The organism is Arthrobacter sp. LAPM80 (assembly GCF_046736435.1).
GTDB lineage: Bacteria > Actinomycetota > Actinomycetes > Actinomycetales > Micrococcaceae > Specibacter.
This window is the reverse complement of record NZ_JBCHVD010000001.1, coordinates 57,672-114,940: the sequence shown is the minus strand read 5'-3', so window position 1 is coordinate 114,940 and position 57,269 is coordinate 57,672. Positions and strand designations below refer to the sequence as shown.

Genomic DNA, 57,269 nt, shown 5'->3' with positions numbered 1-57,269 from the left:
CAGCAGCAGGGGCCCTGAAGCGGGGTTTCGGATATGCGGGATGTGCGGTCCGGGCGGATCAGGCAGCCGGAGCGGGCCAGGCGGCCCGGGCCCCACCCCAGGGGCACCAGCCTGTTGCATCGCCTCATCCAGTGCGCGGGCGAGGCAGCGGCACAACGGGGCGGCAAGTTCCGTCCGGCCGTGGTTCTTGAATGCCAGGATGGCGGCAGCGAGCACGTCCCTGTATTCGCCGGCCGCGACTACCGGCAGGTGGGATTCACCGGCTACACCCATGAGGGCATCCGCTGCACCCTCCGAACGGAATGGCATCCTGGTTTGCCGCCGCAACAACGTCGAACACGCCGGACACAGGGCGTGGTCTTCACGGCCACAGGCAACGCACTCTGCCGGCAGGACAAGGTTGAGAAATTCCCGCCACGCAGATTCGCACCAGAACAGGGTCCGCAACCACCAGGTCGAGGCCCGTGCCCTGTGCGCTGCGGCGGGCTGTGGAATGTCCCATCCGCCGGAATCGCCCGTGTCAGCGTCCATGGGTCAAGCATGGACCTGCCAGGGAACGCGACGCAGCGGGAAGGGCGCCTGTGTGGACGTGGCGCCCCGTGCCGCGCCCTGTGGAGGACCCGATCAGCCGGAGGCTATCCGGCGAACGACGCCTGCCGGATGGCTTTTGACACCAACTCCCAAGAGCTTCCAACATTGGAGTAGATTCCATCGGCGGTTTGGGCATTGATGTTGCGCTCTCCGGACCCTGCGCTGATCCACTGAACGCCTTCAAGTTCATCCATCAACACCGGCCCCCGTGCCAGGTCCAGGATTTCAATGCGGACGGGCCCGCTCGCCGAGGCCTGCGCAACGGCAAAGCTCGACTCCCCCACCCAAACGCCAAGCGTCGGTGTGCCTGTGTGGACCAGGCTCAGCGGGAGAGTGAGGTCCTTGGGTCCGTCACCTGAGGCGAAGATGCCAGTGACGCTGACCTTGCTCACGCCATTGCCGTGGGAAACAACCAGCGCCCGGGTGCCGTCTCGCGAAATGCGCAGGGCAGTCACGTTTTGCCCAACGAGCCACGGAACCGTCAGCAGGACGGGCTTGCCCATTTTGCCGCCGTCGTTGGGGTTCACGGCTATCACCAATCCTGAGCCGTCCCCTGCCGCGGACCACAACCAGCCGTTCGGCGCGAACGATGGTGGCGTCAGCGCGACACCTGCGATCGCCAATTCGGGCTGCTTTCCGGGCGCCACCATGTAAATCTGGTTCCCCACACCGGAGCTGAAGGCAAAAATCTTGCCGGTGTAGGACATCGCCGGTACCGAGGGGAGCAGATCCGCAACGGAGGGCACGTCGGGAATGGCCGAAACAGCGGCGCCGTCGAAGGTGGCAAGTTCGTTCTTGACCAGCCCAATCTGCCTGGATGGCACCGAACTGTCGATCCTCATGGGGCTGATGGCATCCGAAACCCCGCCCATGTCCACCTCTCGGTCATCGGCGAGGAACTGCACCTCGGTGACGGTGTTCAGGCTCTTCTGCAATGTCACGAGCAACTGGGCATGCATTTGCTGGCGTTGTTTCACGGACGTTTCAAGCAATAGCTGCGCCGTCAACCCCACCTTCGCCAGGCCGTTGTTGACAGGCACTGAGTCACGTTCAAGTGCAATCCCATTGGGGAAGGCGCTGACCACGGCGCCCTTCAGGTACGGGGCGGGCCCGTCCAACATGGCCTTCACAATGGCCGTTGAGGTCCGTGCTGACCGCCCGGCCAGCCACCGCACATCGGGAACGCCGTAGGTGAATGTCGGATCGTAAAAGTAGAGCGAGAAGGGGCTGAAAAGTGTTTGGAAGGTCGCCTCGGTGAGCACCACGCCGTCGGGCGTCGCGGAAATGCGCCACTGCCCGTCCACCTGGACCATCTTCACGACGAAGCTTTCGGTCGCCGATTCCCGCGCCGGGGTCAGCACGCCCGAGGCATCGACGCTTGAGACCACGTCAAGCTTCAGGACGAAGGTGTCCTTCTCCGCCGAGGGCACCACCGAAAAACTGTCCTTGTAGACGAGCGTGCGCTTGTCCGGCGCCCACGACTGCGCCAGTCCCGGCGTCAGGTATTGCCGCGCGACCTGAAAGTCGTCGCTGATGCCCGTACCCGAATCAATGAATCCGCGGATGATGCTCTCCGGCGAGGCACCTTGCACCGGGGCAAATTGCTGGAAGTTGACGTTGACCTCGTTGTGGTGCGGGGCCAACGGGTCACTCTTTCCCACGGCACCGGTCGTGGGAATCACGGCGCAGCCCGACACGGCAATAAGCACGACGGCGATCATCGCCAATACCGTCGCCGCCCAGTGCCGCCGTGCGTGCGTCTGGGGACGGGCTTTCACGAATGGGGCCCTCACAGTTCCGCCTTGCCCGGGCCTGAGCCCTCATGATTGTTCGCGTTGTTCCCGCCGGGCTTCTTCTCGGTGCTGCTGCCGGATTCCAGCACGGCAGTGCCCTTAAGTTTTCCCAAGGCACCCACCACGCCCATGGCTCCTGTGTGCGTCAGCACGGGACCGGTGGACAGCGAGGTGTAGCTGCCGGCCTGTCCGCCGTCGGGAGGCAGCGGCACGGGTGAGTGGTCAAGGACGTCGCCGCGGCGGCGGGGAAGGGTCAGCCTGAAGCAGGATCCTTCACCGGGAACGCCCCACGCCTCGAGCCAGCCGTCATGCAACTTGGCGTCTTCCATGGCAATCGAGAGGCCCAGGCCGCTGCCGCCGGTGGTACGGGCGCGGGCCGCGTCGGCACGCCAGAACCTGAAAAAGACATGTTCAAGCGACGACGGCGACATGCCAATGCCGTAGTCCCTCACGGCGACGGCGACGGCCTTGTCATCGGCAGAAACGAAGATTTTCACTGGTTTGCCCTCACTGTGCTCAACGGCGTTGAGCACCAGGTTGCGCAGGATCCGGCCGATGCGCCGGGAGTCCATTTCCAGCACGCACTTGTGGTTGCGCAGCCGGGTCACAACGGACAGCGTTGTCGAGTTCGCCTCCGCAACCGGTGTGGCGCCGTCGATCACTGAGTGGATCACCGAGAAGATGTCCAGCGACTCAACGTCAAGGTCGGCCGCACCGGCGTCGAACCTTGATATTTCAAGCAGGTCGGCAAGGAGCAGCTCAAAGCGCTCAACCTGGTGGAAGAGCAGCTCGGAGGACCTCTTATTGATGGGGTCAAAGTCCTCGCGAGCATCGAAGAGGACCTCGGCTGCCATGCGCACTGTTGTCAGCGGGGTTCGCAGTTCGTGGGAAACGTCGGAGACAAAGCGCTGCTGCATTTCCGAGAGCGTACCCAGGGCGGTGATTTGGTCCTGCAGGGAGGTGGCCATCTTGTTGAAGGAGGTGGCGAGCCGTGCCATTTCATCCTCGCCCTTGACCTCCATGCGTTCCTCAAGTTCACCTGCGGCCAGTTTTTCGGACACTGCGGCTGCCTGGCTGACGGGGTTGACAACCGTGCGGGTCACGTACCAAACAATCACGCCGATAAGGATGAGCAGGATCCCGCCTGCCAGCCACAGCACAGACTGGATGTAGTTCAGTGTCAGCTGCGCGCTGTTGAGATCGTAAATCATGTACAGCTCGTAGTGGGTGTTCAAAAGCTCGACCTGGCTGCCGACCACCACGGCCGGGTGGATGCCTGAACTGCCTGTCGGCAGGGCGATCGACTGCCAGAACTGGCCGTTCGGATCGGATTGGACGGCCTTGCGCAACTCGTCGGGGACGATGGCGGCGGTGACCCCGCCTGAGTCCGATGAGCTCACGGCAAGCTTGCTGCTTTGGCCCGGAATCTTGACCATCAGGTATTTACGGTTGTCCTCCGCCCCGCCCACCTCGAGCAGCTTCAACGTGTCGCGCACGTAGGTCGACACGCGCGGTTGATCGCTCAGGCTGGCGTTGGAAAAGCTTTCCTGGACCTGGGTGGCACCCCGGGTCGACTCCTGCTGGGCCTGGATGAGCCGTTCCTTGAACAGGCCGTTTGAAATCTGTCCGGCCAGGTAGCCGCCAACACCGACCACGGCCACAGCGGCGATCAGCAAGGTGGTGATGACGGTGCGGAACTGCAGCGAGGTGCGCCAACGGAGGGACCACGCCTTTTGGAACCTCGCGGCAAGACGTACGAGCCCGCGGCCGGCCAGTGTCAGGGCATGCCCGATTTTGGCAAGCGCCGACTCGCCGGCTGCCGGGGCTGTGGCCGTCCCGACGGCCGCGCCTCCGGCCCCTCCTGGGGACGGTGAGTCCGGGTTGGTGGCGCCGTCGAACTTCTGTGGGGGGTTCTCGCTCATGGCAGCGTTATCGCCATTGGACCATCGGGCGCGTCTACGATCCGGCCTTGTATCCGACGCCACGGACGGTCAGGACGACCTCGGGCGCTTCGGGATCGCGTTCGATCTTCGAGCGCAGGCGCTGGACATGGACGTTGACCAGGCGGGTGTCGGCGGCGTGGCGGTATCCCCACACCTGTTCAAGCAGCAGCTCGCGGGAGAACACCTGCCACGGCTTGCGTGCAAGGGCAACCAGGAGGTCAAATTCAAGGGGTGTCAGCGAGATTTTCTCCCCGGCCCGGCGGATGGAGTGGCCTGCAACGTCGATGGTGATCTCACCAATGACGAGCGTTTCAGGGGCCTTGACGTCGCCGGGACGCAGCCGGGCCCGTACGCGCGCCACCAGTTCGGCAGGCTTGAAAGGCTTGGCAACGTAGTCGTCGGCTCCCGATTCAAGGCCGCGAACGACGTCCGAGGTGTCGGCCTTTGCCGTCAACATCACAATGGGCACGTCGGATTCAGCGCGGATGAGCCGGCAAACCTCGATGCCGTCCATTCCCGGCAGCATCAGGTCAAGCAGGACAAGATCCGGCTTGCTGGCCTGGAAAACCTCGAATGCCTTGGCCCCGTCGCCGCAAAATACGGGATCGAAACCATCATTGCGGAGTACGATGCCGATCATCTCGGCCAGTGCCTCGTCATCGTCAACAACTAAAATGCGTGCCTTCATGCTTCTATATTTGCCTATTACCCGCATATTGTCCCCATCGACGCTCCACAGGAGGGGCTGTTGGCGCCGTTTTGCCCTGTTTTTTGGGGGTGCTGTGGGAAATTTGGGAGTTTGGGGCACGTTCACGACAATACTTTGCGCAATGCCCAAGGATTCACGGAACAAAAACGGGTCTTCCCGATAGTGTTTAGTGAAGGACGCAGCAAGGCAACGGGTCCCCGGCTGGCGGAGCCTTCACCGAACGCATCCGGCCACGACCGACCTATCGTTGCCGTCGCCGCGGACGTCTCAATGGGGGAATCTTTCAGGGAGCATGATGACGCAGGAACCACAGCAACCGCAGGCAGGCCCGCAGGGCAACAACGGCCAGCCCGGCCCGCCGCCACCACCCCAGCAACCGCAGTGGGGCCAATACGGGCAGCCCCAGCAACCGCAGTGGGGCCAATACGGAGAACCCCAGCAACCGCAGTGGGGCCAATACGGGCAGCCCGGCATGCAGCCCGGCTTCAACAACTACATGGCCCCGCCCAAGCCCGGTGTCATTCCGTTGCGTCCGCTGGGCCTGGGTGAAATCCTCGACGGCGCGTTTCAGGCGGCCCGGCGCAACGGCAAGGCCATGTTCGGCTCCGCCCTGATCTTCCAGCTATTCACCACGGCCGTCACCTTGTTCATCATGTTCTTCGCGTTTGGCAACATATTCAGCAAAATGTTCTCCACGGATTTCAGCTTAGGATCGGACACAGCCGCATTCGACGCCTTGGGCGGCGACATGGTCATGTACTTCGGCTCGCTCGTGCTGACGAGCATTCTGGCCGTGTTGATCCAGATGGTCCTGCAGGGCGCCCTGGTCGTGCCCGTCCTTCGTGCGGTCATGAATCGCACGACCACCTTTGGGCAGATGTGGCGCCTGACCAAGCCCCGCGTCGGCAGCCTGGTGTTGCTGGCCCTGATGTACGCGGCCGCCGTCGTCATCGCGATGGCCGCCTACATCGGGATCGTCGTGGCGATTTTGGTGTCGATGAATGCGTTCGAGAGCGACGGCAATCCCCTGGGAGCCATTGGCCTTGCGCTTCTGATCAGCCTGCCGTTCCTGGCCGTCTCTGTGTGGATTGGCACCAAGGTGCTTCTGGCCCCTGCCGCAATCGTTGTTGAAAACCTTGGCCCCCTTGCCGGCATCAGGCGTTCATGGCAGCTGACCCGCAACAACTGGTGGCGAACCTTTGGCATTTCATTGCTTGCCGGCGTCATTGCCGGTGTCATTGGCAGCGTCATCACCACGCCGGTGAGCCTGCTGGCGGGATTCCTGATCCCCCTCATGTTCGGCACCGAACCCAGCCCAGACCAGGCCCTCAACGCCATGTTCATCGCCCAGGGCCTTTCAGGCCTGGTGGGCGCCCTCGTCGGTGCCGTGACACTGGCCTTCCAGACAGGCGTCATGGCGTTGATCTACGTCGACCTGCGCATGCGCCGGGACGGTTTCGACATTGCCCTGCTGAAGGAGTCCGAATCGGGCAAGGACGACGGCGGGATCCCCGGCTCCCCCGTCCCCGCCGCCCTGGTTCCCAACACGTATGCAACGAACGGTTTAGGCTCCGATCCCCATAATCCCGGCGGACAGCCCGGAAACTACGGGCAGTAGGGCCCCGTCCGGATGGCATTGCTGCTGATACACCCGGCCCTTGGGCCATGGGCGCCGCTCGAGGTCCCCGTGGTGCCCGGCGCCGACGAGGCCAGGCAATGGGCCATGGAGGAGCTGGCCAAAAAGACGTACCAGGATGCCAGGCCGGGTTGGGCGGAACAGGTTGCGGCGTTGGTCAAAAAGGCGTTCGACGAATTCTTCACCAACGTCGGCACTGCCAATCCCCGCGTCGGCCTTGCCATTGCGGCGGGTGTCGTGCTGCTTGCGATCGCCGTGATCCTCCTTATCATCAGGCCCCGGCTCAACCGCCAAAAGGCTGCCACGGCGGACGTGTTTGAAGGCCAGCCTCTCCACTCCTCCGAGCAACACCGGGCCATGGCCCGCACCGCCGCGCGGTCAGGGGACTTCCACACCGCCGTCAGCGAGCAGTTCAGGGCCATCGTCAGGGCCGCGGAGGAGCGCGATGTGAGCACGCCTGCCGTGGGCCGCACGGCCACGGAAATTGCCGTGGAACTCGAACGTGCCTTCCCCACGCACAGCCGGGCGCTGCACGACGCTGCCGACCTGTTCAACGCCGTCCGCTACGGGCATGTGCCGCCAACGCCCGCCATGTATGAGGAACTGCTGTCCACGGACAAGGCCGTCGCCGCCACGAAACCCGTCTACGCCGACGGGTCCTGGGCTGACGAACTCCACACCGCACAGGATCGGCCGGTGCGGTCGTGACTGAAACGGAACAGGAACAGGCACCCGTGGACGGGGCCGTGTTCAGTGCGGAGGACGCCGGAGCAACCCAGCGCGCCGGGCGGGAATGGCGCAGGTACAGGTTCTGGGTTCTCTGCGCCGCCGCTTTCATTCTCCTGTCGGTCATTGGATTCATCCTTGCCAACGCTTCAAACCAGTCCAACGGCACCCTGTCCATCACGAACCCCGCGCCCGCCGGGGCACAGGCCGCCGCCGAGGTGCTGCGCAACCGCGGCGTCGCTGTCACAGCCACGGATTCTTTGGCCGACACATCGGCCGCGCTCTCCGCCAACGGCCACGGCAACAGCACGGTCCTGTTTTACGACCCCGAAAACATCCTCTCCCCCGCCCAGGCAGCCGAGCTGTCCGCGTCAGTGAAGGATGCAGGCGGCACGCTCGTGGCCATCTCCCCCGCACCACTTGCCGTGAAGAAGCTGAGCGTCGACATCGCAAGTGCCGGCACAGCGGCGGGAACCTCTGCCGTGCCCGCCGGTTGCAGCAATCCTGATGCATCATCTGCCGGAGCGGTCGACGGCGGATCCCCAGTCTTGGGTGCCCTGGCCCCGGTCACCCTGCCGGTGAACCTGTACCTCGGCGCCGGGACCTGCTACTTTCCGGATTCCGGAAACAGTGGCGGATTCCTGGCCTTGGACAGCACCGGCGACATAGCAGCGCTGGGCAATCCCGCCGTCATCATCAACCAAAACCTGGCCAACAGGGGCAACGCCGCGCTGACGTTCAGGCTGTTGGGCAGCAAGCCGAACCTCCTTTGGTACACGGCGTCCCTGAAGGATGTCCCCCTTGCCGAACAACCGCCCACACTCGCCGAGCTGACCCCGGGGTGGATCTTCCCGGCGTCGTCCTGGCTGCTGGTCGTCGCGCTGGTTGGCATGTTGTGGAAGGGGCGCCGAAACGGTCCCCTAGTCACCGAACCCCTGCCCGTGGTGGTGAAGGCATCGGAAACCCTGACCGGCCGGGCCCGCCTGTACCAGGACGCCAAGGCGCTCGGCACAGCCTCCCGCACCTTGCAGCACGCCACAATGACCCGCCTGGCCCGCACTCTCCGGCTGGGGCTTTCGGCCGAACCGGATGCCGTGGTGGAGGCCGTGGCGGCCGCAACGTCACGCAGCCGCCAGCAGGTGGCCGCACTGTTGACGGGCCAGGCACCCCGCACCGAAAAAGACATGTTGTCCATGGCCGTTGAACTCACGGCATTAGAGGAAGAAGTGGCACAGCGATGAGCCTGCCCCACCCGGAGTCCACAGCTCCTGCCCCCCTGCCGCCGGCACCTGCCCAGCACCAGAGCCAGGCGCCGACCCAGTATGCGCAGCCGGCGCCCTCGCACCGGGCCCCACAGCAGACCTTTGCCCCTAGCCCTGCCGCCCAGGCGCTGCTGGCGGTGCGCGGCGAGGTCGCCAAGGCCGTTGTGGGCCAGGATGCCACGGTGACGGGACTGCTCATCGCCCTGCTGGCCGGCGGGCACGTACTCCTGGAGGGTGTTCCCGGCGTTGCCAAGACCCTGTTGGTCAGGGCCCTGTCAGCAGCATTGAGCCTTGACACCAAGCGCGTGCAGTTCACCCCCGACCTCATGCCCGGCGACGTGACAGGTTCCCTGATTTACGATGCCAGCACATCGGCCTTCACGTTCAGGGAGGGTCCCGTCTTCACGAACATCCTGCTGGCGGACGAGATCAACAGGACTCCGCCGAAAACCCAGGCCTCGCTGCTTGAAGCCATGGAGGAGCACCAGGTTTCGGTCGACGGCGTATCGCGCCGGCTGCCGCAACCGTTCATGGTGGCCGCAACTCAAAACCCCGTGGAGTATGAAGGGACCTACCCGCTGCCCGAGGCGCAGCTGGACAGGTTCCTGCTCAAGCTGACAATGGAACTTCCGGGGCGGGACGAAGAAATTGAGGTGATCCGCCGCCACAGCCTCGGCTTTGACCCGCAGGACCTCCACGGGGCCGGTGTGCGGGCCGTGGCCGGAGCCGCCGACCTCGCGCAGGCACGCGCTGAAGTTGCCCACGTCGCCGTCGCAGGTGAAATCCTGGCCTACGTGGTGGATCTGGTCCGGGCAACACGTACCGCACCGTCCTTCCAGCTTGGCGTTTCCCCGCGTGGGGCCACGGCCATCCTGAAGTCGGCGCGGGCGTATGCCTGGCTGTCGGGGCGCACCTTCGTGACCCCGGACGACATCAAGGCCCTGGCGCTGCCAACCTTGCGGCACAGGGTTGCACTGCGCCCGGAAGCCGAAATGGACGGCGTGGCCGTGGACGGCATCCTGCAATCGATTCTGGCCACCGTGCCGGTTCCGCGCTGATCCGGAATCCGGACAACCATGGCTGTTTCGGGCAGGTTCTTCGTTCTGGCACTGGCTGCGCTGGTGCCCATCATTGCGCTGCCCGGGGCGGTGACGTGGCTGCTGGCCCTGACCATGCTTGCCCTGGTGCTCGTGGCGGACATGGCCCTCGCCGCGTCGCCGCGCAGCGTGGCCCTGCGGCGGACACTTCCTGTCGGTGTGCGTCTGGGCGAGGAAACCACTGCCGTCCTGAGACTGGCCAATGGGTCCCCGCGGGTCCTACGCGCTCGGGTCAAGGACGGCTGGCAGCCGTCGGCCGGTGCCGCCAACGCCCTGCAAACCCTCACCATCAAACCGGGCGAGCGGGCATCGATGACGCTCAAGCTGCTGCCGTCCCGGCGCGGGGACCTGGCGGCCCACCATGTCTCCATCAGGTCCTTTGGGCCGTTGGGCATGGCCGCCCGGCAAACCACCCTTGATGCTCCGGGCGTCCTGCGTGTCCTGCCCCCGTTCCATTCCAAGCGCCATCTGCCCTCAAAATTGCGCAAGCTGCGTGAGCTTGACGGCAAGGCCGCAGTGCAGATCCGCGGCGCCGGAACGGAATTTGATTCGCTGCGCGACTACGTCCGCGGCGATGACGTCCGCTCCATCGACTGGCGTGCCACGGCAAGGCGCAGGGACGTCGTGGTGCGCACCTGGCGGCCCGAACGGGACCGGCGGGTTGTCATTGTCCTTGACACGTCCCGCACGTCGGCGGCCCGCATAGACGACGAGACAGCCCTCGACACCGGCATCGAGGCGTCCCTGCTGTTGGCTGTCCTTGCCGAACGCGGCGGGGACAGGGTCAGCCTCATTGCGTACGACCGGCGGATCCGGGCCAAGGTCTCCTCCACGGGCAAGGGCAACATGCTCAACGCCATGGTGCAGGGCCTGGCGCCACTGGAACCGGAACTGATTGAGCTGAACACCGAGGCCGTGGCCGCCCAGGTCCGCGATGTCACGGCCCACCGCGCCCTGGTGGTCCTGGTGACCTCCCTTGATGCCGGCGCGGCAGAGGAGGGCCTGATCCCGCTGGCGGCAATGCTGGCCCGGAAGCATCTCGTGGTGGTTGCTGCGGTTCGCGATCCAGCCGTTGACGCGGCCCGTCTTGACCGTTCCTCGTCCACGTCCGCCTACCGCGCCGCGGCTGCCGAACACGCACTGAACCGCAGGGCCGCCATCACCGCTGTGCTCAAGCAGTCCGGGGTGGAAGTCGTTGACGCGGCCCCTCAGGGACTGCCGCCCCAGCTGGCCGACGCCTATATCAGGCTCAAGGCCGCAGGGCGGCTGTAGCTTCCGGGCCCACCAGGCCCAACGCCTTGATCTTCCCGGCAAGGACTACCGCCAGCTCCTTGTGGCCCGCCTTGGTGAGGTGGACGCCGTCGGCCATTTTCCTTGTGAGGGAGTAGCCGGTGAGCCAATCGCCCGCACTGATGAACGGAATGCCGTTGTCTTTGGCGAAACCAGCCAGCACGGCGTCGACCTCGCTTCGACGGCCTCCGCCGGCCGCCGTTGCCCTGGCCAGGGTGCCGATGAACAGGAAGTCGGACACAGGGTAGCTGGCCTTCAGTTCGCGGAGCAGGTCTGCTGCGTTGGACAGGATTTGTGCGTTGGTGGCTCCCCGCCCGGCGTCGTTGCCGCCGCCCTGGACCACCACGAGTGCGGGGTTCCCGTAGGGCAGCACCACTTGTCCGCTCGTGAGTGCATCAAGGTAGTTGAGATACTTTCCGTTCCTTGCGACGAAACCAATTCCCCCGGCACCCAAAAAATGGACCTTGTAGCCGCTCGCGGCGATCCCCTTCTCAACCCAGGTGTCTGGCGCCTTGATACCCGCAGCGCCGGCTGACTGGGAATCACCAAAAAGCACGGCCTCACGGGCAATGTCGGGGTCAATGACTTCCTTCCGGCCCGAGGCCGGGTTTAGGACGAGCGAACCGGCGGGCAGGTCCCACACTGTCACCATTTCGTCCCGGGAGATTATCCCCGGCGACCTGCCCCCATCGGGAACCGCATTGCGCTCCGGAAGGGTTGCCGGCGGGTCCACCGCAGTGGCTGTTGCCTCAACCGGGCCGGGAACCTGCGTCGCATTGCCGGGCCCCACGCCCAGCAGTGCCACTGTAACTACCAGCATGGCTGTGATGCCACGCACTTTATTCCCCCGGATCATGCCCGAATTCCCCTGACGTTTATATGGAAAGGCAAGCGTAGTGCGCCAAAATGGATTTTCGCTGAACTACAGGTAACGAATCTCGCTCAATCGTTCGGCAACCTCAAGCGCCCTGCTCACCACTGCCCGGGCCTCCTGCGGGGAGAGCCCCGCCAGGGACGATTCCGGGGTGATCCGCAGCTGGTTCAGCAAGGAGGCGTCAAGTCCCAGCCCGCGCCAGGGCCGCATGATCCGCTCCTCCAAAACCGAGTACGACGGCGGCACCCGCCCGGCGCTTGCAGGAACGGTCCCGGCCCACACACCGAGACCCGCCTCTATGGCCCCGGCAAGCAGTTCCCAATGTCCGGTGTCGAGCCTGTTCAGCGGAACGGCCACGGCATCAGCCCCGCTCTCGAGGGCGATTTCCAGCGCCTTGCGCCAGGCGGCCGCCTCGGCGGAAGCGGTGTCGGATAAGTCGCCGGAGGCAGTGCCCGGGCTGCCTGCACCGGGCCCGCCGGTTCCGCCAAGTCCTGTTTCCGCGGGCCCAAGGTTGATGGCAACGTTCGCGAAGCCAGCCTCGCGGGCAGCCTCAGCCAAGGCGCTCCAAGTCTGGCGCAGCTCCGAGGCCGGGATGGAACGCAGCGTCCTGTAGCCCGACGCCGTGGGGATTGTTCCGGCAACGATGGCAGCCACGTGGGGTTCGTCAATCTGCAGGGTGAGCGCCGAACCGGGCACCGCGGCCTGGAGCTTTTGCGCGTGGACGGCCAGCCCGGCTGCAAGGGACTGGGCAATGTCGCGCCGGGCGCCGTGGTCGCGCAGGGCCCGCTCGCCGTAATGGAGGTGGATGGCAGCAGCGAGAGAGAGCGGCCCCGTGATGTGGGCCTTCACACCATCAGGCACCACACCGGCGGCGCCGGCAACATCGGCCAGCACGTTGATGTCCGTGGACAGCGCCGACACGGCACGGCGGTGGTCAAGGCCCGGCCTGTCGGCGAAACGCCATCCGTAGGGCTGCACGTCGACAGGAAGTTCCTGAAGCAGCGCCGCCGTGCGGCCAACGGCGTCGGAGCCGCCGCCGCGGGCCGGAAGTGCGGCAAGGGACGGCAGGTGGGGGGCTGAAAACAGCCCAAGGGAAACCTTTGCGGCCTCCACGGGATCGGTGCCCGGCCACTGGCCCAGGAAGGCGGCGGTGACCGTCCCGAGGAAATCGTTGGGTGAGGCACTCACGACAGGCGCGTGCCGCCGTCGTCAGTCACCGCGGCATTTGGTGAGGCCACAAAGCCCTGGCCATCCAGGCTCACCACGGGAACAACGCCCGTTGCGGCAACGGCGGAATGGCTTTGCGAAATGGCCTGGTGGTGGTGGATGACCTCGCTAATGATGAAATTGAGGAACTTCTCTGCAAAGGCCGGATCGAGATTGGCCGACTCGGCCAGGGCGCGCAGCCGGTGGATCTGGGCCTTCTCCCTCGTGGGATCTGCCGGCGGCAACTGGTGGGCTGCCTTGAGGATGCCCACACGCTGGGTGGCCTTGAAGCGTTCGGCGAGCAAATACACCAGCGTTGCGTCAAAATTGTCGATACTTGAACGGATGGACAGCAGCTCGGTCATGACGGCGGGGTCCACGGCGCCCGTGAGGGAACTGGCGGCCGGGTCAAAGTCGTCGACGGACATGTGCTGCGTGTGGCTCGGTTCGGTCATAAAGACAGTTTAGGCGGTGCACCGGGTGGACAAAACTCGTGTCCAGCCCGGGCACCGCCGAACCCTGTTGCTACTTTCCCGCCAGCAGCGCCTGGTGGATGGCCCGGCGTTTGGCCTGTTCCGCCGGGTTGGGCACCGGCAGCGAGGCGATCAGGCGCTTGGTGTAGTCATCCTGCGGGTTGCCCATGATCTGGTTTCCGATCCCCTGCTCCACCATCTGCCCCTTGTAGAGCACCCCGACCCACTCGGCAAGGATGTCCACCACGGCGAGGTCGTGGCTGATGAACAGGGCCGCGAAGCCAAGCTCGGCCTGGATCTCCCTGAACAACTCGAGCACCTTGGCCTGGACCGACACGTCCAGGGCGGAGGTGGGCTCGTCGGCGATCAGCAGCTTCGGTTCAAGTGCGAGTCCGCGGGCCAGGGAGGCCCGCTGACGCTGGCCGCCCGAGAGCTCGTGCGGGAACCGCCCGGCATATGCGGCAGGCAGCTGCACGGATTCAAGCAGCTCCCCCACCTTTCTGGCGACCTCGACCCGGCTGAGATCTGTATGGATGAGCAGGGGTTCGGCCACACATTCGCCAATGCTCAGGTGCGGGTTGAAGGAGGCTGCCGGGTCCTGGAACACAAAGCCGATGTCCTTGCGCAGCGGCCGGAACGAACGCTCCTTGTAATTGCGCATCTCATAGCCGAGCACGTTCAGGGATCCACCCGTCGTCCTGTTCAGCCCGGCAATGGCCCGGCCGATCGTGGTCTTGCCCGAGCCCGACTCCCCCACCAGGCCAAACACCTCACCGGCGCTGATGGTGAAGGAAACCCTGTCCACCGCGCGGAACGCGGGGCTCCCCAGCCGGCCGGGATACTCGATCTCCAGGTCGGTGGCCCGGACCAGCACCTCCTTGTCTTGGAATGCACGCTCCGTGAAGCCGGCCGACGCCGAATTGCGGCCCAGGTGGGGAACTGCTGCCAGCAGCTCCTGGGTGTATTCCTGCTGCGGTTCATCGAAGAGGTCCTGCGCTGTGGCCTCCTCCACCACGTCACCCTGGTACATGACCACCACACGGTCCGCAAGGTCGGCCACGACACCCATGTTGTGGGTGATGAGCACGATTGAGGTGCCAAAGCGGCCGCGGAGATCCCGCAGCAGTTCCAGGATTTCCGCCTGCACCGTCACGTCCAGTGCCGTGGTGGGTTCGTCGGCCACGATGAGTGCGGGGTTCAAGGCCAGCGCTGCCGCGATCACGACGCGTTGCTTTTGACCGCCGGAGAACTGGTGCGGGTAGTAGTCAACCCGTATCCCGGGCTCCGGTATGCCCACCTTGCCCAGCGCCTCGATAGCCAGTTTGCGGGCTTCCTTCCTGCCCACCCGTTTGCCCTCCGGGCGGTGGGCACGCAGGCCCTCGGCAATCTGCCATCCCACCGTGTACACGGGATTCAGCGCCGTTGAGGGCTCCTGGAACACCATGGCCACGTCACGCCCACGGATCTGGCGCAGTTCGTGGGGGCTGACGCTGATGATGTCGTGCCCGCTGACGAGGACAGCACCGCCGCTCAACGCCGTTTCGGGCAGCAGGCCGAGGATGGTTTTGGCCGTGACGGTCTTGCCGGACCCCGATTCGCCCACGATGGCCAGGATTTCCCCCGGCGCAACGGTGAAGCTGACGTCCTTGACGGCGTGCACGTCGCCCGAGTCGGTGGCAAAGGTGACCTTCAGGTCCTTGACGTCAAGGACGGGGCGCACCCCTTGCTTGGATTCGCGTGGCAGGCTCATGCGTCAACCAGCTCCTTCTTCTTTCCGGCCCGTTTGCGCCCGCGCAGGCGCGGATCGTTCAGGTCGTTCATGGATTCACCCAACAGGGTCAGGCCCAACACGGTGATGACGATCGCAAGGCCCGGATAGATTCCCGTCCACCAGATGCCCGCCGTGGCGTCGGATTGGGCATGGTTGAGGTCGTAGCCCCATTCGGCGGCCGAGGACGGTTCGATGCCGAAGCCCAGGAACCCGAGTGCCGCGAGCGTCAGGATCGCCTCCGATGCGTTGAGCGTGAAAATCAACGGCAGCGTCCTTGTCGCGTTCTTGTAGATGTGCCGGGCCATGACGCGCACGCTTGAGGCGCCCACCACGATCGCCGATTCGACAAACGGTTCAACCTTCAGCCGGATGGTTTCGGCCCGGATGACCCTGAAGTACTGAGGAATGAACACGACGGTGATGGAGATGGCCGCCGAGAAGATGCCGCCCCACAGATCGGAGTTGCCCCCACTGATGGTGATGGACATGACGATGGCCAGCAGCAGAGTTGGGAAGGCGTAGATGGCGTCGGCAACCACAACGAGGATCCGATCGAGCCAGCCGCCCATGTACCCCGAGACCAGGCCTAGGATCACACCGATGAAGATCGACATGAACACGGCGATCACCACCACAAGCACCGCTGTCTGGGACCCCCAGATGGTGCGCGAAAAGACGTCGTAACCTCCCGCCGTCGTGCCCCAAATATGCGCGGGCGACGGCGGAGCCTGGGCATCGCTGAACTGCTGGCTGAAGCCGTACGGAGCGATCAGCGGCGCTAGTGCGGCAGTGAGCAGGAAGATCACCGTGATCACGATGCCTGTCACGAGCATGCCCCGTTGCAGGCCAACGCTCTTCTTCAGTTGGGCCACCACCGGCAGACGGCCCCACAGGGATTGTTTGGTCTCCATGGCTAGTACCTCACCCTCGGGTCGATGAGCGCGGCGATGACGTCGACAATGAAGTTGGTCAGGGCCACGATGACAGCCAGCAGGGCCACAATGCCCTGAACTGCCACAAAGTCTCGGGCCGTCAGGTAGGTGGCCAGCTGGAAGCCAAGCCCCTTCCACTCAAAGGTGGTCTCGGTCAGCACGGCCCCGCCCAGCAGGAGCGCAATTTGCAGGCCCATGACGGTGATGATCGGGATGAGTGCCGGCTTGAAGGCATGCTTGGTCAGCAGGCGGTACTCGCTGACTCCCCTTGAACGTCCGGCCTCAACGTAGTCCCTGCCCAGGGTGCCAATCACGTTGGTGCGGACCAGGCGCAGGAAGATCCCGGCTGTCAGCAGGCCAAGGGCCACGGCGGGCAGTATCGAATGCTGGACCACGTCCCAAAAGGCCGTCATGTTGCCGCTGCGCAACGAGTCCAACCAGTAAATGCCGGTGGGCGACGCCAGCTGCGACATGGCAATTTCGGTGTTGGTGCTGGCCCGTCCGGCGACAGGCAGCCAGCCAAGCCAGACGGAAAAGACAAGCTTGAGCAGCAGGCCCGCGAAGAAGACGGGCGTGGCGTAAAACAAGATGGCGGAGACGCGCAGCACGGCGTCGTGCCATTTGTCCCGTTTGTAGGCGGCGAGCATGCCCAGCGGGATGCCGACGGCGAGGGCAACGATGAGGGAGTTAATGGCCAGTTCAAGGGTTGCCGTCCCGAACGTCGCCAGCATGTCGGTGACAAGCAGGTTATCAGATATGGTGCGGCCAAAGTCGCCGCGCAGCATCTGGCCCAGGTATTCAAAATATTGGACGAAGATGGGCCTGTCGTACCCGGCCTCATGGATGCGTTGGGCCAGCTGGTCAGGTGGCAGGCGCCCGCCCAGTGCCGCCGTTATGGGATCGCCGGTGATCCTCATGAGGAAGAAAACCATGGTGACGAGAATGAAGATGGTGGGGAAGATCAGGACAAAGCGGATGAGCAGGTATTTGCCCAGATTCCCGCCTCCCTTGGACCTTCCCTTGGGTACCTGCGGGACGGAGTCCGCCTCGGGCAGGTCAATCAATGCGGTCATGTGCGCCTGTTTCTTGTGCGATGTTCATCGATGGCGGAGGCTTTGCACGGTTCCGCGGTGGCGGTTCCGTGCAGGAAGGCGGGGCATCCGCTGGGAGGCCCCGCCTTCTACATTTCGCTGGGTGTTGTTCCGTGGACCGTGAAGTGCCCGGTTACTTGGACAGCACTGCCAGGCGGAACTTGAACGCGGGGTCAAGGGTATCCTTGACGCCCTTGACGCCCTTGCCCGACACGGCTACCTGGGCACCCTGGAGCAGGGGCAGGGTGGGGACGTCCTTGGCAACTGCGCTCTGGATGTTCTCGATGATCTTTGTCCGGGCGGCCGCGTCAACCGTGGTGCGCTGCTCCTCGATCATGGCCTGGACGCCCTTGTTTTCGTAGTGGTTCTTCAGGAAGTTGTTGGCGCTGAAGAACGGTGTCAGGTAATTATCGGCATCGGAGTAGTCGGGGAACCAACCGAGCTGGTACATCGGGTAAGTGTCAAGGACACGTTCCTTTTGGTAGGTCACCCATTCGGTGGATTGCAGGTTGACCTTGAACAGCCCGCCCTTTTCCAGCTGCGTCTTGATCAGTGCGTATTCGTCACCTGAGGACGGGCCGTAGTGGTCCGGGTTGTACTGCAGGTCAAGGGTGACAGGTGTCGCAACGCCGGCATCGGCCAGGGTCTTCTTGGCCTTATCGGCATCGGGGCCGCCCTTTCCGTCACCGTAGGCGTCCTTCATGGGTTCGATGGCACCTGTGAAGCCCTTCGGTACCCAGGAGAACGCCGGAAGGTAGGTGCCCTTGTAGACCTGGTTGGCAATCGCCTCCCTGTCGATCATGTCCGAGGTTGCCTGACGGACGGCCAGGGATTTGGCGGCATCGGGGGTCGAGGTGGCTGCGCCAAAGGGCATGGTCTTGAAGTTAAAGACGATGTAGCGCAGCTCTCCACCGGGGCCGATGTCGACCTGGACGTTTTTGTCCGACTTCAGGCTTTCGATATCGGTGGCGCTCATGCTGCGCCAGGCAACATCGATGTTGCCCTGCTGCACGTCAAGCTTGAGGTTGTTGGAGCTGGCGTAGTACTTCACCGTGACTGCATCAGACTTGGGTGCACCGAGCATGCCCTTGTAGCCGTCGTACTTCTTGTAGGAGATCAGCGTGTTCTTGGTGTAGGAATCGATGGTGAACTGTCCGGCGAAGGACTTCCCCTTGATGATCGCATTGTCGTCCATGACCGCATCGGCACTGAAAACGGAATCGTCAACGATGGGACCGGCGGGGCTCGTGAGCACCTGGGCGAAGGTCTGGTCGTTGGGTGACTTGAGCTTGAACACCACTGTCGTCGCATCGGGGGCGCTGACGCTCTCAAGGTTTCCGAGCAGGGACGCCGGCCCGTTGGGGTCGTTGATCTTTAGCTGGCGATCGAAGGTGAACTTGACGTCCTTCGAGTCAAGGTCGGTGCCGTTGGCCCATTTCATCCCGGCCTTGAGCTTGACGGTGAAATCGGTGGGTGTGGTGAACGACGCCGATTCCGCAATGTCGGGTTTGGGCGTGGGATCGGTTGCACCGGGCAGCGTGTTCATCAGGAACGGGTAGATCTGGTTCATGACCATAAACGATCCATTGTCATAGGACCCGGCGGGGTCAAGGAAGGTCACCTTGTCGGTGGTACCCACCGAAATGGTGCCGCCAGTGGCGCCTCCGCTTGCTGTGTTGTTTCCGCCAGCGGGGCCCGTGCATGCCGTCAATGCCAACAGCGAAACACCGGCAACGGCGATCACCGACCTCAGCCCAAACATATTCTTAGCCATCAGCAAACTTTCTGTTGTGCTTGGCATGGAACAGGCCACACGTCCTTGTGTGACCCGCGCCACGCATCTGATACGTCAATGTCTATCAGACTAATTTGCACCGTTTAGTTTCTGCAGAAAGTTGCAACCAGATGGTTACCTAAGGGATTCCACCCGCGGGCCGGCCTTGAAGTATGGGCTGCGACCGAACCAGCCGGCAAGCTTCGTATAGGAATCCGCGCCGACGGGCACCCTGACCTCGGGGCCAAAGCCTCTCTCCGCGCCACGGTACTCCGGCTTCATCATGCGCTGGGCCCAGGCAAGGGACTGGTCGGCGAGGACCGGATCCAGGACCACGTGAACGCCGGTTGCCTTCGCCAGATCCCAGGCGTGGACAGTGAATTCAGTGATTTGCAGGCCTATGCGGCTGCGCAGCGGAGCCTCACCGCCACCGGGCAGGGCCACCTGCGAGCTCAGGTCGGCAGTTGACCATGCTCGCATCAGCAGCGCGGCTCCGTCGCTGAACCGGGTTGACCAGTCGGCGCCGACCGTCGCATCCGAGGCGAGCGGGTCAACGTTGTGCCCCCGCGCCATGATGGTGTATCTGTGCAGGTCCTGGACCACCAGGTGGTGCAGCAGTTCCTGCACATTCCAGTCAGCGCACGGCGTGGGCCACTCGGCCTGGTTGGCTGAAATGGCGCCGATAACGTCCGCGCACTGGTTCAGTGCGCCCTCCAGAAACTGGAGCGGGTTGGGAATTGTGTGCGGGGGCATCGTGTAAACCTTCCGTGTGCCAAGTCACCTTTAGTGGGAAGCTTACGCCAACCCCGCAACCCCCTCGCGCACCGACAGCCACTCCCGCAGAAATCGCTTCATTTTCGGCATCATTAGCGCGGCAATCGCGGTGGTTAGGGCAGCTCCGGGCGGGCCAGGGACCTTGCCGTGTCGATGGTTGCCTGTCCCAGCACGCGGGAGCCCTGGTACAGGACGATCGTCTGGCCCGGCGCCACGCCGCGCAGCGGCTCGACCAAGGTGACGTGGAGCTGCTGGCGCGAAACGCCGTCGTCCATCTCTTCGGTGACAAAGGCCCGTGCCGGGACGGGGTCGCCATGGGCGCGGACCTGGGCGTAACATTCGAACTCGGCGCCGGTGGCGACCTCGGCGATGGGCAGCCCGGCCCAGGAGACCTTGATGCCCTGGATGGAGTCGATGGCCAGCAGCGCGTGCGGGCCGACGATGACCTTGTTCTCCTTGGGGCGGATTTCAAGCACGAAGCGGGGCTTGCCGTCGGCGGCGGGCGTGCCGAGCTTCAGGCCGCGGCGCTGGCCCACGGTGAACTGGTTGGAGCCTGTGTGGCCGCCGACCTTGGCACCGGTTTCATCGACGATTTCACCGTCAGTCATGTCAATTTTCTCGGCCAGCCAGCCGGCGGTGTCGCCGTCGGGGATGAAGCAAATATCGTGGCTGTCGGGCTTCTTGGCCACGGACAGGCCGCGTGCCTCTGCCTCGGCGCGGACCTCGGCCTTGGATGGGGTGTCGGCGAGGGGGAACATCGAGTGCTTGAGCTGCTCGTGGGTCAGCACGCCGAGCACGTAGCTCTGGTCCTTGGCCCAGTCGGCGGCGCGGTGCAGCTCGGGGTTGCCGTCGGCGTCGGTGATGACCTTGGCGTAGTGGCCGGTGCAGACGGCGTCGAAGCCCAGGGCGATGGCCTTCTCCAGCAGCGCGGCGAACTTGATCCGCTCATTGCAGCGCATGCAGGGGTTGGGGGTGCGGCCGGCGGCGTATTCGTCGATGAAGTCCTGGACCACGTCCTCCTTGAACCGCTCGGAGAAGTCCCAGACGTAGTACGGAATGCCGAGCAGGTCGCAGGCGCGCCAGGCGTCGTTGGAGTCCTCCACCGTGCAGCAGCCGCGGCTGCCTGTGCGCAAGGTCCCGGGCATGCGGGAGAGCGCCAGGTGGACGCCGACGACGTCGTGCCCGGCATCCACTGCCCGTGCTGCGGCTACGGCGGAGTCAACCCCGCCGCTCATGGCGGCCAATACTCGCATTACATACCTCTCAATTGGTGCAAAAGAATTTCACTTCGCGTGGCCCGGAAGCCATCCGGCTCAGCGCGTGCTCGCTGTTTGGATCGATGAAACGTGGTCGGCCATGCCAGCTTTTTTGGCGCGCGCATGTGCGTCCGGGAGTGCCTTCACGAAGGCGTCAACGTCTTCCTGGTCCGATGTATGCCCGAGGCTGAAGCGTTGTGCGCCACGTGCTGTTTCCTCATCCAGGCCCATGGCGAGCAGAACGTGGGATGGCCGCGGGACCCCGGCGGTGCAGGCCGAGCCTGTGGAGGATTCAATGCCTGCCATGTCCAGCAGGAACAGCAGGGAATCACCCTCACAGCCAGGGAAGGTGAAGTGGGCGTTGCCGGGCAGTCTCTTGTCAGGGTGTTTCCCCGGATCCACGCCACGCAGGACCGCTTCAGGCACGGCTTCGCGGACGGCGGCGATGATTGAATCCCGCAGCCCGGCGATGCGCGCACTTTCGGCAGCCATGTTGCTCGTGACGTCCTGGGCTGCAGCGGCGAACGCGGCGATTCCTGCAGTGTCCAAGGTGCCGGAGCGGACAGAGCGTTCCTGGCCGCCGCCGTGCTGCACGGGGGTCAGTTTCACTGCACGGCCCAGCAGCAGCGCGCCAACACCCACGGCGCCGCCGATCTTGTGAGCGCTGATGGACATGGCGGCAAGACCGGAGTCCTTGAAGTTCACCGGCACCGAGCCAAACGCCTGAACGGCGTCGGAGTGCACCGGGATGCCGTAGTTGTCGGCGAGCGCCACGATCTCGGCGATGGGCTGGAGCGTGCCGACCTCATTGTTGGCCCACATGCAGGTGAGCAGCGCGATCGAGTCCGCTCCGCCGTCGGCCAGTTCCTTTTGCAGGGCGTCCAGGCTGACGGTGCCGTCTTCATCGACGGGCAGCCAGACGGCCTCGGCGCCCTCATGCTTTTCGAGCCACTCGACGGTGTCCTGCACGGCTGCATGCTCCACGGCGGAGACCAGGATGCGGGCGCGTTGGGGTTCGGCGTCACGGCGGGACCAGAACAGGCCCTTCACGGCGAGATTGTCCGCCTCGGTGCCGCCCGAGGTGAAAATGACCTCTGTAGGGTGGGCGCCGGCGGCTTTGGCGATTGTTTCCCGGGCCGCCTCCACCGTGGCACGGGCACGACGGCCCGATCCGTGGAGCGAGGACGGATTGCCGCTACGGGAAATAACGGAGGTGAGTGCGGCGAGGGCCGGGCCCGAAATAGGCGTGGTCGCCGCGTGATCTAAATACACGGGCACTTGGCAATTCTACGTCATGGAGACGGTCACGGCGCCGGGAAGTTGGCCAGCTCACCCTCCGAACCCAGATCAGTGGCCGGAACCTGCGCCGAGTCAGCGGGTCCCCTTCGAGACCGGCCATTACACCCCGCTGTCTCGGTGCGGACCCGCTACCTCGGCGGTCCTGGAGGTGGAGTCCCTACGTTTTCGGGACGAGGCGGGCGCAGCAGTGGGAGATTTCGGCGTCGGGCTCGAGGGTGTAGGCCGAATCGGCGCATCCCTCCAGCGCCCCGCTGAGCAGCGAGCCGTTGAGCGAACACACCACGCCCGGGTGGTCCTTCGATAGGCGGTGGAACGGGCAGTTGGCCATGATGGTTCCACCCTCCCCGTCCGGCTCGGGGCCGTAGCCGGCGTCCAGCAGCAGCTGGTGGATGGTCCCGGTCTCGGCGCCCATGAGCCGCCCCTCGTCAAAGGCAACCGTGGCGAGGGACTCCTGGATGCCGGCCCCGGTGTCGATGGAGCGCTGGACGGCTGAAGCCAACAGGGCGGCCGCAAGATCGTAGTGTCGCGGCGGGACGGATGCGCTGACCTCGCTCCTGGCCGCGGTATACAGCTTTGTTGGTCGTCCGGAGCCGGGGCCCGTCTTCTTCCCCACTTTGCGGAAATCAACGAGCAACAGCTGCTCGGCCACCAGCCGGTCAAGATGTGCACGGATGGTGCTCCGTGGCAGGCCGAGCTCCTGGGCACAATCGTCGCGGCTCAGCGGACGGCCGGAGTCGCGCACCAGCTCAAAGAGCCGCCTGCGCACGGGATCCCCCAGTGACGCCACGGCACGCAGGCGCGCACCGTCGTCGAACACGGGACTGCCCGCATGCTCCTTGGCTGGTTGCTCCGGAAAGGGTTGCTCAGTGGAGGGGTGCTGCGCCGGGTGGTTCATGACAGCGGCCTGGGGCTCTCTTGCCACCGCGCACTCCCTGTACGGGAGGCCCGGCGTGGCAGGTTATCGATTGTTTCGTTATTACTTGACGTCTTGAGTCTGCACTTCTAAAGTCAATAATACAAGCTTTAGAAAGGGTTGGATATGTCCATCTCCACTGCACCACTGCCGGACCTGCTCGCGTTCGAAGACCCGGAACCGCTGGTCGATGGGTCAGGCATCGATCTGCCCCGCGCCCAGGCAGCCATTGCCGAGTTCCTGCGGGCGCTTGGCCGCGACGAGAGCGACCCACACCTGATCGAGACTCCCCGCCGGGTGGCCGCCGCCTATGCCCAGATGCTCACCCCGCGCGTGACCTCGTGGACAACCTTTCCCAACGACGACGGCTATCAGGGCCTTGTGCTTGTCAAGGACATCCCCTTCAACTCCCTGTGCCAGCACCACCTGCTGCCGTTCAGGGGCGTGGCCCATGTGGGATACCTGCCGGGGGATCGCCTCTTCGGCCTGTCAAAGCTGGCCCGCGGCGTGGAGCTTTTCGCCCGTGACCTGCAGGTCCAGGAGCGCCTCACCCAGCAGGTGGCCGACTGGCTCGAGGACACGCTGGCCCCGCGCGGCGTTGGCGTTGTCATGGAGGCCGAGCACATGTGCATGTCCCTCCGCGGGGTGCAGACCTCCGGGACGATGACGCGGACATCGGTCTTCACCGGCTTGTTGTCCGACGACGGGCCTTTGCGCGGGCAGTTCCCTCACTAAGGCGTACCCTGCCCGTTAGGAAGCTTTTTCGCCGACAGAGCGTTTTCATACAAGAGACACCAAAATTTCCACTGGAAAGAGTTTCGATCATGGACGAGTCACCCAGCACACCCTCCCCCGCCAACGCAGGCATGGTGATCATCGGCGGCGGCCTCACCGCCGCGACGGCCGCCGAAACCCTACGCAAGGAAGGCTGGGGCGGCGCGGTCACGATCCTGGCCGAGGAAGACGAAATCCCGTACCAGCGCCCGCCGCTGTCCAAGGGATTCCTTGCGGGCAAGGAGGGCGAGGACGCACTGCTTCCGCTGCCAGCCAGCTGGTACCCCGAGAACAATGTCACGGTCCTGACGGGGACGGCCGCAACCGCCCTGAACCCGCAGGCCCACACCGTCACGCTCAGCGATGGCCGGACCCTCCCGTATGCCAAGGTGCTCATCGCAACAGGTGCCGCCCCGCGCCGGATCCCCTTTCCCGGCGTCGACCTTAAGGGCGTTTACACCTTCCGGACCAAGTCCGACAGCCTTGCCATGAAGGAGCTTTTCACAGGCGGCGGCAAGAACGTTGTCATGATCGGCTCCGGCTGGATCGGCATGGAAATCGCGGCCACGGCCACCGAGCTTGGCAACCATGTGGCGCTGATGGGTCTTGAGGACGTTCCGCTGTCGGCGGCGATTGGCGCCGAGCTGGGCACGGTGTTTGCCGACAGGCACAAGGAGGCCGGCGTTCGCTTTGAGCTGCCCGCCAGTGCCGCGGAAATCCAAGGCACCGACGGCGTGGCCACCTCGGTGCTGACAACCACGGGCGTGACGCTGCCGGCCGACATCGTGATTGTGGCAGTGGGTGTGGTCCCGAATATAGCGCTGGCACAGGCTGCCGGGCTCACGATCAACAACGGCATCGAGGTCACCGCATCCTTGCAAACCTCCGCGGCGGACGTGTTCGCGGCGGGCGACGTCGCCAACGCCATGCACCCTTTCACCGGCGCCTTCGCCCGCTCCGAACACTGGGCGAACGCCATTGCCAGCGGCAAGGTCGCGGCGAAGTCAATGCTCGGCCAGGAGGCAGTGCTCGATGACATCCCGTACTTCTACACCGACCAGTTCGACCTTGGCATGGAATATTCGGGCTTCGGCGCGCTGACAAGGGACGCCGAAACCGTGGTCCGTGGCAGCCTGGAAACGCGCGAATTCATCGCCTTCTGGGTCCTCGACGGGCGCGTGGTGGCCGGCATGAACGTCAATATTTGGGACGTGCAGGACGCCATCAAGGAGCTCATCTCATCGCGGCGGATTGTCGACATGGCGAGGCTGGCTGACCCGCAAACCCCGCTCGAGGCCCTTTGATGGTGGGTATGGACACATTCACAGATCCAGGCACTGCCACCGCCTTGGCCGCGCCGTTCTACACCCCGCCGCTGCTTCACGCCGTGCACCACTTCGGCCCGCGAACCCTTGACTTCAGCCGGCAGGTGGCGCTCATGGCGATCGTCAACCGCACCCCTGATTCCTTTTACGACGGCGGAGCCACCTTTGCCCTTGACGCCGCGGTTGCCGCGTCGCTTGGCGCGGTCCAGGCAGGCGCAGATTGGGTCGACATCGGCGGGGTGCCCTTCTCCCCGGGGCCCGCGATGAGTGCCCGGGAGGAAGGCGACAGGGTTGTCCCTGTCATCGCCGCCCTGTCTGCCGCCAGCGACGTGATCATCTCCGTTGACACCTTCTTGCCTGAGGTCGCGGCCCGCAGCATTGCCGCCGGCGCCCACGTCATCAACGACACCACGGGCCTGTCCAACCCCGAGATTGCCTCCGTGGTGGCGGAGTCGGGTGCGCACCTCGTCATCACGCACTCGTTGGCGGCGCCGCGGACCGTGTATCCGCGGCCGCACTACGACGACGTCGTCACCGAGGTTGCGGCGTTCCTGGCCCATCGGGTCGAGCTTGCCCTGTCCCTGGGGGTCCCGGCGGAGAAGATCATCATCGACCCCGGGCACGACCTGAACAAGAACACCCTGCACACCCTTGAAATCACGCGCCGCTTCAATGAGATCGCAGCCCTTGGCTTCCCCGCCCTGGCCGCAGTGTCCAACAAGGACTTCATTGGCGAGACGCTCGACCAGCCCAAGTACGAACGGCTTGAAGGGTCGCTGGCCACAGGGGTGATCTGCATCCTTGGCGGGGCCAGGATCCTGCGCATGCACAATGTGGCGTCGGCCAGTTCGGCGATCCGCATGACGGAGGCAGTGCTTGGCTGGCGCGCGCCGGCACACCTCATACACAACATGCGAGACATCAACGAGCCCGGCCGGCCCGGCCGGCCTAGTACGGCCGGCACGACATGATGGAGCGGCTCTTCCCCAACCCGGCGCTGCTCTCCGCAACGGCCCTTGAACAGGAGGTGCTGGCCCCGCCGCCCGAGAACAGCCGGACAGGCAGGCCGTGGGTTGGCTTCAACTTCATCTCAAGCATCGACGGTGCCGCCTCGATGGACGGGTTGTCGGGCCAGCTCGGCAATGCGTGGGACCTGCGCGTCTTTTCCCTGCTGCGCCAGAACGCCGACGTGATCCTCGTCGGAGCGCAAACCATCAGGGCCGAGGGCTACGGTGGCGAGTTGCTGAGCAAGGCGGCCCAGCAGTGGCGCCACGACCATTGGATGCAGCCCCACCCTCCCCTGGCCATTGTCTCGGGTTCGCTGAACCTTTACCCGGACCTTGAGGTGTTCAGGCAGGCACCCCACAGGCCGCTGATCCTGACCTTGGAATCGGCGCCGCAGGAGCGCCGGGACAAGCTGTCCAAGGTGGCCGAGCTGGTCATGGTGGGGGGCGAATCCCTCGAGCCGGAACTGGTCATTTCCGAACTTGCCCGGCGCGGATTGCCGAACATCCATTGCGAGGGCGGGCCGACACTGCTGGGCACGTTTGCCGCCGCCGGCCTCGTGGACGAATTGAATCTGACAATATCGCCGCTGCTCGTTGGCGGTTCGGCCGGGCGCATCGCCAACAGCCCGAACACGGGCGCGGACGCCAGCGCGCCGGATGCACCCGCAGGCATGAGTCTGGTCAGGATTCTAAAAGCCGATTCAATGCTGTTCCTGCGCTACGTACGCGGCACGGACTAGCCCGCCCGCGTCAGTTCGACGGCGGGGCCACCGACAATGTCGCCATCACCTGCGGCGTCGTTGAGGCGAGCAGCGCGTCGCTTGGACAGGCAAGGCTCACCAGCAATCCTGTGCCTGCCGTGCCGAGCATGCGTACCCACACCGTGCTGGCCATGACGTCCTTTGCAGCCTTGGTGTGGAAGCCAAGGAAGGAAATGGCGGGGCCGTTCTTTCCTGCCTCGGCCGTCCAAGGCAGCTTGGCCTCGATGAGGGATTCGTCCATGACCGATGGAATGAGGTACTTCATCATCGCCACGGTCGACGCCTTGTCGTCACCGGCAGTGATGAGCGGGCCCTGGTTGGTGGTTGTCCAGTAGGCGGCAAGGCACCCCGCAGCGTTTGTGTACTGCGTCCGGCCGGCCACGGTGTTCGTTACGATCTTCCACTCCGGCGGCACCGGCGTTTCCGAGTAGTCCTGCGGCGACTGGCCAAGATTGTCGCTGAATTTCACGGCAATGCCGGGCGAAAGGGTGTTGCCTGCGGCAAAGGTCATGGGGGCTGCGGCGACTGCCGCCGCGTCGTGTCCGGCCTGGACGCTCGGCGGCGCGTACGTTCGCGCAGGCGTCGACTCCGACACTGTCGGAGCGGCCGTCGATGGCACAGTGATGCTGCATCCGGCCAAGCCTGCAACGGCCATGAGTGCCACAGCGGCAATGCGGGTACGGGCTGCGGCCCTCATGATTGCGCCACGTCGTTCATTCACGGGATCCACTGTAGCCCCCGGGCCACGCGAGAGCCGGGCCATGGGGCTACACCCACAGCTGCAGGGCGCCAGGGTCGACCTTCACCGTCGCCGGCAGCGCCCCCATCCGCTCCCCATCAGCGTAGGCAACCACCCCGGGCGAGTCGATGACAACCTCCTGGACCCGCTCAATACCCACCACAGGATGGGTTGTGTGCCTGCCCGAGAACACGAGCGGGTAAATGCGCAGGAACGTCAGCCGCGACACGGGTGAGACGACAAACAAATCCAGCAGCCCGTCGTCGTACTTGGCATCGGGGGTGATCTTCATGCCACCGCCGATGGAGGTGCCGTTCGAGATGGAAATCAGGGTGGCCGGCAGGGCGCGGGGCACCCCGTCGACAGTTAGCGTGTAGCGCAGCGGCTTCAGGAACAGGAGTTCGCGCAGGATCGCCAGGTTGTAGCGCAGGGTGCCGCGCGGGTGGTGCCAGCCGTTAGCGCGCTCGTTGACAAGCGCATCGAAGCCGGCCGAGAGGGCGCACATGAACCAGACGGGCGGCTGCCCTGTCCGCTCGATCCGGCCCAGGTCCACAGTGCGCGGCGTGCCCTTGCAGGCGCCCAGGAAACGTTCGACGGCGGCAGCCGGGTCCCGCGGGTCAAGGCCAAGTCCGCGGGCGGCGTCGTTGCCGGTGCCTGCAGGAATGATGCCGAGCGGAACGTCAGTGCCTGCCAGGGCGTTGACGCCTAGGTGGACCATGCCGTCACCACCGACCACAACCAGGGCTTGGGCACCTGCCGTAAGTTCGGCGTCGACCGCGTGCCTCAGGGACTGGTAGTCGCGGCGACGCAGAAGCGTGACGTTGTGTCCGGCGTCGCGCAGGCGCCCGACGACCATGTCCCCTGTTTGCCCGGGCGAATTCCGGCGGTTCCCGCCAAAGGCGGCGCGCGGGTTGATGGCCACGGCAATGGTGAGGGCTGCGTTGGCGCCCGCAGAGGCGTCAGGGAATGTGTTCATGGCAGCTGCCAGTATGACAGCGCGCGGACCCTTCGCGGAATTTAGGCACAATTTTAATGGCCAGTTCGGGCGGTTAGAATGAACTCTTGCACAGCCGGGCTAGCGAAAGGTCCCTCGTGGGCGAGAAGCACCTCACGCATTACCAAGTCCTGGGACTTGCACGTTCCGCCTCCGAGCGAGACATCAAGATCGCGTACCGCAAAGCTGCCCGGATCGCCCACCCGGACAGGGGCGGGGACCCGGCACTTTTCCGCCAGATCACCGAGGCCTATGAGGTCCTGGTTGATCCCGCGCGCCGCCAGTCCTACGACAAGTCCTACGGGTCAGCAGCCCCTGCAGGTTCCGGCGCACGCACGGCGTCCGGCGCCGGTTCCTACGGCTCGTCAGGGTCTTCCGGCGGCCGGGCGGGATTCGCCGCCAACGGCGGCTTCAGCACCCGCCGCGCTCCCGGGTCATCCGGGGAACGCGACAAGGCCGGCGATCCCGCCGTCTACGTCCCCGCCTACGAATCCCTGGCTGACGGTGAAACGCCGCTGATGCCCCGTTCCACCGCGGCCCAGCCCGTCCACGGCGCCCCGCGCAAGCGTGGAGTGTTTGGCGCATCCTCCCGCCTTGCCCGTGAGGCCCGCACCGCGCAGCTGATCATGGCGCAGGTGCTGCCGGGCATTCCCGCCGCGCGGCTTGTCAACGGGCTCACCGCCCCCTTCAACAACGGCTACATCGACCATGTGCTGGTTTCCGGGTACCGGATCGCCATCATTGGTTCCATGCTGGTGCCCGACGGCGCCTACCGTTGGGACGGCAGCGCGCTGGCCCACGGCAGCAGGGTTGCAGCCCCGCCGCAGCTGATCCCTGCCGCCCGCCAGTTCCAGGATCTCTTCCCGGAATGCAATGTGACTGCCTGGGTGTGCGTGCACAGCAGCACGGGAAACCTCTTTGAACCCGTCATCGACTACGCTCGCGGCACCGAGCCCGACGGCTCCAACACAGTCAACATGGCCAACGCCGCGCGCTTTGTCCGCGAGGTCAAGCACTTTTTGGCCTCCGGACCATCCCCCAACGTTGTCGACCTGCACGTCCTGGACCGGCTCCTTGGCGGCATGTACTAGCTGTAGGATAAAACAGTGTTTCGCATCCTATTCATGACCCCCGAGATCCCCGGCAACACCGGCAACGCCATTCGCTTGGCCGCCATCACCGGCGCCGAACTGCACCTGGTTGAACCCCTGGGGTTTGACTTCTCCGACGCCAAGTTGCGCCGGGCAGGGCTGGATTACCACGATCTCGCCGTGGTCACCGTCCACAAGACCCTCGACGATGCGTGGAAGGTGCTGGCCCCCGAACGGGTCTTCGCGTTCACCTCCGACGGTGAAATCAACTACACGGACATCGCCTACAAGCCAGGCGACGTGCTGATGTTTGGCCGGGAATCCGATGGACTGCCCGAGGACGTCAAGCACGATCCCCACATCACGTCCCGCGTGCGACTGCCCATGCTCCCGGCATTGCGGTCGTTGAACCTGGCCAATGCGGCATCCATCGCCGTCTTTGAAGCCTGGCGCCAAAACGGCTTTGCCGGGGCACAACTCACGGCATAAGGCTTCTGGGTCATGCCCGGACTGCCTGGCCCACACTTTTCATCAACTGGAGGTATGCATGTCCGCTCGCGATCCTGGCCTGGCGTTCACCGATGGGGCGCTGCAATTTGAGGCATGGTCGGATAAACTCTGGGATCCGATGGGTCGTGACGTCGTTGCGGCTGCCGTGCTGCAGCCGGGCGAGAAGGTCCTTGACGCGTGCTGCGGAACGGGCGCAGCCACCATTCCGGCCGCCCTTGCCGTGGGACCCGGCGGAACCGTCGACGGCGTCGATCTTTCCACCGGCCTGCTGCGCATTGCCGCTGCAAACCTGTCGGAGCGTGGCATTCTGAACACGACGCTGACCGAAGCTGATGTCACGCAGTGGCGCGGCCACCGCACCTTTGACGCCGTCCTGTGTTCCTACAGCATGTTTTTCTTCTCGGACATGGAATCAGGCGTTGAACACCTGGCCTCCATGCTGCGCCCCGGCGGGCGCCTTGTCACGAGCACCTGGATCGAGGGCGCCCTTGAACCCTTCGCCGAGCGCATCCTTCAGGCCTCCGTCAAGGAACGTCCCCGCCTGGCCGGGGTGGTTCCGCTGGCAAACCAGAACATGGCCCGCGTGGCCACCCCCGAATCACTGGCCACCTGGCTGGGGGAGCGCGGACTTGAGGACGCCTCGGTCACCACTCATCCACTGACCCTCACCGTCGATGACGCCATGGCCTGGAACCTTGTCATGGGCAGCGGCTGGCGCACCTTGCTCCCCCGCGACCCCGAGGCCATCGCCAGGGTCCGCCGCGACTTCATCCAGTCAGTGGGCCCGCGCATTGAAATGAACTCCGACGCCATGATCGCCACGGCGTCGGTCCCCCGCTGACCGGTTGGCCGGGCTTTTGAAAAATGCCGGGGTTTGACGGAAATGCCGGGGTTTGAACCATGGCATTTCCGTCAAACTATGGCATTTTTCGCAAGCCCACGGGCGGCGCTGCACTGGACCAGCTTTGCCGAAGACCCGCCTGGCGCAATATGGACGTGAATTTGTCGCTGTCCATCAGTTCCTTCCAATCCCACCTGGCAAATCCAACGTCAAAGGCCCTGATCTGGTCCTCGCGCGACTTTTCTGCCATGATCCGCCCCTGCAGTGAAAGCCCGCCGCCCCATCCGGCCCTGAGGTATTTCCCTTTCCCGTCGAACTCGCCGACGGCCCTCTGCTCCTTGAACCAGAAATCGACAAAGGCGTTCCTTCCGTCCCTGAGCTCAAACCTCTGCTGCAGGACGGGCTCCGGGAATCCCAGCTGAAACATTTTGGCGCGGCTGATTGATTCCCCCGCCGAGCCGGACAGCCCGGAGGCAAAATCGATCACCTTGTGGATTCGGGTCCGGGACGCCTTGCTGGGCAGAAGATTGGCGGCTGCCTGCAGTTCCTCAACAGTGAGTGGAAGACCCTGCGGGCTATCGGTCTCCCACGCGGGCCACTGTTGGAAGGGATCTGAATCGGGAACCGTGAACAGGTTCACCTTCCCGGCACCACGGGGTACCCGCAGACTCGAATCGCAGACGGCAACGGCATAGGGAAACGCCAAGCTGCCGATGAGCTGCAAGGTTGTGGTGAGCTTGTCAGTGACAAGAAACCGCCCACAGCGTTGCACTCCCTCTGACAGGGATCCTATATGCCGGGTTACGCCGCCGGAACTGCGCCCGCTGGTCCGCACCTCGGTAATGGCGTGCAGCTTTTGGGGTGTGCCAACAATCCACAGCCCCCACAGAAGTGCAGCTGTGGCATGGCAAAAAACCGGCTCCCGTCCAGCCTGCCGAACAAAGGCTGCGGCTTTCAAACCGTACCGCTCCTTGCCCGAAAGCCCGTTCCAATCGGCAGATTCGACATAGATGCCTCGGGACACACGAACGAGCTCACCCTGACGCTGAAGCGTGGCCAACTTGCGGCGGTCCTCCCCGAGGCGATCGTACTCCGCTGATCTGATGAGCTTTGGCATGTTCATGCCTTCCAGCGTTCCATCACTTCCGGAGGTAAAACAGGGGCAGTCGGGCGCCTGTGGATAACTCCGTTTGCCGGGCCATCATCGCATCAATGAAAAATGCCGCCGTTTGACGGAAATGCCATAGTTCAAACCCTGGCATTTCCGTCAAACGGCGGCGTATTCCGCAGCGGAGGCGCGGTGCTTAGGCGCGGCGGCGCTTGATTTCCTCCACGGCCTGCGGCAGGACCTTGAACAGGTCCCCGACAATGCCGAAGTCGGCAATCTCAAAGATGGGCGACTCGGAGTCCTTGTTCACCGCAACGATAAGCTTGGATGTCTGCATTCCGGCCTTCTGCTGGATGGCGCCTGAGATGCCCACCGAGATGTACAGCTGCGGGGCAACCTTCTTGCCCGTCTGGCCAACCTGCGAGGCGTGTGAAATCCAGCCGGCGTCGGTCGCGGCACGTGATGCGCCAACCGCGGCGCCCAGGACGTCGGCCAGTTCCTCAATCGGGGTGAAGTCGCCGTCAACGCCGCGCCCACCGGCCACAACGATGCGAGCGTCCTCAAGTTCGGGACGGCCCGAGGCGGCGCGCGGGGTGCGTGAGAGAACGCGTGCAGCAAGGCTCGACGGCGCGAATGCAACAGTCACTGCCTCGACGGAGGGAGCCGTAGCCGAAGCAGCCGGGGACGCCTCCACGCTGTGCGCCTTGACGCTGATCACGGCGACGGTGGAGGTGGCCCTGGCCTCTACGGTGTAGGACCCCGCGAGGACCGACTTGTGCGCAACCAGGGCGCCGCCGTCGTGCGTCACGGAGACGGCATCGGTGATGACGCCGGCGTTCAGGGCGACACCCACACGGGCCGCAATTTCCTTGCCGGCGGCGCCGTTGTCAACCAGCACTGCGCTGGCGGAAACGGCGGCCGCGGCCTGGGCGAGGAGGTCGGCCTTGGGCGCAACGAGGAACTGGCCAAGCTCGGCCTGCTCCGAGTGCAGCACCCGGGCAACGCCGTAGGCGCCAAGGTCCGTGAGCACCTCGGCGCCGACGGGACCGGCAACAACGGCAACGGGTTCACCGGCACCCCGGGCCAGGGTCAGCAGCTGGTGCGTCGTGGCTGACAGTTTGCCGGGGGTGTCGAGCTGATCGATGTAGATAACAATTGCAGTCATGAATGGTTCCTCAGATCAGTTTCGCTGCGGCCAGGAAGTCAACGAGCTGGATGCCGGCATCGCCCGAGTCGGTGATGATGGTGCCGGCGGTGCGGGCGGGGCGCTCGGCCGCCGCGGTGACCTGCGTCAGCGAACCGGCATGTCCGACGTCGGACGGGGCCAAGCCCAGATCGGCCAGGGATACTGTTGTCACCTTCTTCTTCTTCGCGGCAATGATGCCCTTGAAGTTCGGGTAGCGAGGATCGTTGGCCTGATCCGTCACCGATACGAGTGCTGGCAGGGTGGCCTGGATTTCCTCGGAGAAGTCGTCGCCGTCGCGGCGGGCCATGACTGTGTTGCCGTCAACCTCAAGCGCCGAGGCGAAGGTGACCTGCGCCAGGCCCAGTCGGGCCGCCAGCTGGGCCGGCACGATGGATGTTTCGCCGTCAGTGGAGGCCATGCCGGTGATGACAAGGTCCACCGGGCCAAGGGTCTTGATGGCGGCGGCCAGCGCCAGGGAGGTGGCTGAGGCATCGGAGCCTGCCAGCGCATCGTCCGTGACATGCAGGCCCTGTGTGGCACCGATCTGCAGTGACTTTTTCACCGCGGCCGCGGCGGATGCAGGGCCAAGCGTCAACGCCGTGACAGTGTTTCCTGCCTTGGCGCCACCACGGGCGTCCGTCAGCGCCAGTGCTGCTTCCAGTGCGTATTCATCAAGTTCGGAAAGGATGCTCTCGTTCCGATCGAGCGTGTGAGCATCACCTGTGAGGTGTCGGTCAAATTGTGCATCTGGCACATACTTCACCAGTACGACAATATTCAGTGCTGAGTTTTCCACTGCTGTCCTTTGTGTCATGGGCGGATGGTTGAACGGCGCCTTCCCCGTGCCGGGGCGGGTGCCGCGGGTTCGCCCTTGGCCTACCTCAACAGCTTAGTTCGTGGCGGGCCTGTGCCGGAATTTTCCGCGTCAATTCTTTACTCCCAGCGAACAGTGCGGCGTTGTACGCGCAGCGGGCCGAAACGCGGACAGCAAAAAGCCCCCTCCGGCGGCCGTGAAAAAACGGTGCCGGAGGGGGCCTTTTGGTGCGCAGAGGCTCCTACTTCATGGTGTCAAGTGCGACGTCAACCGACTGTGCCTTGCCGCCGCGGGTGAAGTCGACCTTCACCGAGGCGGCTCCAGGCTGCTCACGAACCGCCGCGGTGAGCGAGGCCGGATCGGTGATGGCCCGATCGCCCAGCTTCGTGATGACATCACCCTTTTGCAATCCGGCCTTCGCAGCTGCACTGCCAGGTGTCACCGACTGGATGATGGCACCGATGGAGAATGTGCTGTCGGATGAGGAAGTGGCGGTCGCACTGACCGATACGCCCAGCTGGCCGTGTGTGGCTGTTCCCGTCTTGATGATCTGCTCCGCGACCTGCTTTGCGTGGTCAATCGGGATGGAGAAGCCAACACCAATGTTTCCGCTCTGACTTTTGGAATTTGACGAGCTGCCGGTGGAGGCGATGGCGACGTTGACGCCAATGACCTGGCCGTTGGAGTTCACCAAGGCGCCTCCCGAGTTGCCCGGGTTGATGGCGGCATCGGTCTGGATGACGTTCAGGTTCACTGTGCCCTGTGCGGCTGCGGGGCTCTGACCGCCGCCCGGAGGGGAGAACTGGAATCCGTTTCCGCCTTTGCCCTGGTCAGGTGAGGTGTCGTTGGGGGTCGACGGCACGGCGGAGGAGGCCACCTGGATGGTCCTGTTCAGCGTTGAGACGATGCCGTCGGTGACTGTTCCGTTCAGGCCAAGCGGGGAACCAATGGCAATGACGGTGTCACCGACATTGAGGCTGTTCGAATCCCCCAACGTCGCAGGTACCAGGCCGGGGGCGTTGATCTTGACAATGGCAAGGTCGGAGAGCGGGTCGGTTCCAACGATCGTTGCGGGGTAGACCTTGTTGTCGCTTGTCTGAACCTCGATGGTCGCGTGGGCCGCCTCGCCGTCGAGCGTCACTACGTGCGTGTTGGTCAAAATATGGCCCTCGGTGTCAAGGATAATTCCGGAGCCGGTGCCGCCGGAGCTGCCGCTCGTGGCCGAAATCGTGACCACCGACGGCATGGCCTTCGCTGCGGCCGCCGTCACGGCGTTGACGGAGTTGGTGTTGTTGACAATGAGCGGGGCGCTTTGCGAGCTGGTGCTGGTCGGGGAGTTGTTGCCCGTCTGGTCTGCGATCAGGAGAGAACCTCCGGCCACCAGGCCGCCGACTAGGGCAGCGGCCACAACGCTCCCGGCAAACAGACCCATGCCCACCTTCCGGCGTTGCTTGGGGCTGGCCGTGACGGCCGGGGCGAGGGTGTGTGGGTAGGCGTCCGACGCCGGGTACCCGGGTCCTGCGTGCCCCGTCGGGGTGTGCTGTGCACCTGTGTGCGACTGGGCTGGGTACGGCTGAGTCTGGCCATGCTGCTGGGCAAAGTTGCCCGGGATGGGTTCCGTCGGGTTGGGTGTGCTGGCGGCAGCGCGTGCAGAGGGCGCGTGGAGGGGTTCGGTCGGGTTCGCCGAAGCGGCCGGGTTCAGCGGCGGGGTCGGGGTGGCGTAGGAATGCGCGCCATACGTCGGTGCTGCCGGGGCGCCCTGGGCCGGCGCGCCATAGGGTGCCGAACCTTCGGCCGGCGCGCCATAGGGTGCCGAACCTTCGGCCGGCGCGTCATAGGGGGCCGGGGGCGTGCTTTGCTGTGCCCGCCACGGCTGGGGTGCCTGCGGCTGCTGGACTGCTTCCGCCGGGGTTATTGCCTGCACCTGGCGTGTCTCGGGAGCCGCGGTTGAAGGGGCTGCCTCGTTCGGTTGAACTGCGTCGTCGGAACGGGGCGCCGCCGCGGCCTCACCGTTCTGGGGAGCCTGCTGTTCTTCGTTGGGGGTGTTCTGATCACTGGTGTTCTCTGACATCAGCTTTCCCTTCCTTCAAATCTCTTGTGATGAATCCTTGATTGATTTTCATCTTGTCGGCCGTGGCTGGTGCCTTGACGAACGTTGGCTGGAAGGCAGCTGTGAAGGTTCGACACGACCCATTATCCATCAGCATCTGGCGTCCCCGGTTATTCGCTGGGCGGAAAATTCGGCACCCGATTCAAACACCGCCATAGTATCGTTTGGAGTATTAAGGCCGGATTCTCCAGTGATCCCCCAGTCAAAGGTGAGCCATGTTTGCACGGTTGAAGGTTTTTCCCCCGGTTCTTGCAGTGCTGGGCCTCATGCTTGTGATGCTGGGTCCCGCCGGAATTGCCCAGGCAGAAGCACCGGTGACAATTCCAGCTGGCACCTACATTGTTGACAATGCAAACGCCCTGGGCAGCAGGCAGGGCGACGTCCAGAAGGCGATCAACACCTTGGGCCAGGACCACGGCTTGACGTTCTATGTTGTCTACGTCGACTCCTTTGACGGCATGACAGGCGAGGCCTGGGGAACGCAGGTTAAGGACAACAAGCAGCTCGGCGCCAACGACGCCATCCTGGTGGTGGCAACCCAGGACAGGAAGTACGCCCTCCTGGCAGACACCTCGGTGATCCCCTTAGCCAAGAATCAGAGCATTCAGACAGGCGCGATCAAGCCGCAGCTTGCCGCAGGCAACTGGGCGCAGGCGGCCATTGATGCGGCGGCAGCCTTGGGCAACGCCGCCGGCGGAGGCCCCGGCAAGGTGCCCGACCCGACCGGCGGGTTCGTGGCGCTGGGAATCGGCGGCGTCGTCGTCGTTGGCGGTGCGGGCACAGCACTGTACATCCGCAGCAAGCGCAAGAAGGGTGCAGCCGAGGCCACGGCCAAGGGCTTCGGCCCCGACGGCAAGGCGTTGGATCCCCATGCGGGCATGACCATCGCGGAGCTGCGGGCCAAGGCCGGTTCCCTTTTGATTGCGGCAGACGACGCGATCAAGACCAGCGAGCATGAGATTGGTTTTGCCCAGGCGTCGTACGGGGATGAGGCAGTCAAGCAGTTCCAGGCCGCATTGGATAGTGCCAAAACACACCTGTCCGAGTCTTTCAAGCTCCAGCAGCAGTTGGATGATGAAATTCCTGACACCATCCAGGAGCAACGGACCTGGCTCGGTGACATCATCAAGAACTGCGAGGATGCCAACGCGGCGCTCGATGCCGAAAAGGCCGCCTTTGACGAGTTGCGTGAGCTTGAGCGGACGGCACCGGCGGTGCTGGCAACAATCCGCACGCAGGCATCCGCAGCCCGGACTTCGGTGGCTGGCGCGGAACAGCAGCTGGCGGCGTTGACTTCGCAGTACGCCGAGTCGGCCCTTGCACCTGTGCGCGACAATGTTGCCGAGGCCAAGGAGCGCCTTGACTTCATCGACACGGCTGCCGCCGATGCAGACGCGAAGCTTGCGGAGTCCGACACTGCCGCTGCGGCCGTTTCGGTCAAGGCCGCAGAGGAAAGCCTGGTGCAGTGCACCGTGCTGCTGGATGCGATTGCCAAGACTGAAAATGCCATTCACGACGCCGCAACAACCTTGGTGAGCGCACTTCCGGCAGCGCTGGCCGACCTTGAGCAGGCAAAGCCCATGGTGGCCTCCGCCCAGTTCGCCCGCTATGCCCCCACCGTCCAGTCCGCCGAAGCCGTGCTCAACGACGTCCGGAGGAACGCGGCTGCCGGCACGCCCGATCCGCTGGCCCAGCTCACCGCCGTGCAGCAGGCACACAGCCAGCTCGATGAACTGTTGACTGGCATCCGCGACCAGCAGCAGCAGGCCCTGCGCTCACAGGCCGCACTGCAGCAGGCCTTCGCCAGCGCGCAGGCCACGATCGCCACGGCCAAGGACTTCATTGCGGCCCGCAGGGGCGGCGTGGGGTCCGCGGCCCGCACCCGCTTATCGGAGGCCGAGCGCAACTTCGATTATGCGGTCACGATCGCCGATGCAGATCCAAGCAATGCCCTGACTTACGCACAGCAGTCGCAACAGCTGGCCCAGCAGGCCATCCAGTACGCCCAAGATGACGTGGATGGATTTGGTGGCGGCGGTGGTTACGGTGGCGGTGGCCGCGGATCCATGGGCGGCGGAATGGGCGGCGCCATCCTCGGCGGCATCATTGGCGGCCTGCTCTCCGGCGGAGGGCGTGGCGGCGGTTTTGGTGGCGGCGGCTTCGGCGGCGGCGGCTTCGGCGGCGGCGGCGATTTTGGTGGCGGCGGAGGTGGCGGCGGCTTCGGCGGAGGCGGCGGCAACTTCTAGCCATTGCGTTGCCGGCCGCGGCGCAACGCGGCGCCCGGGGAGGTTCCCGGCGTCGTACCTTCACGGCAGGCGTGGCGGCATTGCACCGGCAGGGCACCTGGAGAAGAATTGAAGGCAGTCCCCGGCACCCAGGTCACGAGGGCCGCCGTCGCAGCATATATTGAGATTTCGTTTGATTCAACCAGCACATATAAGGGGAAAAGAATGGCAAAGCAGTCAATTTTCGGCCGTATCGCACAGTTGGCCAAGGCCAACATCAATGGGCTGTTGGACTCTGCGGAGGATCCGCAGAAAATGCTTGACCAAATGGTGCGCGACTACAAGGCGAACATTATCGAGGCCGAATCGGCCGTTGCCCAGACCATTGGCAACCTGCGCATGCTGGAGGATGACTACAACGAGGACGTCAAGGCTGCCTCGGATTGGGGCAACAAGGCCCTTGCAGCCAGCCGGAAGGCCGACGAGTTCAGGGCCGCCGGCAATGCCGCCGATGCGCAGAAGTTCGACAACCTGGCCAAGGTTGCCCTGCAGCGCCAGATCACCTCCGAGAACGAGGCCCGCACCGCGCAGCCGACCATCGCCGCCCAGACCGATGTGGTGGACAAGCTCAAGACCGGCCTGCAGCAGATGAACGGCAAACTGACCGAGCTGGCGAACAAGCGCAATGAGCTGGTCGCCCGCGCCAAGACGGCCGAGGCGCAGACCCAGGTCAACGACGCGCTCAAGAGCATCGACATTATGGACCCCACGAGCGAGGTCAGCCGCTTCGAGCAGAAAATCCGCCGCGAAGAGGCCAAGGTCCGCGGACAGAACGAACTTGCCGCATCAAGCCTTGACGCGCAGTTCAACTCGCTTGAGGACCTGGGCGAGCAGACGGAGGTCGAGGCACGTCTTGCAGCGCTGAAGGCCGGCTCAACGCCCGCGCCGGCAGCCATTACGGCCGCCGACACGGTGGATGAATCCGAGTTCGACAGCCTGTAACAGGAGGCCTTGGCGGGTGTCCGGCACAGGACATCCACTCTGGAGATGCAATGCACAAGGGGTGGTTTCGGATTCCGAAACCACCCCTTGTGCATGCCCTGCCGGCGTCATGGGGTTACATCTGGGTGAAGGCCGCGAGCGCGGGATCCGCCCCGATGCGTTCGCCTGTCTCGAGGGCGCAGACTGCTGCCAGTTCCTCCGCCGTCAGCGTGATGGCCGCGGCGGCAAGGTTTTCGCGGATGCGCGCAGGCGTCACCGACTTGGGGATGACGATGTTCCCCAGTCCGAGGTGCCAGGCAATCACGATCTGGGCAGGGGTGGCACCGTACTTGGCGGCCAGCCCGGTCACGACGTCGCCGGAGAGGTCCTTGCCCTGGCCCAACGGGCTGTAGGCCTGCACAGCGATGCCGTGGCTGCGGCTCTTCTGCGCCAGCGACGACTGCTGGAACGTGGGGTGCACCTCGATCTGGTTGACCGCTGGAACAACCGTGGAGTTCGCCAGCAGCTCCTCGAGGTGCTCAGGCAGGAAGTTGGAGACACCGATGGCCCGGATCTGGCCCTGCGCATACATGGTTTCAAGTTCACGCCACGCCTGTGTGTACAGTCCCTGCGACGGCACCGGCCAGTGGATCAGGTAGAGGTCGATCGAGTCGACCCCGAGGGCCTTGCGACTGGCCTCGAACGCGGCGCGCGGGCTGCCCTGCTCGCCGTTGCGCAACTTGGTGGTCAGGAAGATTTCATCGCGCGGTATGCCGGATTCGGCAATGGCGGCACCGACGCCTGCCTCGTTGCGGTAGGCGGCCGCCGTGTCGATGTGGCGGTAGCCGGCGGCCAGTGCCTCGCTCACGGCAATGCGGGTTTCTTCCGGCGGGATCTGGAAAACACCGAATCCCAGCTGCGGGATCGTGACGCCGTTGTTCAGGGTCAGGTTGGGAACGGCCCCTGCTGGTCCTGCATTCGTTGATGCGCTCATGTCCAACTCATTCCTTTCAGGCTTCCGCAACGGAAGGCGGCTGTGTCCAGCCTATGTGCATCGCGGCTTTGTGAACGCATGGTGACGTTCGGCTCGGGCTGCCTCCCGTGGTGCCGCCCGGCTCATCTCCCGGCCGGGGGCTATTGCGCTCTACCCCCACAGGGGCAGAATGGGGACAGGGCCGGCCCTGAACCCATGATGCGGCCCTTTTCCGTTTCAAACCCTGCGTTTCCAAGCTCTCGAAGGAAGCAATTGACAATGAACCACACACATCTTGGCCGCAGCGGGCTGAAAGTTTCCCGCCTGTGCCTTGGCACCATGAACTTCGGCCCGCGCACGCAGGAGGCCGATGCCCACCGCATCCTGGACGAGGCCCGCGAGGCAGGCATCAACTTCATTGACACGGCCAACGCCTACGGTGGTGAGGAACGCCGCGGGTGGACCGAGGAGATCATCGGACGATGGTTTGCCAAGGGTGGCGGCCGCCGCGAGGACACTGTGCTTGCCTCCAAGGTCTACGGCACCATGGCGCCCACGCCCAACTATTCGGGGCTCTCTGCCCTGAACATCCGCCGCGCACTGGATGCGAGCCTGCACCGCCTGAGGACCGACCACCTTGACCTTTACCAGTTCCACCACGTCGACAGAGGCACCCCCTGGGACGAGATCTGGCAGGCAGTGGACGTCGCGGTCCAACAGGGCAAGATCATCTACTCGGGCAGCTCAAACTTTGCCGGCTGGCACATTTCCGCGGCGCAGGAGGCCGCCGCCCGGCGCCCCGTCACGGGCCTTGTCAGCGAGCAGTCACTCTACAACTTGTTCGAGCGCAGCATTGAACGCGAGGTCATCCCGGCCGCGCAGCACTACGGTGTGGGGATCCTCCCCTGGTCTCCCCTGCATGGCGGACTGCTGGGAGGCGTCCTGGCGAAGAACCACGACGGCGTCCGCAGCGTGGAGGGCCGCGCCGCCCAAGCGCTGGAAAAGTCCAGGGACGCCATCGCCGCCTTTGAGACGTTCGCTGCCGACCGCGGCGAGACGCCGGCCGAAATTGCCCTGGCTTGGCTGCTGCACCAGCCGGCGGTGACTGCCCCGATCGTGGGGCCGCGGACCTCCGAACAACTCACCGCCGCCTTGAAGGCACTTGACGTTACCCTTGACGCAGTCGCCCTGGCCCGGCTCGACGAGATCTTCCCCGGACCCAAAACCGCACCTGAGGACTACGCCTGGTGAGCGGCGTCAACGGCGGCCTGCTGGGCGATAAATCGCACTTGGCTATTTTCGAGAATGCAACGATCAAGCGCCTTGTCCCTGCCGTCGGGGCGGGACTTTCGCAAAAAGCCGATTTGCGACGAAATTGTTACTTAAATTTCGCATTTGAGGACGTAGACTGCGGATATGGCTCTCATTCGCGTATCAGAGGCGGCACTGTTCCTTGGAGTCAGCGGCGACACCGTGCGGCGCTGGCTGGAGAACGGAACCCTGCACGGCAGCAAGGACGCCCAGGGACGGATGGTGATCGACGGCGTCGAGCTTGCCGCGATCGCCAAGAAGCAGTCCCAGCTGCCCCAGGACCCCACGGGTGTTGGCAGTTCGGCCCGGAACCGGTTTGTGGGACTCGTGACCAACGTTGTCCTGGACAAGGTCATGGCCCAGGTGGAGCTGCAGTGCGGCCCCTTCCGGGTGGTCTCGCTCATGAGCAGCGAGGCCGTGCGGGACCTCGGGCTGGAGCCGGGTTCGGTTGCCACCGCCGTTGTGAAGTCAACCAATGTCATCATTGAAGTGCCTGCCACCGGGAGGCAATCATGAGACTGTTCACCACAGCGAGCCGTGGACGACGCCGTCATCCCGTTCTGGGGGTCGTCCCTGTCGTGGCCGCCGCACTGATGGTGGGCCTGGCCGGGTGCGCCCCGTCGGACACGGCGCCGGGGGCGAACACGTCGGCGGATTCCACCAGCGCAACAGCACTGTCAGGAACGCTTAACATCTACGCTGCGGCGTCACTTAAGCAAACCTTCAGCGAACTCGCCACCCAGTTCGAGGCCGCGAACCCCCGTATCAAGGTCTCACTGAACTTTGACGGCTCCTCCACCCTCGTCACCCAGATCACCCAGGGTGCCCCTGCCGATGTGTTCGCCTCCGCCGACACCGTCACCATGGACAAGCTCACCTCGGCCGGACTGGCCAAGGGAACCCCCCGTGGCTTTGCCAGCAACGTGCTGACCCTCGTGGTCCCGCCGGGCAACCCGGCCAACATCAAGAGCTTTGCCGATGCTGCGAAGCCGGGCGTGAAACTTGTTGTCTGCGCACCCCAGGTGCCGTGCGGGGCTGCCAGCGCGGCGGATGCGAAAAGTGCAGGGCTCACGCTCAAGCCCGTCAGCGAGGAACTCTCGGTGACAAGTGTCCTGGGCAAGGTCACCTCGGGCGAGGCCGACGCCGGACTTGTCTACGTCACTGACGCCACGACGGCAGGAAGCAAGGTCACCACGATTCCCCTCGACCTGGCCAACGCGAGCGTCAACCACTACCCGATTGTCGCCGTTGGATCATCAAAGGTGCCCGAGCTGGCCCAGGCGTTCATCACCTTGGTGACAAGTGCCAGCGGGCAAAAGGTGCTCGCCGATGCCGGCTTTGGCGCCCCGTAGCCACCCGTCGGGTGCCGCCCCGGCCCCTTCCGCCAAGGCTGCGGCCAGGAGGAAGGGGCCGTGGCGGTACACCGGCGTGCCCGCGTGGATCTATCTTGTGGCCGCGCTCGGGGCACTCTTTATCCTGCTTCCTTTGGCCGGCATGGTGGCACAGGTCAATTGGGGCCAGTTTCCGGCACTGATCACTTCCGAATCGTCCGTGGAGGCCTTGGCGCTGAGCCTGCGGACGGCCGTGGCCAGCACCACGCTGTGCATCATTTTTGGTGTGCCACTGGCCCTGCTTCTGGCGCGGGCGCAGTTTCCGGGCCAGCGCATCCTGCGCGCACTGATCCTTCTCCCTCTGGTTGTTCCACCCGTGGTGGGCGGGCTGGCACTGCTGTACACCTTTGGACGGGAGGGCCTGATCGGACGGTATCTGAATGTAGCCGGGATCGACATTGCCTTTTCCACCACCGCCGTGGTCATGGCGCAGACATTTGTGGCCCTGCCCTTCCTTGTCCTCAGCCTCGAGGGTTCCCTGCGCACGGCCGGGCAAAAATACGAGTCGGTCGCCGCCACTCTGGGCGCCCGTCCGTCCACCGTGCTGCGACGCATCACGCTCCCACTGGTCCTTCCCGGCCTGATTTCTGGCGCGGTGTTGTCCTTTGCCCGCTGCCTGGGCGAATTTGGCGCAACCCTGACCTTTGCCGGCAGCCTCCAGGGCGTCACCCGCACACTGCCCCTGGAAATCTACCTGCAGCGCGAGACCGACCCCGACGCCGCAGTGGCGTTGTCGTTCCTGCTCATTGCCGTGGCCGTCGTGGTGGTTGCGCTGACGTACCGGGCACCCAAGTCGCCGCTGCGGAGCCTAGCATCGCTGCCCGGCCGGAGGAACCGCAATGACCCTTGACCTGCGCGCCGTGCTGGCCGCCCGCAACGTGGATGTCGCCCTGGAGGTTGGCCCCGCGGAAACTGTCGCCGTCCTGGGACCCAATGGCGCGGGAAAGTCCTCCATTGTCCAAATGCTGGCAGGGCTGTTGAAACCGGATTCCGGCCACGCAACCCTCGATGGGAGGAGCCTGTTCAAGCTCTCCCCCGGCACCGCATGGCAGCCCCCGCACGGGCGCGGCATGGGTGTCCTGGCCCAGGAACCCCTGCTGTTCCCGCACCTGACCGTGCTCGAGAACGTCGCCTTCGGCCCGCGCAGCCGGGGAGCGTCAAAGGCTGAAAGCCGCGACAGCGCGCGCCACTGGCTCGCCGAGGTCGATGCCACCGCCCTGGCGCGTCGGCTTCCCGCCCAGCTCTCAGGGGGCCAGGCCCAGCGGGTTGCCCTCGCCCGGGCCCTCGCCACGGATCCGGACCTGTTGCTCCTTGACGAACCCATGGCCGCCCTTGACGTGAACACCGCACCGTTCCTGCGCAGCCTGCTCAAGCGGGTGCTTGCGGGCCGCCGCGCGATCATCGTCACGCACGACGTCCTCGACGCACTGATGCTCGCGGACCGGATCATCGTCATGGAGGGCGGGCGCATCGTCGAATCCGGGCCCTCCGCCACGGTTCTGGCCCACCCGCGCAGCGCCTTCGCCGCGTCGCTTGCGGGGCTGAACGTCCTTCCCGGCATCCTTGAGGGCTCCAGCCTTATAACGTCCGACGGCGTGCAGGTCGCCGGCCGCCCCGCCGGCACCCTGGCTGCAACCGGCCCTTGCGCCGAAACACCCCGAACATCAGGTGGGCTTGAAGGCTTGGCCGCCTTCCCGCCGTCGTCGGTGTCAGTGTTCATGGCACCGCCCTTGGGCAGCCCGCGGAACTGCTTTCCCGTCGGCATCACGGCACTTGAACCGCAGGGCGGGCACATTAGGGTCAGGGCGGGGAGCCTGGCCGCAGACGTGTCCCCCGCGGCTGTCGCCGAGCTGGGCCTGTTGCCGGGCTCCGAGGTGTTTTTTGTCGTCAAGGCTGCCGAAGTGGTTCTGTACCCGGCCTGAATCGCGGTGGATGTTGTCGGGGCTGTTTGACACTTTAGGCCTGGGAAACGAAAAACCCCCGACCATCTGGCCGAGGGTTTTCCTCATCTGTTGCGGGGACAGGATTTGAACCTGTGACCTCCGGGTTATGAGCCCGGCGAGCTACCGAACTGCTCCACCCCGCGTTGCGTCCTCAACAGTACATGGGTTTTCCCGGAACACCAACTCGAGGGGATCTGCGGGCATGAAGCTCCGGAAATCGAGCCTTCCGAAGGGAATATTTCCGGCCAGGTGTTGCTTGAGGGCAGGGAGGCACCACTTTCCCCACACTGCATCAGGAGACACCCCTTGAACTTGTTTTCCCCCGTCACCTTTGGCGATCTGCGCCTGCCCAACAGGCTCGTCATGGCCCCGCTCACACGTTCGCGCTCCGGCGTCGACGGCGTCCCCGGTGACATGGTGGTCGAATATTACCGCCAACGAGCCTCCATGGGGCTGCTGACAAGTGAGGGCGTCTACCCGAGCTTTGCCGGCCAGGGCTTTGTCCGCCAGCCCGGCCTGGTCACCGATGCCCAGATCGCTGGCTGGCGCCGGGTGACCGACGCCGTGCATGCCGACGGCGGACGGATCATCGCCCAGATCATGCACGCGGGCCGGGTCACGCATTCAGGGACCACCGGTGGCCGCGAGGTGGTCGGCCCCAGCGCCGTCGCGGTGGATGGATACACCCATAGCTACACCGGCAAGCTGCCCTACCCCGTGCCGCACGCACTGGAAACAGCCGAACTGCCGGGCATCGTTGAGGAATTCGTCCAGGCATCCCGCAACGCCATCGAGGCCGGATTCGACGGCGTCGAGCTCCACGGCGCCAACGGCTACCTTCTGCATGAATTCCTGGCACCCTCGGCTAACCAGCGCACCGACGCCTATGGAGACAGCCCGGAGAACCGTGCCCGCTTTGTCATTGAGACTGTCGCTGCCGTGGCGTCGGCCGTCGGTGCCGGCCGCACGTGGCTGCGCATCTCGCCCGAGCACAACGTTCAGGGCGCCTTGGAGAGCGACCCCGTCCAGACCCTGGCCACCTATTCTGCGCTGGTTGACGGGATCGCCCCGCTGGGATTGGCAGGGCTCAGCATTTTGCACAAGGATCCGTCCGGCACCCTGGTCCAGGAGCTTCGCACGCGGTTTGGTGGTTCGGTGCTCCTGAATACGGGCTTTGGCACCATCACAACGCTGCAGGATGCACTCGCCGTCGCAGGCAATGGCTGGGCCGACGCCGTCGTGGTTGGCCGTCCGGCCCTGGCCAACCCGGACCTGGTCCGCCGCTGGGAAGAGGGCCTGCCGCTGAATGAGCCGAACCCGTCAACGTTCTACAGCGCAGGTGTTGAGGGCTACACGGACTACCCGTTCTGGGCCAACTAGAGGCAGGCTCCCAGTCCGGCTAGCGGTGCTTGAACTCCGCCGGGCGCTTTGCGGTGAAGGCCGCCATGCCTTCCTTTTGGTCCTCGGTGGCGAAGCAGGCAAATATGGCCCGGCGTTCACGCTGGACACCCTCGGCCAGGGACGTTTCAAAGGCGGCGTTGACAGCTTCCTTGGCAATCATGGCCACAGGCTTGGACATGGAAGCGATGGTGTCCGCGGTGGCGAGGGCCTCCGCCAGCAACGAGTCAACGGGGACCACCCGGGCAACCAGGCCTGCCTGTTCGGCCTCAACAGCTCCCATGACCCGCCCCGTCAGCACCATTTCCATGGCCTTCGCCTTGCCGATGGCGCGGGTGAGCCGCTGCGAGCCGCCCATGCCGGGGATGACGCCGAGCTTGATTTCGGGCTGGCCGAACTTGGCGTTGTCGGCCGCGATGATGAAGTCGGCAATCATGGCCAGCTCGCAACCGCCGCCCAGGGCGTGGCCGGCGACGGCGGCAATCATGGGCGTGCGGACCCGGGCCAGCTCGTCCCAGGCGGAGAACCAGTTGGCGAGGTACATGTCAACGGATGATTTGTCGGCCATCTCCTTGATGTCGGCGCCCGCGGCAAAGGCCCGGGAGGAGCCAGTGATGACAATGGCGCCAATGCCAAGGTCGGCGTCGAACGCCTGCGCCGCGGCCAGGATCTCCCTGCCCATCGCATCGCTGAGCGCGTTCAGCGCCTCGGGCCGGTTGAGCGTGATCAGGCCAACCCGGCCGCGTTGTTCGGTCAGGATCAGGGACTGCTGCGTCATGAAGAAAAGTTCCGTTCAGTTCGAGGTGTTCAAAAAGGGTGTGCGCAAGTCAGGCCGGCGGGTCAGTCCGAGCCGGTGTTGTTGGAGGCTTTCCGGATCGAGTTGATGATGCCCGAGAAGTCGGTTCCGGCCCCTCCATGGAGGGAGAATTCTCGGTAGATCTCCTCGGCGGATCGGCCAAGGACCGCGTCAACCCCCGTGGCATTGAGTGCTTCGACGGCCAACCCCAGGTCCTTGGCCATGAGGGCCCCTGCGAACCCCGGCTGGTAGTCGCGGTTGGCCGGGCTGGTCGGGACCGGGCCCGGGACGGGGCAATTCGTTGTCAGCGACCAGCACTGGCCGGAGGCATGGGCTGCAACGTCAAACAGGGCCTCGTGGGTCAGGCCAAGCTTCTCCCCCAGCACGAATGCCTCGCTGACGGCGATCATGGACACCCCGAGGATCATGTTGTTGCATACCTTGGCGGCCTGCCCGGCACCTGGCCCGCCGCACAGGACAATGCGCCTGCCCATGACGTCAAAGAGCGGGCCTGCAGCGGCAAAGTCGTCCGGGGAGCCGCCCACCATGAAGGTCAGGGTGCCGGCTTCCGCCCCCATGACGCCGCCTGACACGGGCGCGTCGAGCCCCCTATGCCCGCTGGCCACGATCAGCTCATGCGCCGTGCGGGCATCGTCCACCGAAATGGTCGAACATTCAAGGAAAAGCGATCCAGGCTTCGCTGCGGCCAGCAGTCCCCCGCCGGGCCCTTCCCCTTCCAAGGCCGCGAAGACGTGCTTTCCGGCAGGCAGCATGGTGATGATGACGTCGGCCCCGTCGGCGGCCGCGGCTGAGGATTCAGCCACCACCACGCCGGCCGCTGCGGCAGCCTCAAGCGCTGCAGGCACCACGTCAAAGCCCGTGACGGAGTATCCGGCGGCCACGAGGTTGGCCGCCATCGGCCCGCCCATGTGCCCCAGCCCGATGAAGGCAATCCTTGTGGCGGATGCCCCTGTTCCAGGTGCCGCCTGTGCTTCCTCGCCCATGGTTCCACTCCTTCATTTCATTCGGGAAACTTCATCCAAAACCGTCTGTTCCAAGGCCCGCTAATCCCCGGGTGCCTGCAAACCCAGCTCCCGTTCGCCAAGATTCGCAAAGGCCGCGGCCACGACGTCGCCTGAAACCTCGGCCAACGTGGCAGGTGACCATTGCGGGTTCCTGTCCTTGTCGATCATCTGCGCCCGGATGCCCTCGGCGAAGTCAGGCCAGCGCAGGGCACGCAGCGACACGCGCATTTCCTGGTTCAGCCCCTCCTCCAGCGACGACAGTCCCCGGGCCCGGCGCAGCGCAGCCAGCGTGACTGTCACAGCCGTTGGCGACTTCCCCGCAATAATCTGCGCAGCCGCATCGGCCGCGGGGTCCCCGACCCGGGTCAACCTCTGAAGGATGGTCCCGGCGTCGTCCGGGGCGTAAGCCTCATCAATCCACCAGCGCGCCGCCGCCAGCGCGGATTCCGGGGCTGCCTGCCCAAGACGTGCGACGGCGGAGCTTGCGGTGCGCTCGGCCAGCTCGGCCACCAGCGTGGGCAGGACTGCGGAATCGATGAAGTGGTCGGCCAGGCCCATGGCGATGGCGTCGGCGCCGCTGACCATGGTCCCGGTGAGTCCCGCGTGGGTGCCAAGCTCGCCGGGGGCGTGGGAGAGCAGGTAGGTGCCGCCCACGTCGGGGACGAATCCGATGCCTGTCTCGGGCATGCCGATCCGGGACCGTTCGGTGACAACCCTGTGTGAGGCGTGGGCGGAGATTCCCACTCCCCCGCCCAGGACCACACCGTCCATGAGGGTGACGACGGGCTTGGGGTAGCGGCGGATGCGGGCATTGAGGTGGTATTCCGCGCGCCAGAACACCTCGCTTGACTCCCCGCCCGTGCGGGCGTCGTGGTAAATCGATACGATATCCCCGCCGGCGCACAAACCGCGCTCGCCGGCACCGGAAATCAGCACTGTTGATACGCCGTCGTCGGTTTCCCAGTCATCTAGCGCCTTCGCCACGGCCTGGACCATGGCGAAGTTGAGCGCGTTCATGGCCTGGGGCCGGTTCAGGATCAGGTGGCCCAGCCGGCCGGTGCGCTCCACAAGAACGTCGTTGTGCTCCATGTACCTATCCTCCATGGTTCAGCGTTCCACGGCCAGACGGCCAATGATCAGACGCATGATTTCATTGCTGCCTTCAAGAATCTGGTGCACCCGCAGGTCGCGGACGAGTTTTTCAAGGCCGTACTCGCTGAGGTAGCCGTAGCCGCCGTGCAGCTGCAGTGCCTGGTTCGCGACCTGGAAACCGGCGTCGGTGGCCACCATTTTGGCCATGGCGCACAGCTTGACGGTGTCGGGCGCGCCGGCATCCAGGGCCCTGGCCGCACGCATCAGCATGGTCCGGGAAACCTCAAGGTCGGTGTCCATCTGGGCGATTTGAAAGAGCAGGTGCTGTTTTTCAATGAGGGGGCCACCGAACGCCTGCCGCTCCTTCAGGTACGCGATTGACTTCTCCAGTGCCGCACGCCCGCCGCCGAGAGAGCAGGCGCCGATGTTGACCCGGCCGCCGTTCAGGCCCTTCATGGCGATGCCGAAGCCGTCGCCCTCCTCGCCGAGCCTGTTGCCGACGGGGATGCGCACGTTGTCAAAAACCACCTGGCGCGTGGGCTGTGCCCGCCAGCCCATCTTCTTCTCGTTCGCGCCGAAGCTCAGCCCGGGGGCCCCGGCCGGAACCACGACGGCGGTGATCCCGCGGCTGCCCTTGTCAGCCGTGCGGACCATGACCAGGTACCAGGCCGAGGACCCGGCCCCGGAGATGAACTGCTTGGTTCCGTTGAGGACGTAATCATCGCCGTCGCGCACTGCGCGGGTGGTGATGGCTGCGGCATCGGAGCCGACCCCCGGTTCGGACAGGCAGTAGCTGCTCAGCTCCGTCATGGCCGTGATGCCGGGCAGCCACTTGCTGCGCTGGGTGTCGTTGCCGAATGCGTCGATCATCCACGCCACCATGTTGTGGATGGAAATGTAGGCGGCGATGGTGGGATCGACTGCCGCCAGTTCCTCAAAGATCAGCACCGCGTCGGTGCGGCTCAGCGCCGATCCGCCGTACTCCTCGCGCACGTAGATGCCACCCATGCCCAGGGTCCCGGCCTCGGCCAGGACGTCGACGGGGAAGTGTTTTTCCTCGTCCCATTCGGCGGTGTGGGGTGCAAGTGCGGTGGTGGCGAAATCGCGCACCATCTCCACCACGGCCTCCTGCTCGGGAGTCAAGTCATTCACGGGTGCCTCCTTGGGCCGCATCGTTGCGGCGGTTTTGGCTATTTTTGGTGGCCCATGCTGAGCGGGCCACCGGTGGGTTCCGGCGGAGCCCTGGGGTGGGGGCCCGCCGTCGTGCTATTTGGTCACTTTGCCCGTCAGGGACGCAACGGGGCGCAGGAACAGCGGCTGCGCCAGGATCCAGGCCGCAACGATGACAACCAGGGACGCGGCGAAGATGCCAAAGCCCCACCAGTTCACGGCGTCGCTCGAGGCGTACATGTGGTTGAGGTTGCGCAGCGCGCCGGTGGCCAGGACCAGTGTCACGTGCACCACGATGAACAGCACGAAGTAAATCATGACGGGCAGGTGGATCGTGCGGGCCACCTCGATGGGGTAGATCTTGTTCAGCGTCCTGGCGTTCTTGGGCCAGGCGCCGGACATGCGCAGGCCGGTGGCGATGGCCAGGGGCGCGGCGATGAAGACAGTGAGAAAGTATGTCAGCAGCTGCAGGGCGTTGTAGTTGACCCAGCCGTTGTCGGTGGGCCAGTGCAGCGAGAGGTACTGCAGACCGGCCGAAATGGCGTTGGGGAAAACGTCCCAGCTGGTGGGCACGATGCGCATCCACTGGCCCGTGGCGAAGAGCAGCACGATGAAGATCAGGCCGTTGAGCACCCACAGGGCATCCAGGGACAGGTGCAGCCACAGGTCAAGGCTGATCTTGGTGGGGGCGTTCTTCGTCTTGATCAGGCCCTTGTTGTTGCGGATCCAGTGGGCTGCGGGGCGCTTGGTGGTGCGCACGGCCCAGCCCGACCGGATGATCAGGAAAATGAAGAACATGTTCAAGAAATGCTGCCAGCCCAGCCAGGCCGGGATGCCAACGGGTGCACTTTTGGGCAGTTCGGATGCCCCCGGGTAGGTGGTGAGGAAGTCCTTCACCGGTTCTAGGGCCGTAATCCAGCGGGCTGCGAGCACCAGCACCAGCAGGACCAGCACCACGGCTCCCGCGGCGGTGCCGATCTTCGCGGGCAGGCCAAGGGCCTTCCACCGTGCCAGGATGCCGGCGGCCTGCTTGTTCGTGGGGGTCGACATTCTCTTACAAACCTCTTTCAGGGACTTCCGTGGACGCTGCTGCGCCTAGTGGCTTCCATTCTGTCAGCCCATGCGCAGCGGCTGTCTCTCTTTGTAACACGCCATGCCCGTCAGACCGGGCGGGCCTCCAATGCGTGGAGCAGTTGCGGCACCACTGTGAACACATCGCCCACAATGCCGAAGTCGGCCACATCGAAGATGGGCGAGTCGGCGTCCTTGTTGATGGCGACGATGGTCTTGGCCGTCTGCATGCCCGCCCTGTGCTGGATGGCCCCGGAAATGCCCAGCGCAATGTACAGCTGAGGGGAAACGCTCACGCCCGTCTGGCCCACCTGCGCGTGCTGGTCGATGTATCCGGCGTCGACGGCTGCACGGGAAGCGCCGACGGCGGCACCCAGTGCGTCGGCCAGCTGTTCAACCAGCGCGAAGTTTTCCTTCGAGCCCAGGCCGCGGCCGCCTGAGACCACCGTCTTGGCCACGCGCAGTTCGGGCCGGGTGGCGCCCGTTGCGGCGTCGTTGACGGAGTCGATCCTGGCTCCCGGCCCCGTGCCGGCCAGGGCGGCGGTGATGATTTCCACGGCGCCGCCACCGGTGGATTCGACGCCGTCGATCGCACCCTGGCGCACGGTGATGATGGGCAGGCCGCCCTCGACGGCCGATTCGACGTCGTAAGCGCCGCCAAAAATGGAGTGCCCGGCAATAATCCGTTCGCCGTCGAGGCGCACCGATACGGCGTCGGCCAGCAGGGCGCCGCCCACGCGCACCGCAAGCCGGGCGGCTGCCTCGCGCCCGTCAACGGAATTGGCCGTCAGCACCGCCACGGGCGCGTACGCCGCAACGGCAGCCTCAAGCGCCTCGACGGCTGGGGCCGTCAGTACCGAATCAGCCTGCGGGCCAACCGCCTGGTACAGCACGGCGGCACCGAGCAGGCCCAGCTGTGCTGCCACGGCGCCGTCGACCCCGGTGCCGGCGGCCACCACGGCAACCGGGGTGCCCAGCGACGTGGCCGCGGCCAGCAGTCCCCGTGCGGAAGCGGCAATGCCACCCTGGCGGGTGAGTTCAATGAGAGTCACTACATGAGCCACGGAATGCCCTTCCTATACCAAGTGGTTTTCAATGAGGTAGCCGGCCAGGAGGTTTCCTGCCGCGCCGTCGTCAACGATCTTTCGCCCGGCCTCGCGCGCCGGCCGCTCGCTGTGGGCGACCACCACGGCACGGGCGGGGGTTGCGGCGACGTCGAGGTCCGCCAGCGACAGCGTGGTGACGGGCTTGCGCTTGGCCGTCAGGATGCCCTTGAAATTGGGGAACCTGGCCTCTGCGGTCCGTTCGGTCACGGTGACGACGGCGGGAAGCTGCGCGCTGATCTGCAGCGATCCGGTTTCGCCTTCGCGCGTTCCGGACACCGTTGCGTTGCCAAGGTCGACGGCGGACAGCCCGCCAACCAGTGGCAGTCCCAGGTGCTCTGCGACCATGGCCGGAACCACGCCGCCGCGGCCGTCGGTTGATTCATTGCCCGCCACGATCACGTCGGCGCTGGTGCTGCGCAGGGCCGCGGCGAGCACGGCGGCGGTGCGCGTGGCATCGGCGCCGGCCAATCCGTCGTCGAGCACGTGGATGCCTGAATCGGCACCCATCGACAGCGCCTTGCGGATGGCCTTGGTGGCCTCCTCCGGTCCCATGGCCAGGACAGTGATCTCGGTTGACTTGTCCGAGTCCTTCACTCGCAGGGCCACTTCCAGCGCCCGTTCGTTGATTTCGTCGACGAGGTTCTCAGCCGCGTCTCGGTCAAGCCATCCGGTGGCGGGCACCAGCGTGCGCTCCCGGGATGTGTCCGGCACTTGCTTGATAAGAACGACGATCTTCATTGACAGCCCCTTTTGAGGTGATGGCTTCATGCCCGGTTCTTCCTGAAGAATACTAGGCCCCACTAGTATTTACTAGGGATCCCAAGTAAATTGTTTTTTTGATGGTTCCTGCCGTCTTTCACAGCACCAACTGTTCCGAAAGGACATCCCGTGGCCCCCGCATCCCCGCTGCCCATGGACCCCATTGCCGAGGCCAAACGCCAATGGATCTCCCATGGCTGGGCCGATGCCGCCGACGCCATGGCCGCCTATTCCTCCGTCATGCGGGCCCACCAGCTCATGTACAGCAGGGTCGATGCCGTGCTCAAGCCGCTGGGGCTTTCCTACGCCAGGCTTGAATTGCTGCGGCTTTTGTCCTTCACACGCGGCGGCGCCCTGCCGATGGCAAGTGCCAGCAGCCGCCTGCAGGTGCATCCAACCTCCGTGACAAGCGTCGTGGACAGGCTCGAGCGCGATGCCCTTGTCCGCCGGGAGGCCCATCCCACTGACGGCCGCGCAACGCTGGTGGTCCTGACCGACGCCGGGCGGCTTCTGGTGGAGGAGGCCACTGTTGTGCTGAACGCAGATGTGTTTGCCAAGCCAGGGATCCCCGCCGAGGAGTTGCAAGCGCTGACACACATCCTTGCCCGCTTCCGCCGCGAATCGGGCGACTTCACCGACCCAGTCCAGTACCCCGACCCCCTATAGACGCTCGGTTACTTTTCGTCGCTTTACGGGCAACGCTCCCTCAGCAATCGTCGGGTTCCCGGCAACGCTCCCGCACTGGCGACGAGGATGCGACCGCCCCCGCCTATCCAGTGCGATAGCGTCCGGGAAAAACCCACGAAAAACAACCGAGCGTTGGTCCGAACACGACCGAAAGTAACCGAGCGTTGGGGCGGGGTCAGGGGATGGACGGCGCGCCGCGGGACACCTTTACGTCCACGGCCATCCCCGTCGACTCCAGATACACCAGGTGGCTCGCTGTCTCGGCCAGGGCAAGGCGCAGCGTGAACCCGCGTAGCGAGTCAAAGCCCCGAGACCACGTCAGCTGCTTTGACACGTCCCAAACGGATTCGGCCGTCCCGGATTCAAGCACCGCGATGACCTCCCGCGAGCGCTCGAGCGTGTGTTCGGTCAGCTCGTCCACACGCTGGGGCAGGCCTCGGAAACGATACTCATGGCCCGGAAGCACCTCCATGGCGGCACCCACCGCCATGACCTGCAACGAATCGAAGTAGTCACCCAGCGGATTGGCATGGTTTTGGGCTTCCAGGGAGACGTGCGGTGTGATGCGGGGCAGCACGTGGTCGCCCGTGAGGATGAGCTGGTTTGCCTCGTCGACGAGGCAAATGTGCCCGGGCGTGTGCCCCGGTGTGGAAAGCACCCGCACCGTCAGGCCGGCAATCGGCAGTAGCCCGCCGTCGGCCAGCCGGCGCTGCGGCGCCTCAACGCTCGTGATTCGCGCCCACGTGTCGGCCTGGAAGCTGACCTCGTCAAGAAACTCGGCCGGCACTCCCCACGCGGCAAACTGCGCCCTGTCCTCGGCAACAAACCGTTCAGGGTCGCTGCGCCAGTGCGTGGGCATCGGCTCGTTTTCACTCAGGGCGACCCAGGCTCCCGACGCCGCGCGCAGGCGGGCGGCCATGCCTAGGTGGTCGGGATGGAAATGGGTCACCACGATCCCGGTGATGTCCTTGGGGCCCAACCCTGCAACGGCCAGCCCCGCCTTGAGGACATCCCAACCCTCATCGGAATCCCAGCCAGGATCAACCAGGGCCGCCTCGCCGTCGCCCACCAACAGGTAGGACAGGGTGTAGCGCATCGGGTTATTGATGAAAGGCACCGGGATCGACCAGACTCCGGGGCGGACCTCCTCCACCGCAGGAAGCACCTTGTCTTTCCACGCCTGAAATTGTTCATGTGCCGTAACGGTGATCAAGGTGTCCTCCAGGAACTGAGAATGGATTGAAAGTCTGTTTCGCCAGGCGGCTCCTTCGCGGACGACGGCGTACGGGAGAACCGAGGCGCCGGTGCGGCGACAACGTGCGCCCCGCCCCCTGCTGCGTGTGGCGAAGGTTGCCGCGAACATCTCGGCAAGCTCCGGCCACGCGGCGGGGTTGTCCCTGTCGGGAACGGACTCGACGTCAAGGTCAAGCCCCTTGAGCAGGAGCGCATAAAACGGCGGTTCGATGGCCCCGACTGCTATGTGCCCACCGCCGCAGCATTCGTAGGTCCGGTAAAACGGCGCCGCGCCGTCGAGCAGGGCGGCCGGACCCATGGCATGCAAGGCACTCGTCAACGCAATGTAGTTGACCTTGTGCCCCGCCCGCTGGGCCAGCGCACCGTCCTGGCGACATCCGGTCATGCGCCCGCAAACAAGTCCCGGGCCCAGCCCCAGCCGTTCTGTGGTGCCGGGCCGGTACCCCGCGAGGGCCGACGTCGTACCCGCCCACCGGGGGTGCCGGGCCGACACCACGCACCACCTCGGCCAACATCATGGCGGCATGCGGCGCCGGCCCCATGGCAGAGAGCTCCACAACCTTCACTCCCTGCAACGGACCACCCATGAAAAGCTCCTATCCCTGCGCCGCGGCGTAGCGCTCGCGCAAGCTGCGCTTGAGAATCTTGCCCGCACCCGACATGGGCAGCGCCTCGGGGAACTCAAAGCTGCGCGGCACCTTGTAGCCGGCAATGAGCTCCTTACAGAAGATTTGCAACTCCTCGGCCGTGGCGCGGTGGCCGGGGGCAAGAACCACGACGGCGTGCACGCGCTCGCCGTAGTAGTCGTCGGGGACGCCGATGACGGCGGATGAGGCCACGGCGGGGTGCTTGCTCAGGGCATTCTCGACCTCTGCCGAGTACACGTTTTCGCCTGCCGTGATGATCATGTCCTTGAGCCTGTCCACGACGTAGACAAAGCCCTCATCGTCGAGGTAGCCGAGGTCCCCTGTGTGCAGCCAGCCGCCACGCAGGGCCTGTGCGCTCTGCTCAGGGTTGTTCCAATATCCCTGCATGACATTGGCACCCTTGGCACAGACCTCCCCCACATCTCCTGTGCGGACCTCATTTCCATCAAGGTCAAGGATGGCGACCTGGCAGTGCGGGGCCGCCCGCCCTCCCGAACGCATGCGGTTCCCCTCATGGTCATCGGGTAGTAGCAGCGTTATGACCGGGGCGGCCTCTGTCTGGCCGTAGGCCTGGGTCATGCGCATTCCGGGCAAGCGTGCCTTAGTGCGGTTCAGCACTCCTTCGGAGATGGAGGAGCCGCCGTACAGCATGCGTGCCATGGAGCTGAGATCGTAATTGTTGGAGTCGGGGTGGTCCACCAGGATCTGGATCATGGTGGGCACCAACAGGACATCGGTGGGCCGGTGCTCTGCGATGGCTTTGAACACGC

52 protein-coding genes and 1 tRNA gene (2 of these 53 cut by a window edge) are annotated in these 57,269 nt (G+C 64.9%); 21 read left to right on the top strand and 32 right to left on the bottom strand.

What is annotated here, in order from left to right; all coding sequences use genetic code 11:
* From AAGW05_RS00515 to mtrA, 4 genes are all read right to left on the bottom strand, one after another.
* Window positions 1–531 carry the 5' portion of a ComF family protein gene (locus AAGW05_RS00515; RefSeq protein WP_411802506.1) on the bottom strand. The gene continues 444 nt to the left of window position 1, outside the view, so only the first 531 of its 975 coding nucleotides appear in the window; its start codon is at window positions 529–531; the stop codon falls past the left edge of the window.
* A 104-nt stretch (window positions 532–635) separates the two neighbouring features.
* Complete coding sequence (locus AAGW05_RS00510) at window positions 636–2,384, bottom strand: LpqB family beta-propeller domain-containing protein (protein ID WP_411802505.1); 1,749 nt, start codon at window positions 2,382–2,384, stop codon at window positions 636–638.
* Window positions 2,381–4,306: an MtrAB system histidine kinase MtrB gene (gene mtrB / locus AAGW05_RS00505; protein WP_411802504.1), complete on the bottom strand. Its 1,926-nt coding sequence runs from the start codon at window positions 4,304–4,306 to the stop codon at window positions 2,381–2,383. Before mtrB ends, AAGW05_RS00510 begins: the two co-directional genes overlap by 4 nt.
* Before the next feature lie 34 nt (window positions 4,307–4,340).
* Window positions 4,341–5,015 (bottom strand): MtrAB system response regulator MtrA, encoded by a 675-nt coding sequence (mtrA, locus tag AAGW05_RS00500; RefSeq protein WP_411802503.1) that lies wholly within the window; start codon window positions 5,013–5,015, stop codon window positions 4,341–4,343.
* A gap of 316 nt (window positions 5,016–5,331) precedes the next feature.
* Between mtrA and AAGW05_RS00495 the strand changes: the two genes are divergently transcribed.
* The 5 genes from AAGW05_RS00495 to AAGW05_RS00475 are packed head-to-tail and all read left to right on the top strand — an operon-like array spanning window position 5,332 to window position 11,029.
* Window positions 5,332–6,654 carry a hypothetical protein gene (locus AAGW05_RS00495; protein WP_411802502.1) on the top strand — a complete coding sequence of 441 codons (1,323 nt, stop codon included), beginning with the start codon at window positions 5,332–5,334 and terminating at the stop codon, window positions 6,652–6,654.
* 12 nt (window positions 6,655–6,666) lie between these two features.
* Entirely contained in the window at window positions 6,667–7,380 is a 714-nt protein-coding gene (locus AAGW05_RS00490; protein ID WP_411802501.1) for a DUF4129 domain-containing protein, read from the top strand.
* Window positions 7,377–8,639 carry a DUF4350 domain-containing protein gene (locus AAGW05_RS00485; protein ID WP_411802500.1) on the top strand — a complete coding sequence of 421 codons (1,263 nt, stop codon included), beginning with the start codon at window positions 7,377–7,379 and terminating at the stop codon, window positions 8,637–8,639. Before AAGW05_RS00490 ends, AAGW05_RS00485 begins: the two co-directional genes overlap by 4 nt.
* The gene (locus AAGW05_RS00480) at window positions 8,636–9,718 is read left to right on the top strand and encodes an AAA family ATPase (RefSeq protein ID WP_411802499.1); all 1,083 of its coding nucleotides are present in this window, start codon (window positions 8,636–8,638) and stop codon (window positions 9,716–9,718) included. The genes AAGW05_RS00485 and AAGW05_RS00480 overlap by 4 nt, the downstream gene beginning before the upstream one ends.
* Before the next feature lie 18 nt (window positions 9,719–9,736).
* On the top strand, window positions 9,737–11,029 hold the full coding sequence (locus AAGW05_RS00475) for a DUF58 domain-containing protein (RefSeq protein ID WP_411802498.1): 1,293 nt from the start codon (window positions 9,737–9,739) through the stop codon (window positions 11,027–11,029).
* On the opposite strand, the gene AAGW05_RS00470 is transcribed toward AAGW05_RS00475, so the two are convergent.
* The 11 genes from AAGW05_RS00470 to AAGW05_RS00420 form a co-directional block, all read right to left on the bottom strand.
* Window positions 11,007–11,867: an SGNH/GDSL hydrolase family protein gene (locus tag AAGW05_RS00470; RefSeq protein WP_411802497.1), complete on the bottom strand. Its 861-nt coding sequence runs from the start codon at window positions 11,865–11,867 to the stop codon at window positions 11,007–11,009. The two genes, AAGW05_RS00475 and AAGW05_RS00470, sit on opposite strands and share 23 nt — an antisense overlap.
* 102 nt (window positions 11,868–11,969) lie before the next feature.
* A complete protein-coding gene (locus AAGW05_RS00465) occupies window positions 11,970–13,109 on the bottom strand; it encodes a hypothetical protein (protein ID WP_411802496.1) in 1,140 nt (379 codons plus the stop codon).
* Window positions 13,106–13,582, bottom strand: coding sequence for a chorismate mutase (locus tag AAGW05_RS00460; RefSeq protein ID WP_411802495.1), 477 nt, complete (start codon window positions 13,580–13,582; stop codon window positions 13,106–13,108). The genes AAGW05_RS00465 and AAGW05_RS00460 overlap by 4 nt, the downstream gene beginning before the upstream one ends.
* A gap of 70 nt (window positions 13,583–13,652) precedes the next feature.
* Window positions 13,653–15,350 carry a dipeptide ABC transporter ATP-binding protein gene (locus AAGW05_RS00455; RefSeq protein WP_411802494.1) on the bottom strand — a complete coding sequence of 566 codons (1,698 nt, stop codon included), beginning with the start codon at window positions 15,348–15,350 and terminating at the stop codon, window positions 13,653–13,655.
* Entirely contained in the window at window positions 15,347–16,282 is a 936-nt protein-coding gene (locus AAGW05_RS00450) for an ABC transporter permease (RefSeq protein ID WP_411802493.1), read from the bottom strand. The genes AAGW05_RS00455 and AAGW05_RS00450 overlap by 4 nt, the downstream gene beginning before the upstream one ends.
* Before the next feature lie 2 nt (window positions 16,283–16,284).
* Window positions 16,285–17,376, bottom strand: a complete 1,092-nt coding sequence (locus tag AAGW05_RS00445) for an ABC transporter permease (RefSeq protein WP_411802492.1) — start codon at window positions 17,374–17,376, stop codon at window positions 16,285–16,287.
* A 151-nt stretch (window positions 17,377–17,527) separates the two neighbouring features.
* Window positions 17,528–19,168: an ABC transporter substrate-binding protein gene (locus AAGW05_RS00440; protein ID WP_411802491.1), complete on the bottom strand. Its 1,641-nt coding sequence runs from the start codon at window positions 19,166–19,168 to the stop codon at window positions 17,528–17,530.
* A gap of 135 nt (window positions 19,169–19,303) precedes the next feature.
* Complete coding sequence (locus tag AAGW05_RS00435; protein ID WP_411802490.1) at window positions 19,304–19,921, bottom strand: TIGR03086 family metal-binding protein; 618 nt, start codon at window positions 19,919–19,921, stop codon at window positions 19,304–19,306.
* A gap of 134 nt (window positions 19,922–20,055) precedes the next feature.
* On the bottom strand, window positions 20,056–21,195 hold the full coding sequence (mnmA, locus tag AAGW05_RS00430; protein ID WP_411802489.1) for a tRNA 2-thiouridine(34) synthase MnmA: 1,140 nt from the start codon (window positions 21,193–21,195) through the stop codon (window positions 20,056–20,058).
* A 60-nt stretch (window positions 21,196–21,255) separates the two neighbouring features.
* Window positions 21,256–22,476: a cysteine desulfurase family protein gene (locus tag AAGW05_RS00425; RefSeq protein ID WP_411802488.1), complete on the bottom strand. Its 1,221-nt coding sequence runs from the start codon at window positions 22,474–22,476 to the stop codon at window positions 21,256–21,258.
* Between the two features lie 178 nt (window positions 22,477–22,654).
* The gene (locus AAGW05_RS00420; protein ID WP_411802487.1) at window positions 22,655–23,419 is read right to left on the bottom strand and encodes a helix-turn-helix transcriptional regulator; all 765 of its coding nucleotides are present in this window, start codon (window positions 23,417–23,419) and stop codon (window positions 22,655–22,657) included.
* A 117-nt stretch (window positions 23,420–23,536) separates the two neighbouring features.
* On the opposite strand from AAGW05_RS00420, the gene folE reads away from it, so the two are divergent.
* The 4 genes from folE to AAGW05_RS00400 all read left to right on the top strand — a co-directional run bounded on the left by folE (window position 23,537) and on the right by AAGW05_RS00400 (window position 27,256).
* Window positions 23,537–24,145: a GTP cyclohydrolase I gene (folE, locus tag AAGW05_RS00415; protein WP_411802485.1), complete on the top strand. Its 609-nt coding sequence runs from the start codon at window positions 23,537–23,539 to the stop codon at window positions 24,143–24,145.
* Between the two features lie 89 nt (window positions 24,146–24,234).
* Window positions 24,235–25,488, top strand: coding sequence for an NAD(P)/FAD-dependent oxidoreductase (locus AAGW05_RS00410; RefSeq protein WP_411802483.1), 1,254 nt, complete (start codon window positions 24,235–24,237; stop codon window positions 25,486–25,488).
* Between the two features lie 8 nt (window positions 25,489–25,496).
* Entirely contained in the window at window positions 25,497–26,480 is a 984-nt protein-coding gene (gene folP, locus AAGW05_RS00405; protein WP_411802482.1) for a dihydropteroate synthase, read from the top strand.
* On the top strand, window positions 26,477–27,256 hold the full coding sequence (locus AAGW05_RS00400) for a pyrimidine reductase family protein (RefSeq protein WP_411802481.1): 780 nt from the start codon (window positions 26,477–26,479) through the stop codon (window positions 27,254–27,256). Before folP ends, AAGW05_RS00400 begins: the two co-directional genes overlap by 4 nt.
* 10 nt (window positions 27,257–27,266) lie before the next feature.
* Here the strand turns inward: AAGW05_RS00400 and AAGW05_RS00395 are convergent, their stop codons facing one another.
* Window positions 27,267–27,998 (bottom strand): hypothetical protein, encoded by a 732-nt coding sequence (locus tag AAGW05_RS00395; protein WP_411802480.1) that lies wholly within the window; start codon window positions 27,996–27,998, stop codon window positions 27,267–27,269.
* A 46-nt stretch (window positions 27,999–28,044) separates the two neighbouring features.
* Window positions 28,045–28,992 (bottom strand): diacylglycerol/lipid kinase family protein, encoded by a 948-nt coding sequence (locus tag AAGW05_RS00390; RefSeq protein WP_411802479.1) that lies wholly within the window; start codon window positions 28,990–28,992, stop codon window positions 28,045–28,047.
* Between the two features lie 86 nt (window positions 28,993–29,078).
* Here AAGW05_RS00390 and AAGW05_RS00385 point away from each other — a divergent pair, with 86 nt between their 5' ends.
* Genes AAGW05_RS00385 through AAGW05_RS00375 form a run of 3 tightly spaced genes read left to right on the top strand, consistent with a single transcriptional unit; the run spans window position 29,079 to window position 31,452 of the window.
* Window positions 29,079–30,101, top strand: a complete 1,023-nt coding sequence (locus AAGW05_RS00385; protein WP_411802478.1) for a J domain-containing protein — start codon at window positions 29,079–29,081, stop codon at window positions 30,099–30,101.
* A gap of 15 nt (window positions 30,102–30,116) precedes the next feature.
* The gene (locus AAGW05_RS00380; protein WP_411802477.1) at window positions 30,117–30,590 is read left to right on the top strand and encodes a tRNA (cytidine(34)-2'-O)-methyltransferase; all 474 of its coding nucleotides are present in this window, start codon (window positions 30,117–30,119) and stop codon (window positions 30,588–30,590) included.
* A 58-nt stretch (window positions 30,591–30,648) separates the two neighbouring features.
* Complete coding sequence (locus tag AAGW05_RS00375; RefSeq protein ID WP_411802476.1) at window positions 30,649–31,452, top strand: class I SAM-dependent methyltransferase; 804 nt, start codon at window positions 30,649–30,651, stop codon at window positions 31,450–31,452.
* 76 nt (window positions 31,453–31,528) lie between these two features.
* Here the strand turns inward: AAGW05_RS00375 and AAGW05_RS00370 are convergent, their stop codons facing one another.
* The 4 genes from AAGW05_RS00370 to AAGW05_RS00355 form a co-directional block, all read right to left on the bottom strand.
* Window positions 31,529–32,569, bottom strand: a complete 1,041-nt coding sequence (locus tag AAGW05_RS00370; RefSeq protein WP_411802475.1) for a hypothetical protein — start codon at window positions 32,567–32,569, stop codon at window positions 31,529–31,531.
* A gap of 187 nt (window positions 32,570–32,756) precedes the next feature.
* Window positions 32,757–33,725, bottom strand: a complete 969-nt coding sequence (locus AAGW05_RS00365) for an electron transfer flavoprotein subunit alpha/FixB family protein (RefSeq protein ID WP_411802474.1) — start codon at window positions 33,723–33,725, stop codon at window positions 32,757–32,759.
* A gap of 10 nt (window positions 33,726–33,735) precedes the next feature.
* On the bottom strand, window positions 33,736–34,527 hold the full coding sequence (locus tag AAGW05_RS00360) for an electron transfer flavoprotein subunit beta/FixA family protein (protein WP_411802840.1): 792 nt from the start codon (window positions 34,525–34,527) through the stop codon (window positions 33,736–33,738).
* Window positions 34,528–34,801: 274 nt separating this feature from the next.
* Complete coding sequence (locus tag AAGW05_RS00355; protein ID WP_411802473.1) at window positions 34,802–36,631, bottom strand: trypsin-like peptidase domain-containing protein; 1,830 nt, start codon at window positions 36,629–36,631, stop codon at window positions 34,802–34,804.
* 254 nt (window positions 36,632–36,885) lie between these two features.
* Between AAGW05_RS00355 and AAGW05_RS00350 the strand changes: the two genes are divergently transcribed.
* Entirely contained in the window at window positions 36,886–38,916 is a 2,031-nt protein-coding gene (locus tag AAGW05_RS00350) for a TPM domain-containing protein (RefSeq protein ID WP_411802472.1), read from the top strand.
* Window positions 38,917–39,120: 204 nt separating this feature from the next.
* A complete protein-coding gene (locus AAGW05_RS00345; protein ID WP_411802471.1) occupies window positions 39,121–39,897 on the top strand; it encodes a PspA/IM30 family protein in 777 nt (258 codons plus the stop codon).
* A gap of 115 nt (window positions 39,898–40,012) precedes the next feature.
* On the opposite strand, the gene AAGW05_RS00340 is transcribed toward AAGW05_RS00345, so the two are convergent.
* Window positions 40,013–40,870, bottom strand: coding sequence for an aldo/keto reductase (locus tag AAGW05_RS00340; RefSeq protein ID WP_411802470.1), 858 nt, complete (start codon window positions 40,868–40,870; stop codon window positions 40,013–40,015).
* Between the two features lie 258 nt (window positions 40,871–41,128).
* Between AAGW05_RS00340 and AAGW05_RS00335 the strand changes: the two genes are divergently transcribed.
* From AAGW05_RS00335 to AAGW05_RS00315, 5 genes are all read left to right on the top strand, one after another.
* Window positions 41,129–42,100, top strand: coding sequence for an aldo/keto reductase (locus tag AAGW05_RS00335; protein WP_411802469.1), 972 nt, complete (start codon window positions 41,129–41,131; stop codon window positions 42,098–42,100).
* Between the two features lie 165 nt (window positions 42,101–42,265).
* Window positions 42,266–42,676 (top strand): TOBE domain-containing protein, encoded by a 411-nt coding sequence (locus AAGW05_RS00330; protein WP_411802468.1) that lies wholly within the window; start codon window positions 42,266–42,268, stop codon window positions 42,674–42,676.
* On the top strand, window positions 42,673–43,512 hold the full coding sequence (modA, locus tag AAGW05_RS00325) for a molybdate ABC transporter substrate-binding protein (protein ID WP_411802467.1): 840 nt from the start codon (window positions 42,673–42,675) through the stop codon (window positions 43,510–43,512). The genes AAGW05_RS00330 and modA overlap by 4 nt, the downstream gene beginning before the upstream one ends.
* The gene (locus tag AAGW05_RS00320; RefSeq protein WP_411802466.1) at window positions 43,490–44,401 is read left to right on the top strand and encodes an ABC transporter permease; all 912 of its coding nucleotides are present in this window, start codon (window positions 43,490–43,492) and stop codon (window positions 44,399–44,401) included. Before modA ends, AAGW05_RS00320 begins: the two co-directional genes overlap by 23 nt.
* Entirely contained in the window at window positions 44,391–45,473 is a 1,083-nt protein-coding gene (locus AAGW05_RS00315; protein ID WP_411802465.1) for a sulfate/molybdate ABC transporter ATP-binding protein, read from the top strand. The genes AAGW05_RS00320 and AAGW05_RS00315 overlap by 11 nt, the downstream gene beginning before the upstream one ends.
* Window positions 45,474–45,563: 90 nt before the next feature.
* Here the strand turns inward: AAGW05_RS00315 and AAGW05_RS00310 are convergent.
* Window positions 45,564–45,637: transfer RNA gene (locus tag AAGW05_RS00310), tRNA-Met, on the bottom strand.
* Window positions 45,638–45,800: 163 nt separating this feature from the next.
* Here AAGW05_RS00310 and AAGW05_RS00305 point away from each other — a divergent pair.
* On the top strand, window positions 45,801–46,874 hold the full coding sequence (locus AAGW05_RS00305; protein WP_411802464.1) for an alkene reductase: 1,074 nt from the start codon (window positions 45,801–45,803) through the stop codon (window positions 46,872–46,874).
* Between the two features lie 19 nt (window positions 46,875–46,893).
* Here AAGW05_RS00305 and AAGW05_RS00300 read toward each other — a convergent pair whose 3' ends face one another.
* The 7 genes from AAGW05_RS00300 to AAGW05_RS00270 all read right to left on the bottom strand — a co-directional run bounded on the left by AAGW05_RS00300 (window position 46,894) and on the right by AAGW05_RS00270 (window position 53,890).
* A complete protein-coding gene (locus AAGW05_RS00300) occupies window positions 46,894–47,670 on the bottom strand; it encodes an enoyl-CoA hydratase (RefSeq protein ID WP_411802463.1) in 777 nt (258 codons plus the stop codon).
* A gap of 62 nt (window positions 47,671–47,732) precedes the next feature.
* Complete coding sequence (mmsB, locus tag AAGW05_RS00295) at window positions 47,733–48,692, bottom strand: 3-hydroxyisobutyrate dehydrogenase (RefSeq protein WP_411802462.1); 960 nt, start codon at window positions 48,690–48,692, stop codon at window positions 47,733–47,735.
* Window positions 48,693–48,752: 60 nt separating this feature from the next.
* Entirely contained in the window at window positions 48,753–49,802 is a 1,050-nt protein-coding gene (locus AAGW05_RS00290) for an enoyl-CoA hydratase/isomerase family protein (RefSeq protein WP_411802461.1), read from the bottom strand.
* 18 nt (window positions 49,803–49,820) lie between these two features.
* On the bottom strand, window positions 49,821–50,978 hold the full coding sequence (locus AAGW05_RS00285; protein ID WP_411802460.1) for an acyl-CoA dehydrogenase family protein: 1,158 nt from the start codon (window positions 50,976–50,978) through the stop codon (window positions 49,821–49,823).
* 93 nt (window positions 50,979–51,071) lie between these two features.
* Complete coding sequence (locus tag AAGW05_RS00280; protein ID WP_411802459.1) at window positions 51,072–52,025, bottom strand: cytochrome b/b6 domain-containing protein; 954 nt, start codon at window positions 52,023–52,025, stop codon at window positions 51,072–51,074.
* 110 nt (window positions 52,026–52,135) lie between these two features.
* On the bottom strand, window positions 52,136–53,110 hold the full coding sequence (locus AAGW05_RS00275; protein WP_411802458.1) for an electron transfer flavoprotein subunit alpha/FixB family protein: 975 nt from the start codon (window positions 53,108–53,110) through the stop codon (window positions 52,136–52,138).
* Between the two features lie 12 nt (window positions 53,111–53,122).
* Window positions 53,123–53,890, bottom strand: a complete 768-nt coding sequence (locus AAGW05_RS00270) for an electron transfer flavoprotein subunit beta/FixA family protein (protein ID WP_411802457.1) — start codon at window positions 53,888–53,890, stop codon at window positions 53,123–53,125.
* Window positions 53,891–54,040: 150 nt separating this feature from the next.
* On the opposite strand from AAGW05_RS00270, the gene AAGW05_RS00265 reads away from it, so the two are divergent.
* Window positions 54,041–54,577: a MarR family winged helix-turn-helix transcriptional regulator gene (locus tag AAGW05_RS00265; RefSeq protein ID WP_411802456.1), complete on the top strand. Its 537-nt coding sequence runs from the start codon at window positions 54,041–54,043 to the stop codon at window positions 54,575–54,577.
* 196 nt (window positions 54,578–54,773) lie between these two features.
* Here AAGW05_RS00265 and AAGW05_RS00260 read toward each other — a convergent pair whose 3' ends face one another.
* Window positions 54,774–56,345 carry an MBL fold metallo-hydrolase gene (locus AAGW05_RS00260; RefSeq protein WP_411802455.1) on the bottom strand — a complete coding sequence of 524 codons (1,572 nt, stop codon included), beginning with the start codon at window positions 56,343–56,345 and terminating at the stop codon, window positions 54,774–54,776.
* 103 nt (window positions 56,346–56,448) lie between these two features.
* On the bottom strand, window positions 56,449–57,269 hold the 3' portion of the coding sequence (locus tag AAGW05_RS00255; protein WP_411802454.1) for an acyl-CoA synthetase. 712 nt of this gene lie beyond the right edge of the window; 821 of the gene's 1,533 nt are visible here — the last part of the coding sequence; its start codon lies off the right edge, out of view; its stop codon occupies window positions 56,449–56,451.

Coding starts and splice junctions, on each gene's coding strand:
- mtrB (WP_411802504.1), bottom strand. CDS start 4,306: ATGAGCGAGAACCCCCCACAGAAGTTCGACGGCGCCACCAACCCGGAC.
- mtrA (WP_411802503.1), bottom strand. CDS start 5,015: ATGAAGGCACGCATTTTAGTTGTTGACGATGACGAGGCACTGGCCGAG.
- AAGW05_RS00495 (WP_411802502.1), top strand. CDS start 5,332: ATGACGCAGGAACCACAGCAACCGCAGGCAGGCCCGCAGGGCAACAAC.
- AAGW05_RS00490 (WP_411802501.1), top strand. CDS start 6,667: ATGGCATTGCTGCTGATACACCCGGCCCTTGGGCCATGGGCGCCGCTC.
- AAGW05_RS00480 (WP_411802499.1), top strand. CDS start 8,636: ATGAGCCTGCCCCACCCGGAGTCCACAGCTCCTGCCCCCCTGCCGCCG.
- AAGW05_RS00475 (WP_411802498.1), top strand. CDS start 9,737: ATGGCTGTTTCGGGCAGGTTCTTCGTTCTGGCACTGGCTGCGCTGGTG.
- AAGW05_RS00470 (WP_411802497.1), bottom strand. CDS start 11,867: ATGCTGGTAGTTACAGTGGCACTGCTGGGCGTGGGGCCCGGCAATGCG.
- AAGW05_RS00460 (WP_411802495.1), bottom strand. CDS start 13,582: ATGACCGAACCGAGCCACACGCAGCACATGTCCGTCGACGACTTTGAC.
- AAGW05_RS00455 (WP_411802494.1), bottom strand. CDS start 15,350: ATGAGCCTGCCACGCGAATCCAAGCAAGGGGTGCGCCCCGTCCTTGAC.
- AAGW05_RS00450 (WP_411802493.1), bottom strand. CDS start 16,282: ATGGAGACCAAACAATCCCTGTGGGGCCGTCTGCCGGTGGTGGCCCAA.
- AAGW05_RS00445 (WP_411802492.1), bottom strand. CDS start 17,376: ATGACCGCATTGATTGACCTGCCCGAGGCGGACTCCGTCCCGCAGGTA.
- AAGW05_RS00440 (WP_411802491.1), bottom strand. CDS start 19,168: ATGGCTAAGAATATGTTTGGGCTGAGGTCGGTGATCGCCGTTGCCGGT.
- AAGW05_RS00435 (WP_411802490.1), bottom strand. CDS start 19,921: ATGCCCCCGCACACAATTCCCAACCCGCTCCAGTTTCTGGAGGGCGCA.
- mnmA (WP_411802489.1), bottom strand. CDS start 21,195: ATGCGAGTATTGGCCGCCATGAGCGGCGGGGTTGACTCCGCCGTAGCC.
- folE (WP_411802485.1), top strand. CDS start 23,537: ATGTCCATCTCCACTGCACCACTGCCGGACCTGCTCGCGTTCGAAGAC.
- AAGW05_RS00410 (WP_411802483.1), top strand. CDS start 24,235: ATGGACGAGTCACCCAGCACACCCTCCCCCGCCAACGCAGGCATGGTG.
- folP (WP_411802482.1), top strand. CDS start 25,497: ATGGACACATTCACAGATCCAGGCACTGCCACCGCCTTGGCCGCGCCG.
- AAGW05_RS00400 (WP_411802481.1), top strand. CDS start 26,477: ATGATGGAGCGGCTCTTCCCCAACCCGGCGCTGCTCTCCGCAACGGCC.
- AAGW05_RS00390 (WP_411802479.1), bottom strand. CDS start 28,992: ATGAACACATTCCCTGACGCCTCTGCGGGCGCCAACGCAGCCCTCACC.
- AAGW05_RS00375 (WP_411802476.1), top strand. CDS start 30,649: ATGTCCGCTCGCGATCCTGGCCTGGCGTTCACCGATGGGGCGCTGCAA.
- AAGW05_RS00370 (WP_411802475.1), bottom strand. CDS start 32,569: ATGCCAAAGCTCATCAGATCAGCGGAGTACGATCGCCTCGGGGAGGAC.
- AAGW05_RS00365 (WP_411802474.1), bottom strand. CDS start 33,725: ATGACTGCAATTGTTATCTACATCGATCAGCTCGACACCCCCGGCAAA.
- AAGW05_RS00355 (WP_411802473.1), bottom strand. CDS start 36,631: ATGTCAGAGAACACCAGTGATCAGAACACCCCCAACGAAGAACAGCAG.
- AAGW05_RS00350 (WP_411802472.1), top strand. CDS start 36,886: ATGTTTGCACGGTTGAAGGTTTTTCCCCCGGTTCTTGCAGTGCTGGGC.
- AAGW05_RS00345 (WP_411802471.1), top strand. CDS start 39,121: ATGGCAAAGCAGTCAATTTTCGGCCGTATCGCACAGTTGGCCAAGGCC.
- AAGW05_RS00340 (WP_411802470.1), bottom strand. CDS start 40,870: ATGAGCGCATCAACGAATGCAGGACCAGCAGGGGCCGTTCCCAACCTG.
- AAGW05_RS00335 (WP_411802469.1), top strand. CDS start 41,129: ATGAACCACACACATCTTGGCCGCAGCGGGCTGAAAGTTTCCCGCCTG.
- AAGW05_RS00330 (WP_411802468.1), top strand. CDS start 42,266: ATGGCTCTCATTCGCGTATCAGAGGCGGCACTGTTCCTTGGAGTCAGC.
- modA (WP_411802467.1), top strand. CDS start 42,673: ATGAGACTGTTCACCACAGCGAGCCGTGGACGACGCCGTCATCCCGTT.
- AAGW05_RS00320 (WP_411802466.1), top strand. CDS start 43,490: ATGCCGGCTTTGGCGCCCCGTAGCCACCCGTCGGGTGCCGCCCCGGCC.
- AAGW05_RS00315 (WP_411802465.1), top strand. CDS start 44,391: ATGACCCTTGACCTGCGCGCCGTGCTGGCCGCCCGCAACGTGGATGTC.
- AAGW05_RS00300 (WP_411802463.1), bottom strand. CDS start 47,670: ATGACGCAGCAGTCCCTGATCCTGACCGAACAACGCGGCCGGGTTGGC.
- mmsB (WP_411802462.1), bottom strand. CDS start 48,692: ATGGGCGAGGAAGCACAGGCGGCACCTGGAACAGGGGCATCCGCCACA.
- AAGW05_RS00290 (WP_411802461.1), bottom strand. CDS start 49,802: ATGGAGCACAACGACGTTCTTGTGGAGCGCACCGGCCGGCTGGGCCAC.
- AAGW05_RS00285 (WP_411802460.1), bottom strand. CDS start 50,978: ATGCGGCCCAAGGAGGCACCCGTGAATGACTTGACTCCCGAGCAGGAG.
- AAGW05_RS00280 (WP_411802459.1), bottom strand. CDS start 52,025: ATGTCGACCCCCACGAACAAGCAGGCCGCCGGCATCCTGGCACGGTGG.
- AAGW05_RS00270 (WP_411802457.1), bottom strand. CDS start 53,890: ATGAAGATCGTCGTTCTTATCAAGCAAGTGCCGGACACATCCCGGGAG.